Below are 52,350 nucleotides of genomic sequence, written 5' to 3' on the forward strand. Positions count from 1 at the left end.
CTGGATGCTGTCACTGGATTCGGTCGCATCGCTGCGGTGGAAGCGCACGCCTTCGGTGCTCGCCGCGCTCTCCGGCAGACGCACGCTGTCGGCAAAGATCTCCATGCCGTTGCCGCAGCGTGCCTGCGCATCGTCCTGCAGCCGCCAGCCCAGCCCTTCCTCGGCCAACAGGCGCTGCACGAAGTCCAGGTCGCTCTCGCGGTACTGCACGCAGTAGCTGCGCACCCGGCCACCGAGCAGCGCATCGCAGCCCTCGGCCCATTGCCAGCTGGCCAGGTCGCCGTGTGCCTGCAGCACCTCATCGACGATCTGGCGCACGCTCTTGTCCTGGAACACGCGGCTGTTGCGCGCATGCTGCAACCACCATGTCCACGAGGCCAGCGACAGCCGATAGCGCACCAGCCCGCCATCGCTGCCCAGCCGGCGCGCTTCGCAGACCAGCCCGCTGCGCTTCCACGCACCGCCCGCGGCGGTACGCGCAACCAGCCTCGCCGCCGAACCCAGCAGCGCCTCCAGGTCCACCGTCTCGTCGGTACAGAGCACATCCACGTCGGTGCGCGCATGCGCCCCCAACGCATCCCGCCCCCACCAACGCTCCACCACGCCCTCCCCAAGGAGGTCACTCTCCAGCCGGTACAGGCGCTGCGCGCTGTTCAACGCGGCGACCTGTGCCATCAGGTTCGTCAGCTGATCCATGCCAATCCCAGAAGTTGTGACAGCCCGCCCGACACGCAGCGGATAGCCGTGCATTCCCCCTTGCCGGCGAATCTATCAGAAAACAGGAACGTGACATTTCATGCCGAATTCAAATAAATGAATCGGCAAAGCTTCAAATCGGGCAACAACGCACAGTTCAGGCCATGACGACGCGAGGCCCACCGGGGCCTCGCGTCGTGTCGTCTGGCAGGACTACCGCAGTGATCAGAACCGCGGCATCCCGTTGGGGATCGCACGTTTGAGTCCGTCGATCACGGCGTCCTTGCCGGCATCAATCGCGTTGTCGACCGCGCGATCCACCGCGCGCGCCGCACCGTCCTTGATCTCCTCGGCCTTCTGGCGGACACCGTCAACACCTTCCTGCACCTTCTCCTTGGCCGCATCGATCGCGCGATCGCGCTGGTACTCCACTTCCTTCATCGGTTGCAGGAAGCGCTCGTGGTCGCGGTCCATGATGTGACGGTACTGGCCAACGCCGTTGGGTTCACGGCGCGTGCCCGATCCCACCACGTTCTTCACGACCCAGCCTTCCATGCCCATGTTGTCACGCAGGTCCTTGGCATCCGAATCGCGCATCAACGGCACATTCCCTGCACTGTTCTCGTCCTCGACGTCCACGTCCTTGCTGTTGGCGGCCAGCACCTGCTGCTCGAACCGGTTCAGCTCATAGGACAGCGCCCGCATGTACTCGCGGCCGGCCTCGTCGTGCTTGCGCAGGTCGCTGTACTGTTTTGCCAGTGCCAGGTGGTGCTCCCGCAGCGCGTTGCGCTTGCGGATCTCGTTGATGAAGATCGCCTTGTCGATGCGCGTGATCGGCCCAAGCATCCAGAAGCCCGCGTGCGAGTCATGCACGTAGTCGTCGAAGAAGCGGTCGACGTCGGCAGGAATCGGTGCCGTCGCATCCACTGCGCTGACCACGTCCTTCTGCACCTGCGAGGGCGAGGCCGACAGATTGATCTGGACCCCCGCCAGGCCGATGGGCACCGTCACCGTCCTGGGCTTGTGGGCATCGCGGGCACGCTGCAGGTCAACCTGCCAGTCCTTGTTTCCCTCTTCCAGGTCCGCCTTGTCCTGCGCGCTGGCCGCGGACCAGCTCTTGAGCGTCTTCAGCGCGGCGTCGCTGGTGTACTTCCCGCGCCAACGCCAGTAGTGCTGCATCTGCGTCTGCATGCGCCCTTCCATATGGCCGCGCTTGCTGCCGCTGACGTTCTCGCCCTTCTCGTTGGTCGGCGTCCATTGAAGGTAGGCCGAGAACGCACTTTGCAGCGCCGGCTCGATCTTGAAGTCGCTGTTGATATTGGCAGGCAGCTCATTGAGCGGAAGCAGCTTCACGCCGCCGTTGACGCCTTCGAAATACATGTCGCTCAGCGGGATCTGCGAGAGCATGTCACTGCGCCCCGCACGTCCCTTGCCCTGGTCGCCGGGGGCATAGCCACCACCGATATCCGAGTGCACGCCGGGGTAGACGAACTCCTTGGCCGGTGACGGCCAATCCCCGCCCATGCGCAACGTCGACAACGGGAACGAACGCCGGATCTCATGCCCGGCGCAGTAATGCACGGTCTGCTCGACGCCGGCCGGAATGCCCATGCTGCCGTTGGCCCAATCGAGGAAACCGCCGCCCACCGGCGAGGAATCGGCCAGCAGCACCGACGCCACGGTGTCGTACAGCCCCAGGAAGCGGATGTTCAACTCTGCCGGCCCCACCTTCCCCTTCGTGGCCAGCTTCACCCAGTTCGAGAACGTGCGTGCCTCCGCGGCGCCGCGCGAAAAACCGAACACCGTCAGGTGGACGCGGGTGATGTTCGGCCGCTTCTCCTTCACCTTCGCCAGCAGGCGTTTGTCGATGTCCTCGAATATCTGGATCATCTTGGCGTTGCCGCCGCGATACAGGGTCTTCAAGCCCCTCCAGATCTCGGTGACCAGGACCTTGGCTTCGTCCGCCGGCACCAGGTCGGTGCCGGTGACCGAACGCGAAACCGCGTTGTACAGCATGATCATCGCGTAGTGGATGCGTGCCTCACCACCGCGGGCCATGCTCTTTCCCTTGCTGTCCTCCCCCGTTTCGTCGATCTCGGGGAACGGCGTGCCCACTCCGGGCAGGTAGAACTTGAAGTACTCCACGTCATCGGACTTGTGCGCGTCGTACAGCGTGACCACGTTTGAATGGCCCGCACTGCCGCGGTCGCGCAGCATGTTGTTGTTGGTGCCATCGAAGAACACCCCGACATGCAGCTCGCGCATGCAGTCCAGGCCGTCGGCCTTGCCCAGGTCGGCCTTTCCGGCCCGCCCGGACAGCTCCTGCGCGCTGGGCTTGCGACTTGCGCGCGGGAAGTCCTTCGGCATCTGCATGGTGGCATTTGCCTTCGCCCCGTACTTGTCGTTGTCCCAGCTGTCGCCCGGCGGTGCGCTGCCCAGGCGTTCATAGCTGGGCTTCCAGTCACGCAACAGGAAGGGCTTCTCCTTGGTGGGGCGGAAGTACAGCAACTGGTCGCCGTTGGGCAGCAACAAGGCCGTTCCAGTGACATGCTTCGCATCGGCGAAGAACCACGCCTCCGTCGAACCGTCGCCACGACGATCAACCGCCCACCAGCCTGCCTCGAACTTGCTCATTTGGTTTCTCCCTGCGGGGCAGCCGGTACGGGCGGCACACCTGCGTCCTCAACGTCCGATCGCGTCGACCAGCCTGGCGGTGCTTCCGGATAGGGCGGCCCCTTGTAACCTTCCGCGCGCGGCGAACCGTTGAAGATCACGATCCGCACCTCGTCATTCGGCAGGAAATGCACATTCATCGAACCGGGCACGTCATAAGGCTCGATCGGAACCTCCGCCTCATGCCAGGTCTGGGTCGGGTCACCATCGGACTTGCCGCTGCTGGTCGCCCACTTGACCTTGGCGGTCAGCCCGGGATGCCATTTCCTCGGGTAGAGGATGCAGCACACCGAGCCACCACCGGAGTAAGCGTTGATGCTGACGCCGCCGTGGTTGTTCACGTAGAACGGCGTGATGGCCTGATCGGTGGAGTTGTATCCGTCGATGCTGCCCATGGCCGTGTCGTCCTGACCGGACTTTGCCCCGCAGGCGCTCACCAGCGAGAGCAGGCAAACGCCGAGAAGTACCTGCCAGTGCCGCCTCATCGTACGTGCCAATGGTTTGCGGCGTTCATGGAAATACGGAAGGGCAGGCTTCATTCGGTCCATCCTTGCGGGCGTCCTGCGCCCGCCGTGGTCATGCCTGCGGTCATCAACGGACCGCTGCGATGTGGTGGCGTCCTGCTGCAATGCCGTGCCCCTCATGGCAGCACCCCGCGTTCTTCCTCCGGGCGGCGGTACTCCAGCCGTTCCCAGACCGCATTGCCCCACAGCGGCATCTTGTCGACCAGCAGGAACTCCCCCGCTCGCACGCCTTCCCAGGTGGAGTGCAGTTCCGGCAGGGTGTGGAAGTCTTCCCCGCAGCTGAGGCTGAGCACCACGAACTGCAGGCGGCTCTTGAGATCCTGCACGTTGAAGCGGGACGCCGTCTGCAGGATCTGGGTGATCCGGGCATGGAAGTCGCCGCGCACGCGTGCCTCCGGCACCAGGCTGGGGGTCTGTTCGCACAACATCATGAAGATCGCATCGGGCTCGGCGGCGGCGCGCAGCGCACGGAACTGGGCCACGGACAGGTGCAGGTGCTCGTGTGTATCGGCGACCGCCCCGCCCGGCGCTCCACGCCACTGCACGTACTGTCCGTTGCGGTCCACCCAACCCCATTGCGCGACACATCCGCTCACGCGCGCAACCTGCGTGGCGGACAACTCGGCCAGCAACACTGGCAGCACGCGCGTATCAGCGAACCGGCAGTGGATGGGCTGCCCGCGTTCGGCGACGCGCGCCATGCCCAGATAGGCGCACAACCGCTGCAACTGCCCAACATCGGCATTGCTGTACAACCAGCTCAGCGCCGGCGCGGGCATTGCGAGCTCAAGCAATTGCAGGACCTGCGCGGTGCGGTGCACCTCACTGCCGGCAAGGGAGAGCAGCAGCACGCCCACGTCGCCGTAGGCATCCAGCTCCGAGCCCGCATAGGCCGCCGTGACCTGCATGCCATGCCGGGCGCAGACCGCCTGCACCCGCCCGGCATCGACCAGGGCAGCATCCAGCAACGCCCAACAGGCAAGATCGCCGTCACCGGCGATGGCGGCCGCCAACGCGGGCAACGCGGCCGAAGGCAGTGCATTGTTTGCATGACAGGAGGACAACGTCGCTTCCTCCTTACTGCAATGCCGCGAATGGCGCACCGGACGCGGCGGCCTTCAGCATGCACTCCACGCAGATGGACTTCGGGAACAGCGGCAACGGATAGTCGCCCTGCACCGGGCCCACGAAGGACTTCTTCTTGGCATGCACGGTGATCTTTCCCGGGCAGTTGAAGCTGATGTTGCCGCCCTCGATCGTCACGCTCGCACCACCGGCGGTGGCGATGTGGATCGTCTTGCCGGCCGCCAGCTCCACCACGCCCTGCGCACTGGCCGCGCGCAGCGCCTGCCGTGACTGGATCTGCACCTTGTCGTTCTGCGCCTGCACGTCCAGCTCGCCGGCACCGGTGACCACGCTCAGCGCGTTGCCTTCCTTCACGCCGCCGTCGACCGCGGCCGCCAGCATCCCGACCGCCTGCCCGGCATGCAGCCGCGCATCCCCCATCACCGTGGTGTCGCTGTGCTCGCCGCTGGCCAGCAGCAGCCCTTCACCGGCCGTCCAGTGCAGCGCCTGCCCGGCCACCTGGGCGATGCCCGCCGGCGCGGCCAGGCCCAGCAGCGGATCACCGCTGTGCGGCACCCGCCCTTGGCCGGGTTGCGCCTGCCGCTCGCCAGCCTCGCTTCGGGCCTCGCTGTAGCTGTCGCCACGTACCGTGGTGTTGACGCTGTCCTGCAGCGCCGCCAGCGGCGCCTTGTCGGCGATCAGCTGCGAGCGCGCCTTGCCACGCGCACCTTCCTGCAGCGCCAACGGGCTGGTCAGGTGGGTCCGTGCCGCCTCGCTGAAGCGCTGGCCCAGCTGGTTCACCTGCTTGAGCAGGGCTGACGGCTGCACCGCCTCGCCCACCGGCTGTGCTCCGTCATGCGCATACGCACTGAACCAGCTGCCCGCCGTCGCACGCACCGCGCCCCAGCCGTCGGTGCGCAGCTCGAAGCCGGTGCCGCGCAGGCTGCCCAGGAAGTTGTCCGACTGGTGGCGCAGGTGGCCCAGCGTCAGCTGCGAGGTCTGCTGGCTGCTGGCCAGCTGCACCCGCAGCTGCTGGTCCGAGTCATCGAACAGCAGATGATTGCTGCCTTGCCCGCCGTCCCATTCGCGTGAGCGGATACCCCACACCGCACCGGCGTGCCGGTGCGCATCGTCACCCCCGCCGGCGGCATGCCAGGCCGGGGCGTGGCCACCGCTCAGGTTGCCCTGCGCACTGCTGCGCTGGTCGCCGGCCTGCCCGTAGATCGCGCGATCCGTCTCGCCCTCGGCCCCGGCCGGGGTCGGCGCCACGCCCGCTTCGCCGCGGCCGTTGTACAGCGCGCCCAGCACGATGGGCCGGTCGATGTCGCCTTCCAAGAACCCCACCACCACTTCCTGGCCGATGCGCGGCAGGAACTGGCTGCCCACGCCCGGCCCGGCGTAGCGCTGGGCCACCCGCAGCCAGGTGGTATCGCCCTGCGCATCCTGGAAATGGAAACGCACGCGTATCCGCCCCAAGCTGTCGGCATGGACGTCCTGCCCACCACCGTCGTGGCCGGCCACCACGATGGCGGTCTGGTAGCCCGGTGCGGTCGGCCGGGGGTTCAGGCGCGCACCGGTGGCATCGTGCAACCGTGGCCGCCAGGGCTGCGTCCGCTCCACGGCGGTGAAGGTATTGCCGTAGCCCACTTTCTCGGCCTGCTGCCATGCGGTCGTGGCACCACCCTCCATGGGCAATCCACCCAGCGTCGTCTCCACGCTCCTGCGCAGGTCGGTCGGCAGGTTGTTGATGCCGGTGTGCTCCACCTCGACCAGCAACAGCTCCGGCGGTTCAGCAAACGGCGCCTGCTGCACCCGCACCCAGGTGCCGGACTGCAGCCCACGCACGCTGCCCTGCCCGTGCCAGCACCGGCTGTGGGCTTCCAGCACCTGCGCCTGCAACTGCGCGTAATGATCGGCCGTGGCGCCATCGGCGAAGGCATAGGCACCGGCCGGGTCGTAGTGCTCGCGCTGGGACTGCGTGCCACCGCCGTCCACCGGCAACTGCCGCGCGATGCTGCTCACCCGGCGGTAGTCATCGCTGAGCACGCTCACGCGCGTGCTGGTCAGCTGCCGCTGCCGGCCCAACAACTGGATGCTGTCACTGGATTCGGTCGCATCGCTGCGGTGGAAGCGCACGCCTTCGCGATCGAGGGCGGCAACATCAGCTTCAACTGCCCGGGAAAGATCACCGTGCATGCGAGCAGGAAGCGGTTCGTGGGGCCGACGCACCTGTCCACCGAAATGAACAGCTGGCCCAACGCGCAGTTTGACGATCTCTATGTCGTGCGCCATCGCGCGACCGGGGAGCCCATGGCCAATACGCGCGTGGAGATCACCCGCAGTGACGGTGGGCGCAGCGAGCTGGTCACCGATGCGCAGGGACGCCTGCCGCGGCAACGCGGGCAGGGCATCGATGAAGTGGTCATCAAGATCCTGGGGAAGGCGTGACGCATGGATGAGAAAGACGAAGTACTGCTGCCGACCGGCGACTGGGATGCCGACGGACGCCCGGTCGCGCGCGCGCGCCTGACCGCGTTGAAGGACCAGCGCGAAAAAGTGGTCGAGGCCGACACCGATGCGGTGATCCCGGTGATCTTCGTGCCCGGCATCATGGGGACCAACCTGAAGTCCACGATCACCGGTGACCCGGTGTGGCGGCCGCCCAATACCGACGGCGTGGGCGCGATCCTGGGGGCGCTGGGGCAGATGGTCGTATTCCTGTTCCGGGGCGCGGCTACGCGGCAGCGCTTGTTGAACCCGTTGACGTCCGAGGTGGACGAGCGCGGTTCCCTGGATGCGGAGGGCACCATCCCCGAGGCGCTGGCGCGTGAACGCGGATGGGGCTCGCTGATGCGCTCGGCCTACAACCCGGTGATGGCCGAGATGCATCGCAAGCTCAACGACCTGATGTCCGCCGGCAAGCTGCAGCCGTGGTGGAGCGGCGATGGGGTACGCGCGCCGGCTGAGTATGGCGAGCAGAACGGGATGAGCGCGGCATTGACGCCGGAGCAGTGCAAGAAAGCCGCGCACTATCGCTTCGAGGTCTGGTCCGGCGGCTACAACTGGCTGCAGAGCAATCGCCTGTCTGCCCGCGACATGATCGCCCGCATCGACCAGGTGATCCTGCCGTACTACGCCAAGCGCGGTGTCCGTGCCAAGAAGGTGGTGCTGGTGACGCACTCGATGGGCGGGTTGGTATCGCGTGCGATTTCGCGGCTGGAGAACTACGCCAACCTGCTGGGGATCTCGCATGGCGTGATGCCGGCGACCGGCGCCGCCGCGACCTATCACCATTGCCGCGCGGGCTATACCGGCGTCTCCAGCATCATCCTGGGCCGCAATGCGGGGGAAGTGATCGCGATCCTGGCGCAGGCGCCGGGTGGCCTGGAACTGCTGCCGGCCGCCGACTACAACCAGGGCAAGCCATGGTTGCAGCTGGGCGACAACGGGACGCGGATCCCGTTCAACGGTGACCCGTACAAGGAGATCTACCTCAACACGAAATGGTACGGGCTGGTCCCGGAGGGCAATACCGAGCTGCTCGACCCTTCCGCGCCGACCGCGGAAGCGGCGTCGGCACGCGAGGAGGAGGATGGCCCGACGTTGTCGGCGCGCACCTCGTTCCAGATCAACATCGAAGGCGTGCAGTTCTTCCACAAGGACATCAGCCGCAAGTACCACGCGCCCAGTTACGTGCACTACGGCGACGATGCAAAGCAGCTGAGCTGGGGGGAGTTGCATTGGAGCGGGGGCAGCATGATGAGTGCCGACGGCATGGAGACGGTGTCGGACAACCGCAACGGGAAGGTCAAGCTCAAGGGTCCAGGCGGTCAGATCAAACTGGAGATCGCCGACCCGGCGGACCCCGGTGACGGCACGGTGCCGGCCTGTTCAGGTGCCGCCCCGAAAATCGATGTGCTGGCGTGTTTCCGGCAAGGCAGTCTCGGTACCGGCGAGTACGCGAAAAGGGGAAAGAAGGGCTATGACCACCAAGGCAGCTACAACGACGAACGCACGCGATGGGCAACCCTGTACGCCGCAGTGCGATTGGCGCAGGGCGCGGACTGGGCCTGAGCGGGTGACGATGGCCTCGGGATGGCCGGCATTGCGCGTCCTGCTGGCGTTGACGGTATTGGCCCTTGGCGCCGCGGGTGTTGCCTGTGCGGCGCCGCTACAACGGGAAAGCGATATGAAGACATTGTGCGTTGGACGATTCCTGCTGGATGTCCCGGCCGGTACCACGGTCAACCCTGGCTACGTGTATGCGAAGAAGAAGGTGGAGACCGCCACCGGCGTTTCGACCGAACGGTTCCGGCAGCAGGTTGCCGCGCGCGAGGCTGCGTTGGCGGCCGCGTCGCATCGGCTGGGTGGCAGCATGTCGGTGAGCCAGACCCGCATCGACGAGGATGCGGTGCTGCTGACCTCCTGGGTGAGCGACACCAGCAAGGCCGGCCATCGGCAGGAACTGTATGTGCTGGACCGTGCGCATGGCGTGCGCTACCTGGTCAGCGGCGAGACCGATGCGGCCAAACTGCCGGCCGCCATCGAGAACTATCGCGCCCTGCGCCCGCGCATCAGTTACCGCGATCCCGCCACCATCCCGACCGCCGCCGGGTTCTGCATCGACTCGGGCTTCATCGCGGGCAACCGCATCAACAGCGAGGAGATGACCATCGGCCTGCGTCCACGCGCTTATCCGGGCGCCCGGATGACGCTGATGTCGTACGTGACCGGGCGGCCGGACCGCCCGCTGTTGCAGCGTAGTAGCGACCTGCCACCCGAGTACGCCGCCGCCCAGGCGAAGATGCGCAACCTGCGCCGTGGTGAGCGCGACGTGGGGCCGATCCAGGGGCAGGAGATCCTTGCCCATGCCGAGGAAGGTGGCAAACGCATGTACGCGTTCCTGTGGGAATCACAGGGGCGCGCGGAGTCGTTGCAGTTCCCGTTCCTCTCGCTGCAGTTGTTGACCGAGGAACAGGCTGCACCGGCCGCCGCCTTTGGCAACGATGCCGAGGCACTGGCGGCCTGGGACCAGGTGCTGGGCAGCCTGCGGTTGCGCCCGGGCGCGATCTGACGCGGCTGCCGCGACCGGGCTGCATCGCCGCCATCTGTCCTATCGATTGATGGCGTCGATCATGCCGGTACTGCGGGCATCACCCTTGCAATGGCGGCGACGATGGCGGGTGTTCGTGGGGAGCACGCCCCCTGATTTGTGATCTGCGTGGACAGTTCTCTTCACATTCCGTTTGCTAGATTTGCCTCGGGGAAACCAGCCAGATCACGGGATGTTCAAGTACGCGGTACGAGTGGATGCCAGCCAGGGAAAAGTGAAGGTGGCGCTGGTTGACTGGCCGGAAGTTTCCGTTGCCGCCCGCCGTGATCCGCTCATCGAGCTCAAGGGTGCGCTGTTGGCCGAGATCGCCCGCTGCGTGCGCTCCAAGCTGCCCATCCGCGTTCCCAAGGCCCGGCCTTCGCCTTCCTTCTTCGTGCGGCTCTCGCCCGGCGAGGCCCTCAAGGTGATGGTCATCAACGAGATGTTTGCCAGCGGGCGCGATTTCAGGGCGGCGGCCGCCAGCCTGGACCTGCCCGAACGCGTCATCAAGCAGGCATTGGACCTGGGCCAGCCCACGGATGTCGAACTGCTCAACCGCATCCTGGCCGTGGTGGGCAAGCGCCTGCTGGCCTATACCGTCGCCTGTTGAGGCATTGCCATCGCCGTTGTGTGTGATCGAAAGAGAACATGCGCGACGATTTGCGATCACCTGTGAGTGAAGCCCGTTCCCCTGCGCTCCTAGACTCCGCCCCAATCGCTTGCGCGGCCGGCCTGCCGGCGTGCGAGCGGGTCACCATGGAGTCGAAAAGGATCAAGCGATGGCTGGAAACGTGAAGCTGGACAAGTTGAGCGAGTTGGAGGGTTTTGTGGGTGCTGCGCTGGTGGACAGCGGCAGTGGCATGGCCCTGGGCCTGCTCGGGGGCGGTTCGTTGAACATGGAGATCGCCGCTGCCGGCAACGCCGAAGTGGTGCGCGCCAAGCGTCGTGCCGCTGCTTCGCTGGGGCTGACCGACACCATTGACGATGTCCTGATCACCCTGGCCAAGCAGTACCACCTGCTGCGCCCGCTGGAGAGCAACCAGGACCTGTTCCTGTACGTGGTACTGGACCGCTCCCGCGCCAACCTGGCGCTGGCACGCCACGCGCTGAAGTCGTTCGAACAGACGCTCGACTTCAAGTAAGCAAGGCGTGTCACCGACCGCTTTGGGCGGTCACCTGCAGCGCTCGTCCTGGGGACTGCTGCAGACCACGCCAGGCAGCGGCTTGCTGCCTGGCGACCGCCACGGCCCGGTTCCCCGGGCCGTTTTCGTCAGGGCAGGCGCCGGGACGGAGTGAGCCACCCGGGGGCTGTTCGCAGGATCCGCTCACACTGCTCAATGGCCCCGACATGGCTTTGGACCCGGTGGAGCAGGGCATCAACCGATGCGGCCACGGCCTCCGCATCGGGCAACCCGTCGGCGGCCGACAGCACCCGGCCGGCCAGCAGGCCGACCCGCTGAAGGTGGAAAGACCGTTCGGCGTGTGACATGCCATAGGCATGGGCGATCAGCTCGGAGGCCGAGTCCTCAAGCGCTGCGCGCAGCTCTGCAAATCCCATCACAGCCCCCTGAATCTGCAACGGATGTCACGGTTTTGGCCAGTATGCGCCTGACGGCAGGCCAGGCGTCAAGGGGCTTTTACGGCCAGTTGCCGGAGGCCTGGCGGACGTAGCGTCGATGGGTCGCCGGCCAGGCCCGGGGCTGAAACGGCCCTTCCCCCATGGCGGTGAATGGCGGGTGTATCGTAATGACGGTTTGCCCAAGGGAAAGGGCATGCCGACATTGCGAGGGTGCATGAGAAAACGATCGGTAATGTTCAGCGCAGTGCTTCTGGCAATCACCGCAGGCATGCTCCCCCTGCTTGGCGTGTCGAAGCTGCTGCAGGCGCAGTCACTGAGGGCGCAGGAACAATACGTTGGCAATGCAGCTGCCTGGACCGCATCACGCGTGGAACGCACGCTGGATGATGCCAGGCAGGCGTTGTCGCGTGCGCAGCGCATCGACCGGACCGACTGTTCGCTCGCGCACCGCAAGATGATGGGGCAGGTGGCCGCGGACTCGCGCAGTATCGAGGACGTGGGCTTCTTCAGGAACTCGGAACTGGTCTGCTCGCGGCTGGGCAGCATCGATCCGCCAGTGCCGGCGCATCCGTCCGACCTTGATATCGGCGGCGGCAACTGGCTGTCCTATGCCGAGCGTCCGGTCCTGTTCAAGGGCAGCCCGCGCGTCGAGATCCGGCGCGGGGACTATGGCGTGCTCATCACGCCGGGGCGGCTCACCGACGTGGTCGCGGACAAGGGCACGGTGTACGGGGTGGCCAGCCGCCAGGGGCGCGTGCTGGAATCCTCCACGCAGGTTGACCCGCAGCTCGTGCAGGCGCTGCTGGTCGGAGGCCATTCGCCGCGCGCCGACCAGTTCGTCTTTGCCGCGCGCCCGGTTTCGGGCCTGGTCGCGTTCGCGCTTGTCGAGAAGGGTGCGCATGAAGCGTCGCTGCTGCTGGACTGGCGCTACACCGTGCTCATCGGTGGCGTCATCTCGGCCATGCTGTTGGGCCTGATCTTGTGCGTGTGGCGGCAGCAGCCGTCGCCAGAGAAAGCCCTGAAGCGGGCGATCAGGAACCGCGAACTGGTGGTGCATTACCAGCCGATCATGGATCTTACGACCGGCCGTTGCCGGGGGGCCGAGGCGCTCGTGCGCTGGCCGCAGCCGGATGGCCGGATCGCCTTGCCCGGCGAGTTCCTGCCCCTGGCCGAAGCCAAGGGCCTGACTTCGGCGCTGACGGAACTGGTGATCGAAACCGCGCTGGAGGAAATGGGCGCCTTCTTCCGTGCACATGGCGAGCTGCATGTCAGCCTCAACATCCCCGCCGATGACATGGAGACGGCGTGCTTCCTGCCCCGGCTTTCCCAGGCGGTGAGCCGGGCAGGCGTGGACCCATCGCAGGTCTGGCTGGAGATCACCGAGCACGGTTTCATGAATGCCTCCGCTGCCGCGGTGGCGATCCGGAAGGTGCGCGCCGCGGGCCACCGCGTGGTGATCGACGATTTCGGTACTGGCTATTCAAGCCTGTCGCTGCTTGAGGGGCTGTCGCTGGATGCGCTGAAGATCGACAAGTCCTTCGTCAAGGCCATCGACCAGGAGGCCGCCCAGAGCATCGTGGTCAACCACATCATCAGCATGGCACACCAGTTGAATCTGGCGATGGTGGCCGAAGGCGTGGAGACCGAGGCGCAGGCGCGTTACCTCATGGAAGCCGGCGTCCAGTACGCGCAGGGCTGGTTGTATGCCAAGGCGTTGCCTGCCGATGCCTTCAAGGCCTTCGTCCAGGGCCGGCAGGGTGGAACGGTGGATGGGTAACGCAGCGGCGGCGCAACGATGCGGTGATCAATCGCGGCAGGTGTGCCGGTTGCCGAGGTAATGGCGCGCGGTGCGCTCGCGGATGTTCTCGCACTGCTCCACGGCGTTGACCATGCTGTTGGCGCGGTGGATGGTGCCGTCCAGCGCGCACAGGATCTTGACCTCATCGGCCCGTCCCTGCACCACCTGGGCAATCTGGCCGGCGATCAGGCAGAGCTCGCGCATCATGTGCTTGCGTTCGCCATCGCGCAGGGCGAAGGCGTAGACGACGATTTCCTGGGCCAGGCTGTCAAAACTGGCCTGTAGGTTTTCGTAACTCATAAAGCATCCAACGCCGTGGCTGCCTGTCAGAAGTTAGGAATGTTCCCGTCGGGATGGCCCTTACACAATGCGGGTTAGGCCCGACGCCCTGTAAGTTTATTCCTACAGATGCTGCAGTCTGGTTTCCGGCAGATAGCGTTGATGGGGCCATGGACAGTGGCGCGCGTGAGGTGAATGGGCGCGGGGAGACCGCTTGCCGGCGACGTGCCTGTCAGGTTTTGCAATCCGTTATTGGCAGTTGAATGTCTTTGGTGTACATATGTACACCATGTCAGAATTGTCCTCCCAACGTGCAGCGGTACTGGCCTTCCTGCGCGAGCGGGTGGGCCAGGGCGCGCCGCCCAGCCTGGCCGAGATCGCGGCCCATTGCGGGTTTGCCTCGCGCAACGCCGCGCAGAAGCATGTGCAGGCGCTGGCCGAGGCCGGGCTGATCGAGCTGCGCAGCGGGCAGAAGCGGGGCATCCGCATCCCCGGGGCCGAGCCGCAGGCCGTGCTGGACCTGCCGGTGCTGGGCCGGGTGGCGGCCGGTCGGCCGATCGGGCCGGACATCGGCCTGGAGCGGCAACTGCGGCTGGACCGCGGCCTGTTCGCGCGGCGCCCGGACTACCTGCTGCAGGTGCAGGGCGATTCGATGATCGACGACGGCATCCTGGACGGTGACCTGGTGGGCGTGCAGCGCAGCGGCGAGGCACGCAACGGCCAGATCGTGGTGGCGCGCCTGGACGATGAAATCACCATCAAGCGGCTGGAGCGGGGGCGCGACGGGATCCGCCTGTTGCCGCGCAACCCGGCACATGCGCCGATCGTGGTGGCGGCCGACGCCGACTTCGCCATCGAAGGCATCTACTGCGGCCTGATCAGGCAGGGTTGAACAATGGGCGAAGTACTGGCCCTGGACGAGCTGATGGCGGCACGCACGGTATGGCGGGCCAGCCGTGGCAGTGCGCTCAACCATGAGGGCGAGGCCACCGGCCACGCCCCGCTGGACGCGGTGTTGCCCACCGGTGGCTGGCCGCGCAAGGCACTGACGGAACTGCTGCTGCCAGCCGATGGCGTGGGCGAGATCGCGTTGCTGCTGCCGACGCTGGCGCGGATGACGCAGGCCGGCAACCGGGTGGTGCTGGTGGCGCCTCCGTACATTCCTTATGCGCCGGCATGGCAGTCCGGCGGCGTGGCGCTGGCCGGGCTGGAGGTGGTGGAAGCCGAGCCGCGTGATGCGCTGTGGGCGTTCGAGCAATGCCTGCGCAGCGGTGCCTGTGCGGCGGTGCTGGGCTGGCCCAAAACTGCCGATGCGCGGGCGATGCGACGCCTGCAGGTGGCGGCCGACAGCGGCGATTGCTGTGGTTTTGCATTGCGTGATCGACGCCATGCGGTGAATGCCTCGCCGGCCGCGCTGCGGCTGGAATACCTGCCGGCGCAGGATGCCTGGCAGGTGCGCAAATGCCGCGGCGGACAGGTGCCGTCGCAGCCCCTGCGACTGGTGCAGTGAGCGCACGCCATGCTCTGGGCCTGCATTCTGTTGCCACAGCTGGCGCTGGACGCGGTCCTGCGCCGCCTGCCGGACCCCGAACTGCCGCTGGCGTTGGTGGATGGCCCGGCGCAGCTGCGTCGCCTGTACGCGGTCAACGACAGCGCCGCCCAGCATGGGCTGGCGCCGGGCATGCGGCTGTCGGCGGCGCATGCATTGCTGGCCCAGGTGCGCACGTTGGACTTCGATCCCAAGGCCGAGGCGCATTGGCATCGCTTTCTGGCCGCGTGGGCATACCGGCACAGTTCGCTGGTGAGCCAGCAGTGGTCGCATGCGATCGTGTTGGAGGTGAAGGCCAGCTTCCAGTTGTTCGGGCCGTGGCCGCGCTTCGAGCGGCGCCTGCGCAAGGAGCTGGACACCCTGGGCTTCCGTCACCGCATCGCGTTGGCACCCACCCCGCGTGCGGCGCGGGTATTGGTGGGCCTGCGCGATGGCATGGCGGTTACCCAGTTGCCCGCGTTGCAGGGCCTGCTGGACAAAGTGCCGGTGCGGCGTGCGGCCTTGCCCGGTGATGCTGGTGAGCGCCTGCATCGCATGGGCGTGCGTACCCTGGCCGCGTTGCGAGGGCTGCCCAGCGAAGGCGTGCGTCGCCGCTTCGGTGGCGAGGTGCTGGAGCACCTGCGCCGCTTGTATGGCGAAGCCGATGACCCGTTGAGCTGTTATGCCCCGCCGGACCATTTCGATTCACGCCTGGAGCTGGGCTATGAGGTGGAAACGCATACTGCCTTGCTGTTCCCGCTGCGGCGCCTGATCGGCGACCTGTGCACCTATCTGTCCATCCGCGACGGCGGCGTGCAGCGCTTCCTGTTGCGGCTGGAGCACGAGGAAGGCCATACCGACGTGGAAGTCGGCCTGCTGGCGGCGGAGCGTTCGCCATCGATGCTGTTCGAGCTGTCGCGCAACCGCCTGGAGCGGGTGGAGATCCCGCGCCCGGTGGTCGGCATGCGCTTGTTGGCGCGGCAGCTGCCGCCGTTCATCCCGGCCGCGCGTGACCTGTTTGATACCCGCCCGCAGCAGGCGATGGATTGGCCGCACCTGCGCGAACGGTTGCGGGCGCGCCTGGGGGACGAGGCGGTGTATCGGCTGGCGGCCGGCGACGACCCGCGCCCGGAACGGGCGTGGAAAAAGGTCAGCGGTGATGCAGCGGTGGAGACGACCGCACCGCAGCGCCCACCGCGCCCGACCTGGTTGTTGCCCGAACCGGTGCCGCTGCGGGACGGGCGGGTGCGCATCCTGTCCGGGCCGGAGCGCCTGGAAAGTGGCTGGTGGGACGGTGACGATGCACGCCGCGATTACTACGTGGTCGAGACCGCGCACGGGCAACGCGCGTGGGTATTCGCCGCGCCGGGCGAGCAGCAGGGCTGGATGCTGCAGGGCTGGTTCGCATGAGCCGGGATGACCTGCCGCCGGGTGTGCAACCCGATACACCAGGTGCACGTGCACCGCGCAACTGGCGCGTGGGGCAACGTCTGGCCGCCGCGGCCAACGACGATGTGGCACATCACGCGGCCGACGGCAGCCCTGCCTATGCCGAGCTGCATTGCCTGTCCGACTTCTCGTTCCTGCGCGGCGCCTCCAGCGCCGAAAAGCTGTTCGAGCGGGCGCGGGAATGTGGTTACAGCGCGTTGGCCATCACCGACGAGTGTTCGTTGGCCGGCATCGTGCGGGGCTGGGAAGCGGCAAAAGCGACCGGCGTTCGCCTGATCGTCGGCAGTGAGTTCACGCTGGCCGATGGCCTGAAGCTGGTGCTGCTGGTGGAGAACGGCGCCGGTTACCGGCAGTTGTGCAGCTTGATCACGGATGGACGGCGTGCGGCAGGCAAGGGGGAGTACCGGCTCGGGCGTGCCGACGTGGAGCGCGTGCTGCAGGACCAGCCGCCGGGCTTGTTCGCGCTGTGGTTGCCGGCCGTCGAGCCCGAAGCGGACGAGGGCAGGTGGTTGAAAGCGGTGTTCGGTGCGCGTGCCTTCCTGGCGGTGGAGCTGCACCGCGAATGGAATGACGCCGAGCGATTGGCCGCGTTGCTGGCGTTGGCCCGCTCGACCGGGTTGGTGCCGCTGGCCAGTGGTGATGTGCATATGGCGCGCCGTCGCGACCGCATCGTGCAGGACACGCTCACCGCCATCCGTCACAACGTTGTATTGGCCGAGGCCGGCGCGCACCTGTTCCGCAATGGCGAGCGCCACCTGCGCGCCCGGCGCACCTTGGGCAATATCTACCCGGCGGCGCTGCTGCAGGCCACGGTGGCGCTGGTCGAGCGTTGCCAGTTTGAACTCAAGCGCGACACGCACTACCAGTACCCGGCCGAGCTGGTGCCGGCCGGGCATACCCCGACCAGCTACCTGCGTGCGCTGACCGAACAAGGCATCGCCGAGCGCTGGAACGAGACCCGGCCGCTGCCGCCGAAGGTGCGCGATGACATCGAGAACGAGCTGGAACTGATCGCCGAGCTCAAGTACGAGCCGTTCTTCCTGACCGTGCACGACATCGTCCGCTTCGCGCGCGACCGCAACATCCTGTGCCAGGGACGCGGTTCGTCGGCCAATTCGGCGGTCTGCTATGCGCTGGGCATCACCGCCGTGGACCCCAGCGAGAACCGCCTGTTGATCTCGCGCTTCCTGTCCAAGGCGCGCGACGAGCCGCCGGACATCGACGTGGACTTCGAGCACGAGCGGCGCGAGGAGGTGCTGCAGTACGTCTACCGCAAATATGGACGTGCCCGCGCCGCGTTGGCGGCCACGGTCATCAGCTACCGCGGCAAGAGCGCGGTGCGCGACGTGGCGCGCGTGTTCGGCCTGCCGCCGGACCAGATCAGCCTGCTCTCCAACTGCTATGGCTGGGGCAACGGCGAGACCCCGATGGAGCAGCGCATCACCGAGGCCGGCTTTGACCTGGAGAATCCGCTGATCGCCAAGGTGTTGCACGTGACCGAAATGTTGCGCGACCACCCGCGGCATCTGTCGCAGCACGTGGGCGGCTTCGTGATCTCCGACAGTGCACTGTCCAGCGTGGTACCGGTGGAGAACGCGGCCATGGCCGACCGTACCATCATCCAGTGGGACAAGGACGACCTGGAAAGCATGGCCCTGCTCAAGGTCGACTGCCTGGCGCTGGGCATGCTGACCTGCCTGCGCAAGACGCTGGACCTGGTGCGCGAACACCGGGGACGCGACTTCGACCTGGCCAGCATTCCCTCCGAAGACCCGGCTACCTACGCGATGATCCAGCGCGCCGACACCATCGGTGTGTTCCAGATCGAATCGCGCGCGCAGATGGCGATGCTGCCGCGGCTGAAGCCCAAGACCTTCTACGACCTGGTGATCGAAGTGGCGATCGTGCGCCCGGGGCCGATCCAGGGCGACATGGTGCACCCCTACCTGCGCCGGCGGCAGGGCCTGGAGCCGGTGACGTATCCATCCGAAGGGGTGAAGGACATCCTCGGCAAGACGCTGGGCATCCCGTTGTTCCAGGAGCAGGTGATGGAACTGGTGATGCATGCCGGCTACTCCGCCGACGAAGCCGATGGGCTGCGGCGGTCGATGGCGGCCTGGCGGCGCGGTGGCGACATGGAACCGCACCGCAAACGCATCCGTGAGCTGATGGAGGACAAGGGTTACTCATCAGCGTTCATCGACCAGATCTTCGAGCAGATCAAGGGCTTTGGTTCCTACGGCTTCCCGCAGAGCCACGCTGCGTCGTTCGCCAAGCTGGTGTACGCCAGTTGCTGGCTCAAGCGGCACGAGCCGGCCGCGTTCGCCTGCGGCTTGTTGAATTCGCAGCCGATGGGGTTCTATTCGGCCAGCCAGATCGTGCAGGACGCCCGTCGTGGCAACGCCGCGCGCGAGGGCATCGAGGTGTTGCCGGTGGACGTGATGTGCAGTGACTGGGACAACCTGCTGCAGGGCGGACGAGCGTGGCGCAGCGATGCCGATCCCGGCATGCAGCCGGCGTTGCGGCTGGGCCTGCGCCAGGTGGCCGGGTTCTCCGAGGCCGCCGCGCGGGCGCTGATGGAGGCACGGCGGCAACGGTCGTTCAGCAGCGTGGCTGATCTGTGCCAGCGTGCCGGGCTGGATGGAAAGGCGCGCGAGGCGCTGGCCGAGGCCGGCGCGCTGCAGTCGCTGGCGGGCAACCGCAATGCGGCGCGCTGGGCGGTGGCCGGCATCGAGCGCAGCCGGCCGCTACTGCCGGGCAGTCCGGAGGAGCGTCCGGTGGAACTGCATGCACCGGAAACCGGCGAGGAGATCCTGTCCGACTACAACAGCACTGGCCTGACCCTGCGCCAACACCCGATGGCGTTGTTGCGTGCGGAGATGACGCGGCGGCGCATCGCCGGGCTGGATGCGCTGCGCCAGCGCTCGCACGGCAGCGGCGTGCATGTGGCGGGGCTGGTGACGCAGCGGCAGCGCCCGGGCACGGCCAAGGGCACCATCTTCGTCACGCTGGAAGACGAGTGCGGAATGATCAATGTGATCGTCTGGCCGCACGTAGCGTTGCGCCGGCGCCGCGCGTTGCTGGAGTCACGCCTGATGGCGGTGCGCGGGCGCTGGGAAAAGGTGGATGGCGTGGAGCATCTGATTGCCGGTGACCTGTACGACCTGAGCGAACTGCTCGGGGAGCTGCAGGTGGAATCGCGGGACTTCCATTGAACAGGCGCGGCCTTGGTCGCTCCTGGTGGGCTGGTTATTTGTGATGCGTGACTTTAAGGTGCGCGGGTCGCTGGAGAATTGAAGCAATGCAGGACGAGAACACCCCACAAGCCGATGCCCCGCGCAAGCGTGGCCGTCCCAAGATCTACAGCGAACCGCTGACCCAGGCCGAACGCGCCCGTCGTTATCGGGCCAAGCGCGCCAACGACTTCAGCCCGCCGGCGGAGATGCGTGATGCCACGTTGATCGATGCGGTGCGCTGGGGCATCAACCAGAAGCATGCGTCGCTGGACCTGTACCTGGAGGAGTTGGTGCGCCGCTTCCACAGCAAGGGTGCCGACGCCCTGAAGTAGGTGCCGCCGCACCATGGGCGCGCCGGGTCAGTCCGGCGGGGATCCCTGCGATGCCTGCTGGATGCGCGCCAGGTTCACCTCGAACCAGTCGGCCAGGGCCGCCACATGCGTGGCCACTTCCTCGCCCAATCCGGTAAGGCTGTACTCCACCCGCGGCGGGACCACGGCATGGGCGGTCCTGCGCACGAAACCATCTGCTTCCAGGCGCTTGAGCGTCTGTACCAGCATCTTCTCGCTGATGCCATTGGTCATGCGGCGCAGCTTTGCATAGCGCTGCGTGCCTTCGCGCAGGGCAATAAGGCACAGCACGCCCCACAGGCTGGTGACATGCGCGAAAGCTTCGCGTGATTGGCAATTGTCCTGGCCCGTGAACAGGTCACCGCGACGCACGCGGTCGGACAGTGTCGGTGCCGGATCGGGTTGAGGTTGCTGACTGCTCATTGCACTTACCGAACGGTGCGTACTTCCAACCGGGACAGGCACTCAATATTCTCCCGGGCCTTCCGATCGTCAAGTCATCCAACCGGATGCACGACGGCGCACCTCCTGGAGAACATGCAATGACCATCCTTGTCACCGGCAGCACCGGTCATACCGGGCGTGAAGTGGTACGGCTGCTGGCCGGGCGCGGCGCCGAGGTGCGGGCGCTGACCCGCTCTCCCACCGCAGCGGGGTTCCCGCCGGGCGTTGCCGCGGTGCAGGGGGAGCTGGCCGATGTGGCGGGCATGCGCGCCGCGCTGGCCGGCATCTCCACGCTGTTCCTGCTGGCGCCCAATGTCGGCGATGAGCTGCAGCAGACGCTGACGGTGCTGAACCTCGCGCGGGAGGCCGGCGTGCGCGGCGTGGTCTACCTGTCGGTCTACCAGTGCGAGCTGCATCCGCAGGTGCCTCACTTCGCCTGCAAGGTGGCGGCGGAACGGATGATCGAGGCCACCGGCATGGCGGCGAGCATCCTGCGCCCGGCCTTCTTCATGCAGAACGACCTGTCGTTGAAGGATGCACTGGAGGCGGGGTGCTATCCGCATCCGGTCGGGCACCGCGGCATGGCATACGTGGACACCCGTGACATCGCCCAGGTCGCCGCCGATGAACTGCTGCGCCGCGAGCATGCAGCGAGTGCACTGCCGTTGGTCCGTCATGACCTGGTCGGGCCGGACAACCTCACCGCCAGCGACCTCTGCGCCGGATGGGGCAGGGCACTGGGCCGCGACATCGCCTATGCGGGTGATGACCTGGTGGGCTTCGAGCGGGAGCTGGCAGGCCACGTGCCGGCCGGCTTTGCGCATGACCTGCGGATGATGTTCCAGGGGTTCCAGCAGCAGGGTTCGCCGGCCACCCCGCAGACCGTCGCCCGGATGACGGCGCTGTTGGGCAGGCCGCCGCGCAGCCATGCCGCTTTCGCCGCCGAGGCGGCGGCGCGCTGGAGGGACAGCGCGTAAGCGAGGTAGCGCTCCTATTCCAATCCGGCGAGCGCCTGGGCAAAGCGCATCGCACTGCCTTCGGCCAACGGAAAGGACAACGACGGTTCGAGGATCTCCAGTTCCAGCAGCTGTGGCTGGCCGTCGTCGGCATGGATCAGGTCGACCCGGGCATACAGCAACGGCGCATCGAGGCCGAGGGTGCGGCTTGCCGCCTGCAGCGCGGCGCTGGCCAGCGCGCGTTCGGTCGCGGTCGCCTCGCATGCGGAAAGGAAGCCCAGGTTCGGGGCGTTGGTGGTGCCGTCGCGGGCCAGCAGCGCGGCCTTGCGGATCGCGTGGCTATAGATGCCGTTGATGTAGACCAGGTCGGTCTCGCCCTGCCGTTCGATCGATGCCAGATACGGCTGCAGGATGACGCTATGGCCCGCGTCCAGCAGGGTCTCTGCGTGCTGCAGTGCCTGCATCGCATCGGCGCGCAGGAACCGCCGCACATTGCGCGAGGACGCACCGACCGTTGGCTTGACGACGAGTTCATCCAGTCCGGGGTGCACCTGCAGGAACGCGTCCAGCATCGTCTGCGCCAATGCCTTTGATTCGATGAAGGTGCTGGGAATCACTGCCAAGCCGGCCTTGGCCAGGTCGGCCAGGTAATGCTTGTCAAGCGACCAGCGCACGGCCGGCAGCGGGTTCACCAGGCGGCTGACCTTGCTGACGTGCGCGCACCAATCCAGGAAGGCGTCGGGGCGGCGGGTGTAGTCCCAGGGAGAGCGCAGCACCACGTGGCTGAAGCGGGACCAGTCCTGGTCTGGGTCATCCCAGTTGCAGATGCGGACATCCAGCGCCAAGGCCTGGCAGGCATCGCGCAGTGGCGGCATGTCGTAGTCGTCGTCGAGGCTGGTGGCATCGGTAATCAGGGCAAGGGTGGTCACGGAGGGCATCAAACAGGCATGTAAAGGAAGGGCCGTCCGCACCGACGTTGAGTGGGGGCCGGCACGGATGCAAAGGGTCAATGCAGGATATATGGCGGGCAGCCTTACGGGCAGGGCGGTAGCAAGCCGTGGTTGCGTGCCCGTGTTTGCATGAAAAGAACGATTGTGCTTTTATTCGCCGCATGGTCAGACAGACGACAGCAGGCAAAGGTGCGGCGACCCGGGAGGTGATCCTCGGCACGGCGTGCGCCCTGGCGCGGGTCAACGGGTTGGATGGGCTCACCATCGGCGTGTTGGCCGATGCGGTTGGCATGTCCAAGAGCGGCGTGTTCGCCCATTTCGGCTCCCGCGAGGACCTGCAACTGGCGGTGCTGGACACCACCGCGCAGCGTTTCGTGCAGCAGGTGATCGAGCCGGCGGCGCTGCAGCCGGCGGGGTTGCCGCAGCTGCGTGCCATCGTTGATCGCTGGTTCGACTGGATCCGCCATGAGCGCACTGGCGGAGGCTGCCTGTTCACCGCGGCAGCCAGCGAATTCGATGACCAGCCGGGGCCGGTCCGGGCGCACCTGGCACGCCAGCAGGCGAGATGGCGCGGCTACCTGTCGCGGGTGATCGACCAGGCCGTGTCTGCGGGCGAACTCGCCGCCGATACCGACCCGGCGCAACTGGCGTTCGAGATCACCGGCTTTGCGATGGTGCTGCACCACGACTCCGGCCTGTTCGACTACACCGAGGCGCGCATGCGCGGGCTACGCGCCTTCGAGCGCCTGATCACCCCCTTCATTCCCCCCCGCAACGCCCGCTGAGGCTCGAGGAGTAGCGCCATGGATTCCGTGCACGACAAAAATAGTACGACCGTTCGTAAATCGCCACGCCGGCGTGCCGACGCGGACTGGCGGTTGGCGGCGATGCGCGCGTGCATGCGCATGGCGGGATGGGTGAGCCCGGCGCTGGCGGCGCGGCTGATGGCGCGGTTGTGGTTCACCGCCCCCCAGACCCGGCCCAAGCCCGCCGCGCTGGCCCGCCTGGAGACGGGCCAGCGGCATGATGTGGACGTGGACGGAAACCGCGTGGCGGTATGGTCGTGGAGCACCGGCCCAGCGGTCTTGTTGATGCATGGCTGGGGCGGCAATGCCGGACAGATGCATGCCTTCGTCGCACCGCTGTGCGCGGCCGGTCTGCGAGTGCTCGCGTTTGACGCGCCGGCGCATGGCAGCTCCGGGCCGAGCCACTGGGGTGGGCGACGGGTCAGCTTCGTGGAAATCGCCGCCGCCATTGGAAAGGTCACCGCTGGGGTGGACCCGCTGGTTGGCCTCGTCGCGCACTCCGGTGGATGCACTGCCGCAACCCTGGCGCTGCGCGAAGGGCTCGGCATGCCGGCGCGGCTGGCGTTCATTGCTCCCTTTGCCCGGCCGCAGGAAGCCATCGCGCCGTTCGCGCGTGCCTTGGGTGCGGATGCACGGGCCCTGGCGCGGTTCGAAGCCGATGTACAGCAACGGCTGGGACGCCGATGGCCCGCGTTCGACGTGACCGGGTTGCCGCAGGTGAAGCCGGTGGGCCGCCTGTTGGTGGTGCATGACCGCGACGACCGTGAGGTGGCGCATGCCGAGGGCGCTGCCATCGCCGCGAGCTGGCCGGGGGCGCGGCTGCATACCACGCAGGGACTGGGCCACCGGCGCCTGCTCGAGGATCCGGAGGTTGTAAACCAGATCGTGGCGTTCATCGCGGCGGATGAACGCGGGACGGCTTGACGTCCCACCCTATATGTAACAACATAAGTTACATGAAACGAGACAGCCGCCTTTCCTCCGTCCTGCATGCCCTGCTGCACATGGCCGAGCAGGCAACCCCCATGACGTCCGAAGCGCTGGGGCTGTGCCTGCGCACCAACCCGGTGGTGGTCCGCCGCACCATGGGGCTGCTGCGTGACGCCGGGTTGGTTGCCGCCGAACGCGGCCATGCCGGCGGCTGGCGAATCACCGCGGACCTGCGCAAGGTCAGCCTGCGCGAGTTGCACGATGCGCTGGGCGAGCCCGCGCTGTTCGCGATCGGCAACCGCAACGAGCACCCCGAGTGCCTGGTGGAACAGGCGGTCAATGCAGCCTTGGACACCGCGTTCGCGGATGCCGAAGCACTGCTGCTGGAGCGATTCGCCGCGGTTTCGCTGGCCGACCTGGCCGAGGACTTCGCGCGCCGGCATGCCGCACACAAGGGAGCAAGGCAATGAAGCAGTACGACGTCATCATCGTGGGTGGCAGTTATGCCGGCATGGCCGCGGCACTGCAGCTGGTACGCGCCCGGCGCAGCGTGTTGGTCATCGATGCCGGCCAGCGTCGCAACCGCATGGCGTCGCATTCGCATGGTTTCCTGGCGCAGGATGGCGCCGATCCGGCCGAGATCGCCCGTATCGCCCGCGCACAGTTGCAGGCCTACCCGAGCCTGTCCTGGTGCGAGGACGAGGCTGTCGATGCCGCCGGCACGCATGACGCGTTCGTGGTCAGCACCGCGCGCTCGGGGCAGTTCGGCGCGCGGCGCCTCGTGCTGGCCACGGGCGTTTCCGATGCCTTGCCCGAGATCGAGGGCCTGCAGGCGCGCTGGGGACGCAGCGTTTTCCATTGCCCGTACTGCCACGGCTACGAGCTGGCGATGGGCCGCATCGGGGTGATCGCGGTCAACCCGATGTCGTTGCACCAGGCGCAGTTGCTGCCGGAGTGGGGCGAGGTGACGCTGTTGTTGAACAACGCCGTGGAACCCGATGCCGCGGCGCGGGAAGCGCTGCAGCGACGCGGTGTACGGATCGAGTCGACGCCGGTCGCCCGTATCGAGGGTGAGGCCGACGTGGTGCTGGTGGATGGCCGCCGGCTGACGTTCGCGGGCCTGTTCACGGCACCGTTGAACGCGCCATCCACCCCGCTGGCCGAGCGGCTGGGCTGCCCGCTGGCCAGTACGCCGATGGGCACGCAGATCCAGGTTGATGAGAGCAAGCAGACCGGACTTCCCGGTGTGTTTGCCTGCGGTGATACCGCCCGTGTGCCGCATTCGGTGTCGTTGGCGGTCGGCGATGGTGCATGGGCCGGCGCGCAGGTGCATCGCTCACTGGTGTTTCCCACGGTCTGAGCGGCAACCCAGCCGCGGGTGCCGGGTGGAGGGTTTGCCTCCACGCAAAGCCTCCGATACAAAGGGGCCCCCCGTTGCAGGGAAGGCCGGAAACGGTAGGATGTGCGGCCTCCCTGGAGCCTGCTGTTCGTGCGCATTCGACCCCTGCAACACACTGACCTCCCGGCCTTGCTCGTGATCTGGGAGCAGTCCGTGCGCGCCACGCATGCGTTCCTGTCCGAGCAGGATATCCAGGCACTGCTGCCGATCGTGCGCGATCAGGCGCTGCCCCACCTGGAAGTCTGGGTCGCCAGCGATGACGCTGACGCACCGATCGGCTTCATGGGCCTGGATGGCAACAAGGTCGAGGCCCTGTTCGTGTCGCCCACCCGCTTCCGCCAGGGCGGCGGCAGGCAGTTGCTCGCGCACGCACGCGCGTTGAAGGGGGCACTGGAACTGGACGTCAACGAGCAGAACCCGCGCGCCGTCGCCTTCTATCTCGCCAACGGCTTCGTCGTGTCGGGGCGTTCGCCCGTGGACGGGCAGGGCAATCCGTTCCCGCTGTTGCACCTGAAGGAAGCCTGATCCCCGCGGATATCTGTGCGCGCAGGGCCGGAAGCACCACGTCGTCATGCATCACGGGGTGATTGCCCGCGTGCCGAACGTAGCGGTCAATCCGGTGCCTTTGCAGGCACAAATGGCGACACCGGATCACTGGCCGGGAACGTTTCCTCCAGAGCCTCGTCCTGGTTGCGGCTCTCGTGTTCCTTGCGTTGCTTCCGCTCGTGTCCGGATTCGGGCTGATCGCGGTCTTCGGACGGATCGGGCGGGTCCTTGCGGTCTCTGATCATGGCGGCAGGTCCTGTGAAGGAAGAGGGCGGTTTGGCGGTGCCGACCGCGCTGGCGGGCACAGGCGAAATCTGCGTCATGGGGTGGTAACGGCGTGTGCAGCACACACGTAGGCGAGGTGAAGGTCGTGCACGCGGGTTTCATGCAAGGTTAGCGGCGCCGCGCATACGGTGCCGGTTTCGACGTCCAGGAGACGCCCATGGCCAGGACCGCACCGCGCGTGCATATCAACCAGGCGGAAATCGATCACCTGAAGGCATTGCAGTTGGCACTGGATGCAGAGTTGATCGTCGAACTGCGGATGAGGGATGGGCGGGTACTTGCCGGCACGGTGACCGAGCGCCCCTCGGTCCAGCAGTTCCGCGGGCCGCAGGAAGAAGAAGGTACAAACGGCCAAGTGCCGATCGATGTGCCGGGTGAGGGCGTGCAGTTGCTCTGGCTGGACGAGATCGAAAGCTTTACCCGGCTCGGCAGCAATTGAGGCACGCGCCGGCTCGGGCAAGGCCGTACATTCACGGTGCATGACCGACGACTAACATCGCCGGGCACAGGGTCAATGCCGCGACACCCCCGTCGCGCCGATATGGCAGGTGGCCCATGAGCACCCCCACGCCGACTGACCCAAGCGCCCCCCGTGAGCCGGGCAGCCCTGACCCGATGCGTGATCCCCGCAATCCCGGGCGGCCCAACCCGGACATGCCCGACCCCGACAATCCCGAGATGCCCCCGCATGATCCCGAGCGCGGACCTCCACCGCCCGATCAGCCTGACAAGGGCAAGGGAAGGTGACGCCACCGATGGGCGGCCCCGCGTCGCCAGCGGCATGGGTTCTTTCACAGCCGTCGCGGTGAACGGGGGAGGGACGATTCTTCACGCGGTGTTTCGATGGTGATGTCCAGCGTGGTACGCCTCCTCCTGCCTCCGAGGTACGCCATGGCGCGCCCCATCTGGACCGGCACGCTTTCCTTCGGGCTGTTGAATATCCCGGTTTCGCTGATGCCAGGCGAGCGGCGGACGGACATCAGCTTCCGCATGCTCGATGCCCGCGACAGGAAGCCGATCCGCTTCGAGCGGGTCAATGCCGATACCGGCGAAGAAGTGCCGTGGAAGGACATCGTCAAGGCCTTCGAGTACGACAAGGGCAGCTACGTCGTCGTCGAGAAGGAAGACATCGCCTCGGCCGCGCCGCAGACGCATGACGCGGTCGAGGTGGAGAGCTTCGTCCCCCGCGAGGAAATCGGCCTGCGCTTCTATGAGAAGCCCTACATCCTGCTGCCGGGAAAGAAGGCCGAAAAGGGCTACGTGCTGCTACGCGAGACATTGAAGAGTACCGGCATGGCCGGCATCGCGCGGGTGGTCATACGTACCCGTGAGTACCTGTGCGCGGTGCTGGACGAGGGCGATGCGCTGGTGCTGATGATGCTGCGCTACCCGCAGGAGCTGGTGGAACCGGACGAGTACAAGCTGCCCACCGGAAAGGCCGCCGACTATCGCATCAGCCCGCGGGAGATTGCCATGGCCAAGGACCTCATCGCGTCGATGGCCGGAAAATGGGCGCCTGACACCTATCACGACGAGTTCCGGCAGCGCCTGGAGGCCATCATCCGCAAGCGCATCAAGGCCAAGGGCAGCACCACGCGCATCGTGGAGGAAGGGGGCGAGGAGCGCGAAGGTACCGCGACCAATGTGGTGGACTTCATGGCGCTGTTGCAGCAGAGCCTGGAAAGCAAGCGGCGCACACCGGCGAAGAAGAAGGCGCCGGCGCGGAAGGCCGCCGGCAAGGCGGCGACCAATGCCCGGAAGAGCTCGACCCGGGCCACGCGGAAAACGTCGCAGCGGTGAGGCCGGCGTGTGAGCCGTCGCATCGTCCACGTTGATGGAGTGGGGACCGGGCCACGCGGCAGGAGCTTCCTGTACGCGTTCCCGTGCGCCTACGAGGATCTGGCCAAGCTCGGCATGAGCGGTGATCCCATGGCGCGGCTGCAGGCCTTCTCGCGCCGCTACTACGAGTTCTTCGACCTTGAACAGGGCTGGCTGGTGGAAGCGGAGACGGTGAGGCAGGCGCGCGCATGGGAGACGCATTGGAAACGCGTGCTGCAGGAACACCTCGCGCCGGCGCCGTTGCTGGTGCCGGTGGGCGCAGCTGGCCATACCGAGTGGTTCAGGGGTGCATTGCCACGCCTGCAGGAAGCGCGCCAGGCATTTGCCACGGCGGGCTTTGCCGTCCATTGGCCGCTGAGCGCCTGGGTGCGCGAGCAGGTGCGCCCATGGCGCGATGAACTCGATGGCCTGGAACGGGAGGTGGTCATGCAATGGGGAGGCATCGAGGATTGGCCCCCTGCCGCGCGCATGCCGCCATTGGCCGCGCTGCGGGATGCGCTGGATGCGTGCGTGGCACTGTCGCTGCCGTTCGATGCGTGGGTCTCGCCGGCCTTGGCCGCGTGGTTCGAGCGGAACCGGCTGACCGCGGCCCGGTGGCCGGCATGAGCCTGCAACGCTACCGGCGCAAGCGCCAGTTCGACGCAACGCGCGAGCCTCGTGGTGACAAGGGGGTGGGCGGGAGCAGACGCGCGATCTTCGTGGTGCAGTTGCATCATGCCAGTCGCCGCCATTACGACTTCCGCCTGCAGGTCGGTGGCGTGCTGCGCAGTTGGGCCGTGCCCAAGGGGCCCAGCCTGGACCCATCGGTCAAGCGCATGGCCGTGGAGGTGGAGGACCACCCGCTGGACTACGCCGACTTCGAGGGCGACATCCCGAAAGGGCACTACGGGGGCGGACATGTCGCCCGGTTCGATTCGGGCGTCTGGTCCAGCGACGGTGACGTCGAACAGCAATTGGCCGATGGCCATCTTCGCTTCGAATTGTTCGGCGACAAGCTCAAGGGCGCATGGCATCTGATCCGGTCCCAGCGCAATGCCCGGCAACCGCAGTGGTTGCTGATCAAGGACCAGGATGCACACGCGGCGGCGCAACGGGAAGCCGATGACCTGCTGGCCGAAGTGAAGCCGCCGCCGGGTGGCCGCAACCCCGCCAGAACCGCGCGCAAGCCGGCGATGCCGCCCGTCCGCAAGGCGCGGAACGGCGATGCGGGCGGGCATTGGGCATCCCGGGCATTGGCGCTGCCGCAGGCGCGAAGGCAGGCCGCCCCCCGAGGTCCGTTCGCGCCACAGTTGGCACGGCTGGGGACATCGGTCCCCGCCGGTGAGGCATGGCTGCACGAAATCAAATGAGATGGCTACCGGTTGCTGGCTACCGTCGAGGCGGGCGAAGTGCGGCTGTGGTCGCGCAATGCCCTGGAGTGGACACAACGCCTGCCGGAGATCGGCGAGGCGGTGCGGGCATTGGGACTGACATCGGCCGCACTGGACGGCGAGCTGATCGCCGGCAAGGGGCGCAAGGATGACTTCAATCTGCTGCAGGCCACATTGGCCGGTGAACGCCACGCGCCGCTGCGCTACGTGCTGTTCGACCTGCTCCACCTGGACGGTGTCGATGTGGCCCGCGCACCGCTGCAGGCCCGCAAGGCGCTGCTGCAGGAGGTGCTGGGCGAGGCAGGCGCGCGGCTGTCGTTCAGCAGCCACGCCCAGGGCGACGGTGAGGCCGCATACCGCCTGGCTGGCCAGCATGGCTTTGAAGGCATCCTCTCCAAACGCGCCGATCGTCCGTATCACCCTGGCCGCAGCGACGAATGGCGCAAGACCAAGCAGATGGCAAGCGACGAGTTCGCGGTAGTGGGTTTCACCAAACCCAAGGGCACCCGTAGCGGTTTCGGCTCGCTGCTGCTGGCGCGACCGGATGCGATGCATGGATGGACGTATGCCGGCCGGGTAGGGACCGGTTTCGATGAGGCGCTGCTGCGGAAACTGGGCACGATGGTGGCCGGACGAGGCGCCCACGTGCCGTCGGTACACGTGGCCGTGAAGGACCCGGCGTTGCGGGCGGCGACATGGTTCGCCCCGCGGTTCGTGGTCGAAGTGTTCTATCGGGGTGTTGGCCGGCAGCAGCTGCTGCGACAGCCGTCGTTCAAGGCGCTGCGCCAGGACAAGACCGTGGCCGACCTGCGGAACGGCACGGACGCCGTTGACCAACGCAATGCGAAAGGTGGCACGACCATGAAGACCTCCAGGAAAGCTTCCCGGCGCACGGCTGGCGTGTCATTGCCGGAACTGTCCAGCCCGGAGAAGCAGCTGTTTCCCGACGACCACCTCACCAAGCGTCAGGTCTGGGAGTACTACCTGTCCGTGGCCGACCAGTTGCTGCCCGCGATCGTGGGCCGGCCGTTGTCGGTGGTGCGCTGCCCGGGAGGCATCGCGCAGGCCTGCTTCTTCCAGAAGCACCTGACCGCTGGGCTGGAACGCGTGGCGTCGGTCCGCCTGGAGGAGGAATCAGGTGCCCGGGCCAACTATCTGGTGGTGGAAGACCTGGCCGGGCTGATGGAGCTGGTGCAGTTCAACGCGCTGGAGTTCCATCCGTGGGGGGCACGTGCCGCCACGCCTGACATCGCCGACCGCGTGGTGTTTGACCTGGATCCCGGCGCCAACGTCCCATTCCAGGAGGTGAAGCAGGCAGCACGTGACATCCGCCGGTTGCTGCGACGCCTGGAGTTGGAGTCGTTCCTGCGTGTGTCCGGCGGCAAGGGCCTGCACGTCGTGGTCCCCTTGAATCCGGGTTGCGATTGGGAACTCACCCGGCGCTTCGCGCGCGGCTTTGCCGACACCCTGGCCCGATCCGAGCCGGATCGCTTCTTGGCCACGGCGAGCAAGCGCCTGCGCAACCGGCGCATCTTCATCGACTACCTACGCAATGGTCGCGGGGCCACGGCAGTGGCGTCGTACTCGCTGCGGGCGCGTCCCGGTGCGCCGGTGGCCATGCCAGTGGACTGGCGTGAACTGGGCCGCCTGCAGGCAGCCGACGCGTTCACCCTGGAGAGCGTGCCACGTCGGCTCGCGCGCCGGCGCAAGGATCCCTGGGAGGGCATCGACGAGATCAGTCAGGATCTTTCGCGATGGTCCTGATTCGCCGATGACGAGGGGGCTTGCCGGGTGGATGGCCGGCGTGGTTCTGTTGCCGTGACCATTCCACGGAGTTCCCCGATGTCCGATGAGCACACTCCCTTCCACGTACTGGCGTTTGCCGGAAGCCTGCGCCGGCACAGTTACAACCGCCGCCTGTTGGACGCAGCGGCAGCCGCTGCGCCGGCCGGCATTCGCCTGACCGTCTACGACACCATCGCGCAGGTGCCGTTGTTCGACGAGGACCTGGAAGCCGAGACCCACGGCGGGCCGGACGGGGTGAAGCAGTTGCGCGCGGCGATCGTCGCGGCCGATGGCGTGCTGATCTCGACCCCGGAATACAACCAGTCGCTGCCGGGGGTGCTCAAGAACACGCTGGACTGGCTTTCGCGCAAGGACGCCGAGTACGGCGAAGTGTTGTCCGGCAAGCCGGCGGCGATCATGGGCGCGACGCCCGGCCGGTGGGGGACGCGGGTCGCCCAGTCGCAGCTCCGCCATGCCCTGGCGGCGATGGGGGCGCTCACGATGACGGCGCCGCAGCTGTACGTCGCCGAAGTGGCCAAGGCCAGCGACGCGGAAACCGGTGCATTCGACGCCGCGACCCAGAAGCGCCTGGGCACATTCCTGGAGGGCTTCCAGGCCTGGATGCAGGTGTTGAACGCCGGGCCACGCAACCGCTGAAGCGCGTTGCCAAGCAGCGCCGGCCGGTAGCACCGTGCGGTTGCCTGGCAACCGCACGGACGATCACTCCGCTCGCGGGTGATGCACGAACTCGGGATGCGCACGCCGGTGGAGTTGCTTGCCTTCCTTGAACGGAGCGGGCTGCGCGGGGACTAGTGCGACGTCGCCGGCAGCAGGAAACGAGGCCACTCCATTGGCACCCGCGCGAATCCGCTTCTCCGGCCTAGACGAACAGGGCCTTCTCGGTGACCCCCATGCCGGCGGCAAGGCGCGCCATCTCGTTGGCGACCTTGATGCGTGGGTCACCGGTGCGGTCCGAGACAGTGAACATCAGCGCCTGGTAGGTTTGCCAGAATTCCGGCCCGCTGCCATGGGCCTTGTAGGCGGCGTGCAGCCGCATCCATTCTTCATCCGTCAGGTATTGTGCGCTGTATCCCATTTCGTTCTCCAGTGCGTAATATCCCTTGCGACCAACCTAGTCCGCATAACCTGTCTGAAGTGTTAAACGATATCGACCGATGTGGACGAGCCCATGCATGCAGGTTGCCTGAGCGTGCCTGCACGCCCTGAGGGTGGCATGACAGGCGCTCACGGAGGGAACAATCCGGTGATGGCACGCGTGGTCCGCACCTCTGCGTGCAGTGATGTGCGGATGAGCGTCAAGCCACCGGACTTCCGTGCAGGACTGATCGCCGCGACTGCATCGGTCGGCACCCAGAGCGCGTGTTCCCGCATGTTGGCATCCATCGCGGTGGCAATGATGCAGGAGTCCACGCTCAGTCCGGTCAGCACCAGGCGGCGCGCGCCCAGTTGGGCAAGCAGTACCGCCAGGGGCGTGCACAGGAACGCGGAGTGCTTCGGCTTGAGCACGTGGTAGTGATGCGCGGCGGGCGAGAGCAACCGGGCGATCCTTGCGGGGCCGGCTCCGGCCATCAGACAACGTGACAGCAGGGTGTGGAAGTCGCCCTGCCAGTGCGCGAAGTTGTCGTTCACGTAGATCACCGGCGCACCGGCCCGGTCAAAGCGTCGCCGCAGGCGGATGATTGCAGGCAGTGCGTCCAATGCCGCGGCCTGCAACTGCGGCCCGCCGTCAAAGTCGAACAGATTCATCATGTCGATGATGAGCAGGGCGTAGTCCCGCGGATTGTCCCTTGCCGAGGAATGCATGCGTTTGCCTGGGGGCTTCATGCTCAAGGCACCATGACCACTTTCCTGCAGTCTTCCAGGCGTTCGTCGAAGAGTTCGTATCCCTTGGCCGCGTCGTCAAGCGTCATGCGATGGGTGATGATGGCCTCCGGTGCGAGCCTACCCTCGCCAATGGCACGCAGGAGCGACGGCATGTGTGCCTGCACGTGAGTCTGTCCCATCCTGAAGGTCAGGCCCTTGTCGAACGCATCACCGAACAGGAAGCCATGGATGAAGCCGGCGTACACGCCCGGCACGCTGACGGTGCCGCATCGACGCGTGGCGGCGATGCACTGGCGCAGGGCCTTGCCGCTGGAGCCCTCGAGCTTGAGCGCGGTCAATACGGTCTCGGTGGTGCTGCCCTTGGCTTCGAAGCCCACCGCATCGATACTGGCATCGACGCCGCGCCCGGCGGTGGCTTCCAGGATGACCCCCGCAGGGTCCTCCGTGGCAGCGAAATCGATGGGCAGCACCCCGTAGGTAGCCTGTGCGAAGGCCAACCGGTAAGGGTGGTGGTCGACCATGAAGATCGTCTCCACGCCCAGCATGCGCGCGCATGCCGCGGCCATGCAGCCGACCGGTCCCGCGCCGAAGATCGCAAGCGTCGCGCCGGGCCCGACGCCGGCGTTGACCACGGCCTGGTAGCCCGTGGGCAGGATGTCGGAAAGGAACAGCACCTGCTCATCATGCAGCACGTCCGGCACCACGAGCGGGCCGACATTCGCCTTTGGCACGCGGATCAGCTCAGCTTGCCCCCCCGCGACTCCACCGTAGAGATGGCTGTAACCGAACAGTGCCGCCGGTGGCTTGATTCCCTTGTGGTTGATGGACGCGCCCGGGCCGCTGTTGCTGGTCTCGCACGCGGCGTACTCATTCAGGCGGCAATGAAAGCATGTACCGCAGGCAATCACGAAAGGGACCACCACGCGGTCTCCTGCCTTGACTTGCCGGACCCCGGTGCCGACCTCCTCGACGATGCCCATGAATTCATGACCAAGGATGTCGCCGTGCTGCATGCCGGGGATCCTGCCATGGAAGATATGCAGGTCCGAGCCGCAGATGGCGGTCGCGGTGACCCGCAGGATCATGTCGTCCGGCGCGACGATGCCGGGATCGGGAACCCGTTCGACGCTGACGCTGTGCGCTCCCTGGTAAGTGAGGGATTTCATCGTGGTTCCTTCGATGGCGTTGCATTGAAGCTGCGCCCTGCGCGATCAACGCTCCGTGAGCCAACGCGGGCGCAGGCTCACGGCTGCTTCACCGTCGCCGCGCTTCGCCCGTGGCACGCTGCCCGTGGCCTGACCCGCAGGTGGCATGAATGCGTGCGGTGAACATGCGCATCCGGTGCTGTATGCAGCAGGTTCACCACATCTCACGCGGGGTTATCGGAAAGCCGGTTACACCGGGTGCACCTCATCAGGAGAGCAGCCATGGCTCGTAGGACCGATAGTGCGCAGGTGACCGAACTGCTGCTGCAGGCATTGGAAACCGAGCGGGGCGGACAGAAGATCTATGCCGCTGCCCTGAAGGCGGTGCAGAACGATGACCTGCGCGATGAATGGCAGAAGTACCTGGAGGAGACGCGCGGGCATGAGGAGATCCTGACACGGGTCTTCGAGCAGTTGGGCTTGGACCTGAAGACGGAAAGCCCGGGACGCAGCGTGGTGGCGCATCAGGGCGCCGCGCTCGTGGACGCGATCGAGATGGCGATCAACGACGCTTCGCCCGCGGCGGCGGAGCTGGTCGCCGCGGAATGCGTGGTCCTTGCCGAAACCAAGGATCACCAGAACTGGGAGCTGATCGGCAGGGTCGCCGGGCGCGGGGGTGCCTCGGCCAAGGTGCTACAACAGGCCTATGAAGCCGTGGAGCAGCAGGAGGATCATCACCTCTACCACACGAAGGGATGGGCGCGGGAACTATGGCTGCAGAGTCTGGATATCCCGGCCGTGTTGCCGCCGCCGGAGGAACAGAAGGATGTGGAAACCGCGATCGGGGCGGCCCGCGCGGAGAAGGCGCGCAAGGACTATCTTTGAGCCGGCCCGGAGGACGCGTTCGTGGATACTGGAACCGTTCCGGCCTTCTGCGCACGCCTGTACCGTTCCAGTGGTCCGCCGCGCCCGCTCGAGCGCGGCGACCTGGGCCGATGCACGCCCGGTGACGATGAGCTGCTGTGGGTGGATGTCCATGCGCCCGACGGGGAGACCCTTCGCTGGCTCTGGCATTGCCTGGACCTGCCCGAGCGGGCGCTGCGCTTCGTCAACGATGGGAGCACGCCGGCCGTCGAGCGCCAGGGAGACTATTTCTGGACGCGCGCGGTGGCTATCGCCCCGGCGGACGGGAGGGAACAACTCAGCGGCGCGGTGCTGGTCTGCGTGGCCGGCCGCAACCGGGTCGTCACCCATCACACAGTGGGTATCGGCTTCCTGCACACGTTACGGGATGAGGACGATGCCGCGGCGATCGGCACGCTGACCGCCGAGAGTTTCGTTGCCACGCTATTGGACCGGCAGCTCGCCGGCTACTTCGCCGCAGTCAACGACTTCGAATGCGCGGTGGAGCACCTGGAAGCGGATATGCCGGGCAATCGCATCGAAGCGAACATCGGCGAACTCCAGCGCCTGCGGCGTTGGGCATCGAGGATGCGACGCATGCTGGCACCCCACCGCGAGCTGTTCGATGCCTTGTCGCGGCCGGACTTCCGTCCGTCGGAGAACCGTGACGCCGAGCGCCACTTCGTCGCGCTGGACACCCGGTTCGAGCGCGCGATGGACATGATCGAGAATGCGCGTGACCTGGTCATAGGCAGCTTCGAGTTGTTCAGCGGACAGGTCGCGCTGCGTACGGACGGGACCATGCGTGTGTTGACCTTCGTCACCGTCATCGCTGGCGTGCTGGCAACCTTCGTCGGTGCGCTGGGCATGAACTTCCAGGCAAGCCTGTTCGAGTCCGAGGACCTTGGGTTCTGGTCGGTGGTGGGCGGACTGGTGTTGTTCTCGCTGGGCGTGACCCTGTTCGCCCGCCACCGCCGCTGGTTCTGAAGTGAAGGGAGAAGCGCGATGCGCGTCATGTTGCCTTGCCGCTTCTGCAGGCAGAACGGCTTGTCATTGGTCCTGCTGGGGTTGTTCCTGGCGTTCCTTGCCGGGCAGATCGCAACCGGCTTCCATGCCAGCAATGCTGAACGGAGGGCGCAGGGCCGCCCTCCGGAACCCATGGCGGACTACCTGGAAAGCGGGCACTTCATCTCCGCGACGTTCGAGAACTGGGAGAGCGAGTTCCTGCAGATGGGCATGTACGTGCTGCTGACGGTGGGCCTTCGCCAACGCGGCTCGGCCGAGTCGCGTCCATTGGACCCGGCCAGGGAGGAAACGCGGATCGAAGCCGGGCCAACCCCCTGGCCGCTGCGTGCAGGTGGACGCTGGCGCTGGCTCTATGCCAACTCGCTGGCGTTGGCCTATGCCGGGCTGTTCCTGCTGGCTTTTGTCGGGCATGCCTACGGGAGCTGGATCCACGAGAATGAACAACGCGCGACGCAGGGCCAACCGCCGCAGTTGGTTACCGACCACATGCTGGGCGCGCAGTTCTGGTTCGAATCCATGCAGAACTGGCAGAGCGAGTTCCTGGCGGTGCTGTCCATCGTGGTCCTGAGCATATTCCTGCGCCAGGACAAGTCGCCGGAGTCCAAGCCGTTGGCATCGCCCCATTCCCAGACCGGGACCTGAGGTGACGCCGGCCCGACAAGACAACATCAACGTTGTCGCCGAGGGTCCACCGGCAGGCGTTCATAATCCTCCGGATGCGCGGTATGGTCGGCATCGGGCATGTCATGGTCCTTCCATCGCGCCTTGTCGTTGCGATGCTTGTCCGGGGTGTTGGCCTTGTCGTGGTCGCTGGCGCCGCTGGACGTCGTGGTTCCGGGGGTTCGATCACGGGATGTCATCGTTGAGCTTCCTTCGCTGTCATGCAGGGCGTGCCGCCACGCTGAACCCTCCGCCGGCACGATCCTTCGCGCCGGGTGGAGGGGCGGCGTGCTGTTTCATTCTTCTTCTTCGTGGTCCTGGCCTGGCGTCCTGCGTGGCTGTTCCTGTTCGCGCTCGTCGGGCGGGTTCTTGTTGGGAGTGGTCTGGTTGGTTTGCCCGAACCGCTGTTGTCCGGTATCCCGATCCCGTTGCGTGTTCATCTGCATGTCTCCGTCACGGCGCGTCGCCGCAGGTGCAATGTGGCCGCTGGCACGTTGGAGCAGCGTGCCTTTGCGTCAAGGGCGGCGCGACAAGTGTGACCACGCGCAACGGGTGATGCCCCTGGTACGCCGGTATCACCTTCAGGTAACGCCGCGCCGGCCTAGCATGCGTTGGCTGCCAGCCCAGAAGGAGCACGAATGCAGAAGCTTTCGCTCATATTCGACAGCAGCGCGGACTGCGCTTCCCATGAAGTTGCTGCATTGCGCTTCGCTGCGGCGCGATTGGCGGCACTGCTGCGGTTGGACTACGACGCGGCGGAGACGTCGCCAGGCGTCAATGGGCAGGGCTATCGCATTCCCATGTCGGCACTGTCCTTCGTCCAGGCCGATGCATTGCGCATCTCCGACGAATCGCATCTGTGGGGAGGCATCGTCCCGCACGCCTTCGTCGCGACCAAACTTGTCAGTCACCCGCTGTGGTCTGCCGGGGCTGCACGTCCGGAGGGCTGGCGGGCCGTCGACGGGATAGAAGCACTGACCTTGCCTGGCTACTCGGTGTTCTCGCGCGAGGATGCGTGGGCCGCTGGCTGCGCATTGCTCCAGGCAGGCCAGGTGCGGGTCAAATCCCCCTTTGCCCGTGGCGGCAACGGCCAGGTGGTCGTGGGCGACGAGGAAGCGTTGCGCCGCTGGTTGGCGGCATTGACGGACGAGCCGGTACGGGCCGGCCTTGTGCTGGAGCGGAATCTGCTGGAATCGAGTACCTGCAGTGTTGGCAGCTCTTGCCTGCCGGGGTACGAGATCGCGTACCGCGGCTCGCAGTGCACGGTTGCCGGCCCGGACGGGCATGACGTCTACGGCGGATCCACGTTGGAGGTACACCGCGGAACTCTGCAGACGCTGCGTACGGCATTCCCGGACGAGTCGGTGTGCATGGCCGAGGCCTATGACGCGCAGGTACGCGGTGCCTACGACGTACTGGCATCACGGCGGAACTACGACGTCATCGCCGGGGTGGACTCGCAGGGCATTCGCCATGCCGGCGTGCTCGAGCAGTCCTGGCGGTTTGGTGGAGCCAGCATGGCGGAACTGCTGGCACTGGAGTGGTTCCAGCAGCATCCACAGGACGAGGTGGTCAGTGCCGAGACCGTCGAGTCCTACGGGGATGGGATATTGCCTGCCGGAGCGGTGGTCTACGCCGAAGGCGGTGCGGGTATGCCGCGGAAGTACGCACGGGTCCTGCCACATGGATATTGAGCTGGACCATTGCCGCATCGGCGTCACGGCCTCCGAGACGGTCGAGGCGACGGTACTGTCTCCCCAGCGTGAGTTGCCGGGCGTGCTATTCGTGCATGGCTGGGGAGGCAGCCAGGAGCACGATCTCGGTCGCGCCAGGGAGGCAGCCGCGCTCGGCTGCGTATGCCTGACCTTCGACCTGCGCGGGCATCGGGCGATGGCAGCAAGCCGGGATACGGTTACCCGCCCACAGAACCTGCAGGACCTGTGCGCCGCCTACGACTGGCTGGTGCGGCAACCGCACGTGGACCAGGAGGCCATCGCGGTGATCGGCATCAGCTACGGCGGTTACCTTGCCGCATTGCTCTCACGGATCCGGTCGATCCGCTGGTTGGCGCTGCGGACCCCGGCGATCTACCTGGACAGGGATTGGGAGGCGCCGAAGCGCCAGTTGAACGCGGATCCGGAGTTGCCTTCCTACCGCCGGCGACCGTTGGCCGTGCAGCACAATCGCGCGTTGCAGGCCTGCGCACGATTCACCGGCGACGTGCTGCTGGTCGAGGCCGAACATGACGAAATCATTCCGCGACAGGTCATCGAGAACTATGCCAGCGCCTTCACCAAGGCGCGCTCGATGACGCGCCGGTTGATACGCGGTGCCGGCCATGCGTTCGACGACAAGAGCGCGCAGAAGGACTACACCGATGTGCTGGTGGACTGGATGACCGAGATGATCGTCGGTTCGCGAGGTGCCATCGCCGAGCGCAAGGTGAGGGAGTACAAGGACGAGGGGCGCATCGATGCATTGCGCTGAAGGGCAATCGATGGCGCGGGCGCAGGAGCACCGGGGCAGCTGCCTGCATCACGCGTGACCGGCAGTGGCCAGGGGTGCTGGAGGATGTTGACCAGCTTTCCCGGTGGATCCCTCACGTAGACCCGGCGCACGCCCCAAGGCTCGTCGGTGGGCCCGTACTCCAGCGTGATGTGGGCCCGTCGTACCCGGTGCAGGGCTTCATCAAGGTCATCGACCTCGATGGACAGATCGGGGACAGGAGTCCCGGTGCCGCCTTCACGGGCGAAGCTCACGTGCGACGAACACGGCCGTGTACGGGGTGGGGCAGAGGTACCTGGAGAATGAGGCTGCTGTCCGGCACCCACTATCCGGCGACATCGTTCATTGGCATGTCGACGCGACGCGGAACCGCCCGCGCAATCGCCACACGAGCATGACGCACTGGTAGATTGTGCGGCCTTGCCCGTCCCGCGGGCGCTGCATACGACCTCCAGCAGGAACGCCCATGTTGACCGGTGTGGGAATCACGATCATTGCGTGCCTTGCGGCGTGCGCGGCCCTGGTGGTGTGCGAGTACCGGGGATGGCGGCCGGGCCGGGCGATCTCCAAGATCACCGCCAGCACCGCGTTCGTCGCGCTGGCCCTGCAACTCGGTGCGGTGCATTCGGCCTATGGGCGCGTGATCCTCGCCGCGCTGGTGCTCAGCTGGGTGGGCGACGTGTTCCTGCTGTCACACCGGAACCGGCTTTTCCTGCTCGGCATCACCAGCTTCCTGCTGGCCCACGTGGCGTTCTCGTTGGCGTTCTCGTTGGTCGGGGTCCCGTTGCCGGCGCTGCTGGTCGGGCTGGCGGCCATGGCGGTGATCGGTGCCAGCGTGCTTGCCTGGCTATGGAAGCATCTGGATGGGTTCTACCGCGTTGCGGTCGGTGCCTATGTGCTGGCCATCGTCGCGATGTGCGCCTTTGCGATCGCCGCGAGCGCGGCGTCCGGCAACTGGCTGCTCGCGGGCGGGGCCATCGCGTTCGCCGTGTCGGACATTTCCGTGGCACGCGACCGCTTCGTGGCGCATCGTTTCATCAATCGCCTCTGGGGCTTGCCGCTCTACTACGTGGCCCAGGTCATCCTGGCGCTGTCGATCCAGCACGTGGCTGCCGCGGCGGCCTGAACGGCGGCCGGTCGTGGTGCCCCATTCCCCTGAGATGTACGGGAGAACACCGATGGACGTGGAACAGGTCAAGCAGCACTGCCGTGCCTACCCGGGCGCGACCGTCAAACTGCATGGGCCGCCGGGCAACGTGCTGGCGTTCCAGGTGGGGGGCCGCCAGTTCGCCTACTTCAAGACCAGCGCGCCGGAGCGATGGCGCTTCAGCCTCCGTACCACCTCCGAACGGTTCCTGGAGCTGACCGATGTGCCCGGCATCAAGCCGGCCCGCTACATGGCCAGGTTCCACTGGGTGACCATCGTCGACGTCGCTACGGTGCCCGCCGGTTATCTGCAGGAACTGATCGGCTGGTCGTATGCCAAAGCATTGTCGGGGTTGTCCCGGCGGCAGCAGTCGATCATCACCGGGCAGCTGCCCGCGAAAGTCCAATGACGGGAGGCGTGCGCGTGCCGGGAACACGCTACCGCTTCGGGGCTGTCCGGACGTACTCCTGCTGCCGGTCCATGAGCTCGGCAATCTCCGCAGCGTAAAGTTCAGCGATCGGGGCATCCAGGCGTTGTATTTCGCCGTCCATGACCAGTACCGAGCCGCCATCGCGGTCCACGCCCCAGATCCGATCGTGGTCCCCCAGCACCTTGAAGACCGGGGCAACGCCTTCCACCTCGAGGTCGCGCAGCGCCGCCGCCGCCGTGGTGAGGCTTGCCCACTCGGGCAGGTCCCCGGTATCAAAGCCGAACAGCATGACGCCGCGCCAGGACTTCCAGGCAGGGCCGACCGAGTAGAGCTCCGGCTCGGGCCAGAGTTCGGTCCGGGCAACGACGAGCAAACCGTTGCTCTTCCGCGAGAAGGCGACGAATTCGGGCGGGAGCGGGGCGTCAAGCACAGCCTCAACTGCTTGTACTTCCGCATCACTCGGCGGCTGCGCGGCAATCGCCTCGAAGGCAGCCTCGTCCACCGGGCCGAGGGCGGCCCATATCTGTTTGTGGAACTGTTCGATTGGAGTCATCGTGATTCTGGTGCTTCTCGCCGGGTACGGCCGGGCCGCGGGAAGCCCTTGTTCTATCACGCCAATGCTTCGAGAAGGAACGTAGTGGCCACGACATTCTGCCAGCATCGACGGGGTTGGATCGAAGACGCGAACTTGAACCCAGCTGACAATGGCGCGGACCTGGAGGCCGGGCCCGCGGGTCTTTCGTAGGCCATCAGTCATGGCAATCGCGGCCGTTCGCAATGATTCGGCACGGCTACACTGCGCTCTTTATGAATGGGATATGTGGATGCCGCGCGCCATCTTGCCCCTCTCGCCGAAAGAAAGCCGATCCTTTCGGCGCGCCATTCTTGTGGCAGCAGGCTTCCTTGCAGCGCTGCTCGTTGTTTCCGGACCGGCCAGGGCAGAGGCAGGTCCCGCCGAGCTGAAACAGTTGGTGGACAGCTACGCAGCGAACCGTGACTTCAATGGCGTGGTTCTTGTCGCCCAGCATGGGCGCATCCTGTATCGCGGCGCCCATGGGCTGGCCAACCGGGAATGGCAGGTGCCCAATGTGGGCGAAGGCGTGTTCCGCATTGGCTCGTTGACCAAACCAATCACCGCCATCCTGGTGATGCAGTTGGTGGAGGAGAACAGATTGCGGCTGGAGGGAACGCTGGGCGACTACCTGCCGGCGCTCTACGCCAACACCCCCGCAGCTTCGGTCACGGTGGCACAACTGTTGAACCATACTTCCGGCGTCGCGGATCTGCCGCGTAGCTACGAGGACCCCTGGTGGAATACACAGGCACGGCTGTCGTTCGATCCAGAAGACTTCGCGAAGGCGTGGATACCCGGAACCCTGGTCAGCGCGCCGGGGGCGGAGTGGCGATACAACAATAACGGCTACTTCCTGCTTGGCCTGGTCATCGAGAAGGTGACTGGCGCCAGCTATGAGGCGAATCTGCGCGGCCGGATCCTGGACAGGGCAGGCATGAAGGACAGCGGGCTGTATCACGCCAATGACCTCATTCCACGGTTGGCGACGGGGTATCAAACCCGGCCTGACCTCAGCCTGGCACGGCCCATGCCGATCGATCCGAGCGTCTCGTTCGCTGCAGCCGGCCTTTACTCCACGGTTGACGACCTGCTTCGCCTGGACCGAGCCCTCCAGGGTGATGTGCTTCTGGCAAAACACTCCCGGCAGGCCATGTGGACAGACCACCGCTCGAACTATGGGTACGGCTGGGAGGTGGAGAACTTGACCCTGCCGGCGGGTGGCACCTACAAGGTGGAATCACATACGGGCAGCGTTCCCGGCTATCAGAGCTACTGGCTCCGCGCCGAGCATGACCGGTCGGTGGTGATCATCCTGGACAATTACTGGCAGGGTGAGACGGTAGCGACCTTGGGCAAGGAATTGATGGCAGTGCTCCACGGCGAGCCGATTGCGCTGGCCAGGAAGAGCCTGGGCAACCTGCTGATACCACTGGCCACGTCGCAGGGCGTAGCGGGCATGACCCGGGCCTATGAAGGGCTGGGTGCGGCCGCCAGCGAATACGATACTTCCGAGAAAGCACTGAATTCGCTGGGCTATCGCCTGTTGAGAATGAAGCGCGTGCCGGAGGCCGTGACGGTTTTCCAGTGGAACGCCAGCGCGCACCCGGAATCGGCGAATGTCTACGACAGCCTTGGCGAGGCTCATCGTGCCAACGGAGATCGCGACCAAGCGATACGCAGTTACAAGAAGGCCGCCGAGCTTGCGCCGAGTGATACGCGCATCCCCGGGATTCTGAAAGCGCTTGAAAATCGCTGAGTGCATGCGTGTTGGAGCTATCAGCTTTCCGGGGCTGGCCCCGAACCATAGCGGCCATTGGTGCCGCGCCGGCGCCTAGCGCTGGGTCCCGGTTATACGCCGGCTTGTTAGCCAGACCCTGCCGCCCTAAGATCGAGCCGTACCAAGGAAAAGCCCGCCATACGGTGCTTTGTGGATAGGTTGTATAACCGGACCCACGGGTCTGTCTTTTAGGTAGTTAGGCACAAGATTGTCATGACAGACTCTTCAGAGCAGAAGTACAAAGAAACGGCGACTTGCGAGCCGCGCCAAGATGAGGGACTCATTTTCATCAAGGTTGTGGCAATGCCTCATGAGGATGCGGTGGAGTTCGACGTGGCTCGGGCCCGTTCGTTTGCACAGCAAATCCTATCGGCAGTCGAGGTTATTGAGGCTGGCTGGGTAGGAAAATCAAAGGGCCCACATGATGCTTGCAGCGCCTAGCAGTTCATTCAAGCCGACGCCGCTACGCGGCGCGGCTTAATTCCGGATTTAGCCGGCAGATGAAGATATTCTCCAATCTGACACTCGCCCTACTTCTGGCCAGTCCCAGCATGGTGGCCTACGCTCACGAAGAAGCGGACGAATTCTGCTCGGAGCTTGAGAGCTTCTTGATATCTGTGAAGCCGGAAGAGACTCGCGGCCTCACCTTGCGCACGTTCTGGGGTGCACGGGTAGAAGGTGACAACATCGTGATGGGCTCGAAGACCTGTGAGCACGACGATTATGAGCCCGGCAAGAACTTGTGCAGTTACCTGATGGAGCACAGTTCCACGGAGTTCGCTGGTTACAACGCCAAACGTATCCTTAACTGCCTGGCTTCTGCGCCAGGAATAGGCCAGGACGTAGACATCCATAGTGGATCTTTCTCAACTACATTTGGCTCGCCAGATCGTGGGGCATTGGTAGATCTCGATTTCCTACCGGACAAAGAGGCTGGAGAGATGGTTCTTCGTTTGCAGGCAGATGGCTACTGAGCCGCTGCCCAACAACTCATACGAGCCGAACCCGCTTCGCGGGTCCGCCTAATTCCCGAGCTGGGTCGCCTGAAATCGGCGTATCGAATCGGTCGCATTCGAAACCAACGGGCTGCAAGTACGTAGTTCCCACGAAGGCGTTCGTTCGCAGCACTGATGGCTGCGGTACAAGCGGGGCTGCAGGGTGATTGCCGGGGGCGCCACGCCCATGACTTCCAGCATGGAGTCATGGTGTTATACCTCACTACATTACCAGCACAATTCGACGCAGAGTCGTTAGGCAACCGCGCCGAGGCAGGCGCGCGCCTTTCATCCAAGGGTGGTTGCGTGCCCAGGCACGGAGGAGTCGAGTGATGAGCAAGGTCGTGAAGACGTGGGTGATGGCCGCCCTGATCGCCGTAGCGGGGGCTGCACAGGCGGACGGTACTTCCGTCGAGCGGGGCGCGTATACGCTCAAGGCGGAGCAGGCTGGGACAGGCCCGGTCGTCGTCTTCGAGTCAGGCTTCGGGCAAGGCCCTGACGTGTGGAAGGACGTGATTGCTGCGCTGGGGAGCGGTTATCGCAGCATCACCTATGCGCGCGCAAGGCAGGGCGGATCGGGCAGCGATGGGCAGGCCAAGACCATCGACGCGCATCTCAGCGATCTTGGTGCCGTGATCAACAACCTCGCTCCCGCAGACAAGGTGATTCTGGTGGGGCACTCCTACGGCGGCCTGCTCGCCACCGAGTTCGCACGCCGTCACCCGGAGCGCCTGCAGGGCTTGGTGCTGGTCGATCCGACCACGATGGGGCAGCGGCATGCCCTCAAACAGGCCGACAGCGCACGGGTCTAGGCGGACGATGCCAAGCTACTGGGGATATTGCCGCCCACATTGGCCGCCGACTATCAAACGCTGGTTGCACAGTTGGACGCGCCCGATGCGGCCACGCCGCGCACGATGCCGGATGTACCGGTCGCGCTGCTCACCTCCACCCAAGTTGCGGCCAAACCTTTCGTCCTTGAAGAAACGGTGCAAGGCAAAGCCGTCTGGAAAGCCCAGCATGTCATGCAGTTCGCGGGTTTCGCACGCGGCTCCCACCGCTACTTCGCGACCGGCCACAACATCCATCGCGAAGATCCTGCTGCAATCGTGGACGCCATTCACGCCGTTACAGACAGCGCCGCGTCTGCCGTGCACTGATTGGACGTATGCCGAGTGACGCGCTGGCTTGAGACCTGGTGAACAAATCTGGGCCTCCGGCTGCATCCGGAGCGCCCATTGTTGGGGTAGGGCAGAACTCCACCCAAAAGCGGACATCCGCCCCCCTTACCGGCGCGAGCTTGCGGTGGTCTTGATGCCGCATCCTTCCGACAGGGGATGCTCCGGACGGTGATGTTGGCTGCTTACTCGGACAGATTGTGCTTAGCCTGAAGCTCTAGTTGTCTGGCCGCACTGGCGCTGAGCGTTGCGCGCTCCTTGTTCAAATACTCATGAATGCTCTTGAGGCGGGACATTTTGCTTTCAATATCCGCCATCTTCCTGGAGATGATTGCGACGCCTGCAGCGCAATCGATCGCCTTGCTGCGTCGAGCACTCAGGATTTCGCCGATTTCTCCAAGGGAAAAGCCCATGCCCTGCGCATGCTGGATGAACTCCAAATCCTGCAGCGTCTGCGCCGTGTAGACACGGTAGTTGTTGGTTCGCCGTGACGGCGAGATCAGGCCGATCTTCTCGTAGTAGCGCAGGGTATGGCGGCTGGCGCCACTACGGGTCTCGAGCTCGCCGATTCTCATGAGGAAGTGCTTGACTGTAGAGTTAGGTCGACAGTTTACACTCGATTTTTCACCCTACCTAAGGAATGAGGAAGTGAGCGTCGAGTGTTTTGTCACGGGGGGAACCGGCTTCATCGGGCAGCATTTGATTGCATGCCTGAGTTCAAAAGGTCATACAGTCCGGGTGCTGATGCGTCGCCCGGAGCGCCTGGCCGCGTTGCGCGAGCAAGTCGACCGATTGGGAGGGGTTGTAACCAAGGTCTTTGCCGTAGCCGGCGACCTTGCTCAGGAGAACATTGGGCTGAGCCATGCGGACCGGGAAGTGCTAAGGCAATCCAGGGTCGTGTTTCACCTGGGCGCCCATTTCGCCTGGGGGCTTTCAATGGAACAAGCCCGTGCGGTCAACGTGGAAGGCTCAAGGCGCGTGGCACTACTGGCCGCAGAGCAGGATAGCCGCTTGGTCATGTTCGGTGGCTTCATGCTGAAAAATGCTGGACATCTTCAACGCATCGGAATCGACATCGCCCATCCAGAGCTGACCAACTGGTCCGCCGTCTATCGTCGTGTGGGTGCTTACGAAGGAAGCAAGCTAGAGGCGCATTTCTCGACCTTGGGAGTGATGTCGGCCGCGGGAGGGGAGATGGCCGTTATCCATCCGGCTACCGTTTGCGGCCACAGTCGCACCGGGCATATTCTCGACGGCCAGCCGCTGGCCGAATTGATTCGCAATCTTGTGCTGGGCAAGCTGACGGCTGTACCCGGCACTGCCGACCATTGGCTGCCGCTGGTCACGGTGGATGATCTGGTTGAGCTGGCGGCGGCATGCGCGTTTGATCCTGCCATGGCTGGAAAGGAGTTGCTGGCGCTCGACGGCCAAAGCCCCGGCTTGCGAGAACTCCTGACGGAGGTGGCAACACAGCTTGGCGCAAAACCGCCAAAACACCACGTTCCTCTTCGGCTGTTGAAACTCCTGCTGGGCATTCGTCCCATTGCGCGCTATTTGAATGCGAGTGCCGAATCCTTGGACTTCATACAAACTGCGCATTTCAACACCGCAGAGGTTGAGCGATTCCGCCATAAGCATGGGATAGCCAAGCCGGATATGCGTCAGTCCCTCCGTAACACCGCAGTATTCGTCGAATCAAACTACATCACTGGAGGCCGGGGCATTGCATGAGTACTCCGTCAAACCTCCTCCTGCAACGGCAAGCGGTCGGCATGGCACCACGGCAGGAATGCCGCCACGGATGAAGTCCCATTCTCCGGATGGCTGCGGGCCAGGGGCGAATCTCGGGAGCGTCGTGGCGCGGGAAATCCCATCGGCAGGGCTGGCTACAGCAAGCGCTGGCTTGGGAAATCGGAAGATGTCGCATTGATAGCAGCTGCTCCCGTCGGGAGCGGCATTCAAGCAGGTCGGGGGCTATGGTTGTTTATCGGGGGTAGGGCAGGTATCCATTTCCAGCCGATACAGGACACATAAGGGCAATTGAGACCGCACCCCGCATCGCCCTCACATCATGTATCCCGCCTCAACCACGCAACCAGTGCCGCAAATGCGGGCGACGGTTGCCGACGGTTCGGGTAGTAAAGGTGATAGCCGGGGAAGGGCATGCACCACCTGTCCAGCACAGCCACCAGCCTGCCATGCGCGATGTGCTCGGCCACCAGTGGTTCCGGCGCGTACGCCAAGCCCAGGCCATCCAATGCGGCATTGATGACGTGGATCATGCTGTTGAAGACCAAGGGTCCGTCGCCGCGCACGGTGAACTCCTTGCCCTTCTCTTCGAACTCCCAGGCATAGATGGCGCCATTCGGGCGATGCCGGATGTGCACGCAGCGGTGTCGGGTGATGTCGGCAGGCTTCCTGGGCTTGGGATGCTTCTGGAAGTAGTCGGGAGATCCAACCACAACCAGGCGCCAATCCGGGCCGACCCTGACAGCAATCATGTCCTTGCTCAGGGCCTCTCCGAGTCGGATGCCTGCATCGAAACGTTGCTCCACCACATTGGTGAAGCCGTAATCCACGTAGAACTCAAGCGTGACGTCCGGGTACTCGGCCAGGAATCCGGCAAGCCGCGGACGGATGATGGTCTCCATGGAATCATCCGTGCAGGAGATTCGTAGCGTTCCAGCCGGCCGGTTGCGCAGGTCGCCCAGCGCTTCCACGCTGGCTCCGATGGCCTCGAAGTGCGGCGCAATGGAGCGCATCAGGCGCTCACCTGCTTCAGTGGGGGAGACGTTGCGGGTGGTCCGGGCCAGCAGGCGAATGCCCAGGCGCTCTTCCAGCAGCCGCATCGAATGACTCAGCGCAGAAGGCGTTACCCCAAGGCGAACGGCCGCCTTGGTGAAGCTCTGCTCCTGGGCAACCACCAGGAACGCCTGCAGATCATGGGTCTTCACGGTGCTCATGGACCAATTGTGAGGAAAACTCAACAATGCATCAACTTTCAGCCGGCTTATCGGAGTAAAGGGCGGAGCCTATCGTGGCGATCTGAATCCCCAATCGAGGCCCTGCGTCCATGAAACGCACCACGCTGCTGCTGGCGCTGCTCGCCAGCCTCTACCTTCCGACCTCCGCCATGGCCGCTGACATCGCGGCGCCAGTCCAGCCCCCAGGGGCCGACAACTTCTACCGCAGCCCCACGGTCAAGGGGGAGCGCGTCACCTTCCAGAACCAGTACCAGATGGAGGTGGTGGGTACCCTTTACCGCCCTCAGGGCGTGCCTGGCGGCAGCCGTGCCCCTGCCGTGGTGGTTGGACACCCGATGGGCGCAGTAAAAGAGCAGAGCTCCCAACTCTACGCGCAGAAGCTGGCCGAGCAGGGTTTCGTAACGCTTGCGATCGATCTTTTCTTCTGGGGCGAGAGCGCCGGTGCGCCGCGGCACCTGGTGGCTCCGGAAATCTATTCGGACGATATCAGTGCGGCCGTGGATTTCCTGAGCACGCAGCCTTTTGTGGACCCCAACCGCATCGGCGGCCTGGGCATCTGTGGCAGCGGCAGCTTTGTGGTCAGCGCCGCCAAGATCGACCCGCGCATCAAGGCCATCGCTACGGTGAGCATGTATGACATGGGTGCGGCGGCAAGGCAGGGGCTGAACAATGGCCAGTCGCTGGATCAGCGCAAGACGGTGATCCAGTTCGCGACAGACCAGCGTCTGGCCGAATTCAAGGGCGGGGCGCCGGTGTTCGTGCCTGGCACCGTGAACAATCTCGATGCTGACACGCCCCCCAATCAGCGCGAGTTCTTCGACTTCTACCGCACCCCGCGCGGCGCCTACACGCCCGAGGGTGACAAGGCCGAACTGACAACCCAGCCGCTCTTCAGCAGCTTGGTCAAATTCATGAACTTCTATCCCTTCAACGACATCGAGACAATCTCGCCCCGGCCGATGCTCTTCATCTCCGGCGAAGCCGCGCATTCCCGCGAGTTCAGCGAAGACGCCTATCGAAGGGCAGGGCAGCCGAAGGAGCTCTACTGGGTGAAGGACGCCGGTCACGTGGATCTGTACGACCGTACCCACCTGATTCCCTTTGACAAGCTGACGTCGTTCTTCCAGCGCGGTCTTGCAGCGAAATGAGCCACGCCTACGCCACTGCAGATCGCGCCTACTGGGGCGGTGTACTCGCGATGACGCTGTGCGTCTTCGCGTTGATCGCCTCTGAGTTCATGCCGGTGAGCCTGCTTACACCCCTGGCGGCAGACTTGGGGGTAAGCGAAGGCCTGGCAGGGTACGGGATTGCCATCTCGGGTGCATTTGCGGTGCTCACCAGCCTGTCGATCTCCCGGTTGGCGGGCAACATCAATCGACGAACGCTGCTGCTGATGCTCACCGCATTGATGGCGGTGTCGGGGCTGGTGGTGGCGTTGGCCCCGAACTATCTGGTCTACATGACCGGCCGTGTGCTGATTGGCGTGGTGATTGGTGGTTTCTGGTCGCTGTCTGCTGCAACGGCCATGCGGCTGGTGCCCGCTGCAAAAGTCCCGCGCGCTTTGGCGATATTCAACAGTGGCAACGCGCTTGCAACAGTCGTTGCGGCGCCATTGGGCAGCTACCTGGGCGGCATGATTGGGTGGCGCGGTGCATTCCTTTGCCTTGTGCCGGTCGCTGCCGTGGCCTTTGCATGGCAATGGGCATGCCTGCCTTCCATGGCCGCAGAAAGCCGGCGAACACATGGCGGGGTACTTGCACTGTTGCGGGAGCGTGCAGCGGCACTGGGCATGATGGCCTGCGGTGCCTTCTTCATGGGCCAGTTTGCCCTGTTTACCTATGTGCGACCTTTCCTGGAACGCGTGACGCGTGCAGGAGACACTGCTGTTCCGCTGGTGCTGTTGGCGATCGGTGTAAGCGGCTTGCTGGGCACGCTTGCCGTTGGGGCATGCATCAGGCGCGGCCTGTATCGCACGCTGGTGAGCATTCCCGTTTTGATGGCGCTGATTGCATTGGCCTTGGTTCCACTGGGCCCCCATCTTTGGCCTACCGCCGCATTGCTCTCGGCATGGGGCCTGCTGGCCACGGCGGCGCCGGTGGGCTGGTGGAGCTGGCTGGCCCGCACGTTCACTGATAACGCGGAGGCCGGCGGCGGCCTGATGGTAGCGGTCGTGCAGTGCTCCATGGCGCTGGGCGCCGCCGTCGGCGGACTGCTGTTCGACAGCTTCGGCTTTGCCAGCACGTTCCTGGCCAGTGCCGGCCTGTTGCTGGTTGCCGCAATGCTCGCGTATGTCAGCGCGTCCACGCCGGGGCCGGGTCAACCCGGCTCGCCATATCGGCGCGAATCTGGGCGTGACAAGCCGGGAAGCGACGGCGACAAGCCGTACTTCATGTAGTCGCTACAGGAAACGAGCGGCTTCAGGAGTATCTTGCATGTCGATGCTGGCGGTCGCTCAGCGCGAGGGAGCGACCTGCTCAGCCGCCAACATAGGGCATGACTCATTGCCCACACCTGGGTGGTTGACCGTTGCGGTGAGCAAGCCGGAAACGGTGCACGCTTTCGCCGGCGAGACAGGGAAGCTCCGTCAGCCCCCTGGTGACAATGTACGCTGCCTACAACCCCTGACCAGCGGTACGCTCGCATCCGCATTTCACAGTATCCGCCGCTGGCCAAAAGCGGATACCCGGCGCACAAGGAGATTAGGAAAATCTATAGGGGGCAGGGGAGGGCTGCTTTCAGGACCCGACGTCGACAGTGATTGGGAGAATTTTCCCCAACAACTTCCAAGATTATCCAGCGTTCGTAGCTAGCAAGGCACCTGCGATCGGGCGGCTGCTCCATCCCGGTTTCTGCGGTCAAGCAGTCGAAAAACCCAGCTATGATTCGCTAAAAATCCAGCCAGTGAAGGCGAGGGAGAGAGATGCAGGAGCTTGTACTCAAGTTGGCAGGAAGCTTCGGCCATAGAGTGGCCGGTGAGATCATCGTCGTCTTGGCCGTACTGCTGTTTCTGCTCTTCAAGGGCCTTTACTCGCTTAGCAATGACCGCGCTAAGGCCAGACAGGAATTCCTGCAGCTCTGGGACTTTGAGCGCGCAAAGCGTGATCCTCTCTGGTGTGAAGTGTTGATTCGTCACTACTGCCGTGAGTTCCTGCCGGCCCGGATTATCATCAACGTAGCTTCCAACTCCCAAGCTGCGGACACCCTATGGGCCTTGAGCCATTCGGTGCGGTTCTTTCAGATGGATGATGGTTTGGTCCGATGGAAGAACAGGCATTATGCAAAGGCGATGTACGTGCAAATCGGTATCGCCACTGGTTTTGGACTCTACTTCCTGCTGGCAATGGCCGCGATGCTATTGCTGCTATTGAGCTACCGTGGTCTTGTTACAGCTTCGAGCGCTGAGCTGGTTGTGAAGGCGTTCGTTGGATTACTTCTTGGCGGTCTCGCCATCAAGGCCCTGGATTACGGTCTTGAGCTTGCAAGCGCGCGCAGAAACTTTGCCAAGATCCAGAGAATGCAACCTACATTGGTTCCGGAACCGGTGGGAGGGTAATCCCCCCGCAGATTAGCTGACGCCAAAAGTGGAATTTTCTCGTACCCTT

The 52,350-nt window shown here is 65.4% G+C and carries 54 protein-coding genes and 2 pseudogenes; 37 read left to right on the forward strand and 19 right to left on the reverse strand.

The features are described 5' to 3' along the window. From ATCM_RS18680 to ATCM_RS18700, 5 genes are all read right to left on the reverse strand, one after another. Positions 1–696 (reverse strand): type VI secretion system Vgr family protein (locus tag ATCM_RS18680; RefSeq protein WP_243694063.1); only part of this gene is annotated, 696 nt, incomplete at its 3' end. A 225-nt stretch (positions 697–921) separates the two neighbouring features. Beyond that, complete coding sequence (locus ATCM_RS18685; RefSeq protein WP_132865965.1) at positions 922–3,330, reverse strand: DUF2235 domain-containing protein; 2,409 nt, start codon at positions 3,328–3,330, stop codon at positions 922–924. Next, positions 3,327–3,908, reverse strand: coding sequence for a DUF3304 domain-containing protein (locus tag ATCM_RS18690; protein WP_225591987.1), 582 nt, complete (start codon positions 3,906–3,908; stop codon positions 3,327–3,329). The genes ATCM_RS18685 and ATCM_RS18690 overlap by 4 nt, the downstream gene beginning before the upstream one ends. Before the next feature lie 101 nt (positions 3,909–4,009). Further along, the gene (locus ATCM_RS18695; RefSeq protein WP_165931222.1) at positions 4,010–4,957 is read right to left on the reverse strand and encodes a DUF4123 domain-containing protein; all 948 of its coding nucleotides are present in this window, start codon (positions 4,955–4,957) and stop codon (positions 4,010–4,012) included. 13 nt (positions 4,958–4,970) lie between these two features. Beyond that, a complete protein-coding gene (locus tag ATCM_RS18700; protein ID WP_132865968.1) occupies positions 4,971–7,154 on the reverse strand; it encodes a type VI secretion system Vgr family protein in 2,184 nt (727 codons plus the stop codon). On the opposite strand from ATCM_RS18700, the gene ATCM_RS18705 reads away from it, so the two are divergent. From ATCM_RS18705 to ATCM_RS18725, 5 genes are all read left to right on the forward strand, one after another. Next, positions 7,083–7,406, forward strand: a complete 324-nt coding sequence (locus tag ATCM_RS18705) for a hypothetical protein (RefSeq protein ID WP_165931084.1) — start codon at positions 7,083–7,085, stop codon at positions 7,404–7,406. The genes ATCM_RS18700 and ATCM_RS18705 overlap by 72 nt on opposite strands. Positions 7,407–7,409: 3 nt before the next feature. Then, a complete protein-coding gene (locus ATCM_RS18710) occupies positions 7,410–9,032 on the forward strand; it encodes a hypothetical protein (RefSeq protein ID WP_132865970.1) in 1,623 nt (540 codons plus the stop codon). A gap of 115 nt (positions 9,033–9,147) precedes the next feature. Beyond that, entirely contained in the window at positions 9,148–10,032 is an 885-nt protein-coding gene (locus tag ATCM_RS18715; RefSeq protein WP_132865971.1) for a T6SS immunity protein Tli4 family protein, read from the forward strand. Between the two features lie 211 nt (positions 10,033–10,243). Beyond that, positions 10,244–10,660, forward strand: a complete 417-nt coding sequence (locus tag ATCM_RS18720; RefSeq protein ID WP_132865972.1) for a hypothetical protein — start codon at positions 10,244–10,246, stop codon at positions 10,658–10,660. Positions 10,661–10,829: 169 nt separating this feature from the next. Next, on the forward strand, positions 10,830–11,192 hold the full coding sequence (locus ATCM_RS18725; RefSeq protein WP_132865973.1) for a roadblock/LC7 domain-containing protein: 363 nt from the start codon (positions 10,830–10,832) through the stop codon (positions 11,190–11,192). A 128-nt stretch (positions 11,193–11,320) separates the two neighbouring features. Here ATCM_RS18725 and ATCM_RS18730 read toward each other — a convergent pair whose 3' ends face one another. Beyond that, positions 11,321–11,608: a hypothetical protein gene (locus ATCM_RS18730; protein WP_132865974.1), complete on the reverse strand. Its 288-nt coding sequence runs from the start codon at positions 11,606–11,608 to the stop codon at positions 11,321–11,323. Between the two features lie 289 nt (positions 11,609–11,897). Between ATCM_RS18730 and ATCM_RS18735 the strand changes: the two genes are divergently transcribed. After that, positions 11,898–13,406 (forward strand): EAL domain-containing protein, encoded by a 1,509-nt coding sequence (locus ATCM_RS18735; RefSeq protein ID WP_165931223.1) that lies wholly within the window; start codon positions 11,898–11,900, stop codon positions 13,404–13,406. 27 nt (positions 13,407–13,433) lie between these two features. Here the strand turns inward: ATCM_RS18735 and ATCM_RS18740 are convergent, their stop codons facing one another. Next, positions 13,434–13,727: a hypothetical protein gene (locus tag ATCM_RS18740; protein WP_132865976.1), complete on the reverse strand. Its 294-nt coding sequence runs from the start codon at positions 13,725–13,727 to the stop codon at positions 13,434–13,436. Between the two features lie 268 nt (positions 13,728–13,995). On the opposite strand from ATCM_RS18740, the gene lexA reads away from it, so the two are divergent. The 5 genes from lexA to ATCM_RS18765 all read left to right on the forward strand — a co-directional run bounded on the left by lexA (position 13,996) and on the right by ATCM_RS18765 (position 20,251). Next, positions 13,996–14,598 (forward strand): transcriptional repressor LexA, encoded by a 603-nt coding sequence (gene lexA / locus ATCM_RS18745; protein ID WP_132866243.1) that lies wholly within the window; start codon positions 13,996–13,998, stop codon positions 14,596–14,598. Between the two features lie 3 nt (positions 14,599–14,601). Then, complete coding sequence (imuA, locus tag ATCM_RS18750) at positions 14,602–15,216, forward strand: translesion DNA synthesis-associated protein ImuA (RefSeq protein WP_165931224.1); 615 nt, start codon at positions 14,602–14,604, stop codon at positions 15,214–15,216. 9 nt (positions 15,217–15,225) lie between these two features. Further along, entirely contained in the window at positions 15,226–16,644 is a 1,419-nt protein-coding gene (locus ATCM_RS18755; protein ID WP_132865977.1) for a DNA polymerase Y family protein, read from the forward strand. Continuing rightward, positions 16,641–19,898 (forward strand): error-prone DNA polymerase, encoded by a 3,258-nt coding sequence (locus tag ATCM_RS18760; RefSeq protein WP_132865978.1) that lies wholly within the window; start codon positions 16,641–16,643, stop codon positions 19,896–19,898. Before ATCM_RS18755 ends, ATCM_RS18760 begins: the two co-directional genes overlap by 4 nt. Before the next feature lie 86 nt (positions 19,899–19,984). Beyond that, complete coding sequence (locus ATCM_RS18765) at positions 19,985–20,251, forward strand: hypothetical protein (RefSeq protein ID WP_132865979.1); 267 nt, start codon at positions 19,985–19,987, stop codon at positions 20,249–20,251. Between the two features lie 27 nt (positions 20,252–20,278). Here the strand turns inward: ATCM_RS18765 and ATCM_RS18770 are convergent, their stop codons facing one another. Then, complete coding sequence (locus ATCM_RS18770; protein ID WP_132865980.1) at positions 20,279–20,692, reverse strand: helix-turn-helix domain-containing protein; 414 nt, start codon at positions 20,690–20,692, stop codon at positions 20,279–20,281. 119 nt (positions 20,693–20,811) lie between these two features. Here ATCM_RS18770 and ATCM_RS18775 point away from each other — a divergent pair, with 119 nt between their 5' ends. Further along, positions 20,812–21,690, forward strand: coding sequence for an NmrA family NAD(P)-binding protein (locus ATCM_RS18775; RefSeq protein WP_132865981.1), 879 nt, complete (start codon positions 20,812–20,814; stop codon positions 21,688–21,690). Between the two features lie 14 nt (positions 21,691–21,704). Here the strand turns inward: ATCM_RS18775 and ATCM_RS18780 are convergent, their stop codons facing one another. Next, a complete protein-coding gene (locus tag ATCM_RS18780) occupies positions 21,705–22,598 on the reverse strand; it encodes a hypothetical protein (RefSeq protein ID WP_132865982.1) in 894 nt (297 codons plus the stop codon). 227 nt (positions 22,599–22,825) lie between these two features. Between ATCM_RS18780 and ATCM_RS18785 the strand changes: the two genes are divergently transcribed. From ATCM_RS18785 to ATCM_RS18805, 5 genes are all read left to right on the forward strand, one after another. Next, a complete protein-coding gene (locus ATCM_RS18785; protein ID WP_343145376.1) occupies positions 22,826–23,404 on the forward strand; it encodes a TetR/AcrR family transcriptional regulator in 579 nt (192 codons plus the stop codon). Positions 23,405–23,422: 18 nt separating this feature from the next. After that, positions 23,423–24,349, forward strand: coding sequence for an alpha/beta fold hydrolase (locus ATCM_RS18790; protein ID WP_132865984.1), 927 nt, complete (start codon positions 23,423–23,425; stop codon positions 24,347–24,349). 32 nt (positions 24,350–24,381) lie between these two features. Next, positions 24,382–24,825: an Rrf2 family transcriptional regulator gene (locus tag ATCM_RS18795; RefSeq protein WP_132865985.1), complete on the forward strand. Its 444-nt coding sequence runs from the start codon at positions 24,382–24,384 to the stop codon at positions 24,823–24,825. Then, a complete protein-coding gene (locus tag ATCM_RS18800; protein WP_132865986.1) occupies positions 24,822–25,715 on the forward strand; it encodes an NAD(P)/FAD-dependent oxidoreductase in 894 nt (297 codons plus the stop codon). Before ATCM_RS18795 ends, ATCM_RS18800 begins: the two co-directional genes overlap by 4 nt. A 129-nt stretch (positions 25,716–25,844) precedes the next feature. Continuing rightward, positions 25,845–26,279: an acetyltransferase gene (locus ATCM_RS18805; RefSeq protein ID WP_132865987.1), complete on the forward strand. Its 435-nt coding sequence runs from the start codon at positions 25,845–25,847 to the stop codon at positions 26,277–26,279. A gap of 86 nt (positions 26,280–26,365) precedes the next feature. Here the strand turns inward: ATCM_RS18805 and ATCM_RS18810 are convergent, their stop codons facing one another. Beyond that, complete coding sequence (locus tag ATCM_RS18810) at positions 26,366–26,623, reverse strand: hypothetical protein (protein ID WP_243694064.1); 258 nt, start codon at positions 26,621–26,623, stop codon at positions 26,366–26,368. Between the two features lie 119 nt (positions 26,624–26,742). On the opposite strand from ATCM_RS18810, the gene ATCM_RS18815 reads away from it, so the two are divergent. From ATCM_RS18815 to ATCM_RS18835, 5 genes and pseudogenes are all read left to right on the forward strand, one after another. Next, positions 26,743–27,024 carry a DUF3247 family protein gene (locus ATCM_RS18815; protein WP_132865988.1) on the forward strand — a complete coding sequence of 94 codons (282 nt, stop codon included), beginning with the start codon at positions 26,743–26,745 and terminating at the stop codon, positions 27,022–27,024. 452 nt (positions 27,025–27,476) lie between these two features. Continuing rightward, positions 27,477–28,385, forward strand: a complete 909-nt coding sequence (locus ATCM_RS18820) for a Ku protein (RefSeq protein WP_132865989.1) — start codon at positions 27,477–27,479, stop codon at positions 28,383–28,385. Positions 28,386–28,394: 9 nt separating this feature from the next. Continuing rightward, positions 28,395–29,030 (forward strand): GIY-YIG nuclease family protein, encoded by a 636-nt coding sequence (locus tag ATCM_RS18825; RefSeq protein WP_132865990.1) that lies wholly within the window; start codon positions 28,395–28,397, stop codon positions 29,028–29,030. Next, positions 29,027–31,558 (forward strand): annotated as a pseudogene (ligD, locus tag ATCM_RS18830) (DNA ligase D). Before ATCM_RS18825 ends, ligD begins: the two are co-directional and overlap by 4 nt. A gap of 78 nt (positions 31,559–31,636) precedes the next feature. After that, entirely contained in the window at positions 31,637–32,236 is a 600-nt protein-coding gene (locus ATCM_RS18835; RefSeq protein ID WP_132865991.1) for an NADPH-dependent FMN reductase, read from the forward strand. A 223-nt stretch (positions 32,237–32,459) separates the two neighbouring features. On the opposite strand, the gene ATCM_RS18840 is transcribed toward ATCM_RS18835, so the two are convergent. The 3 genes from ATCM_RS18840 to ATCM_RS18850 form a co-directional block, all read right to left on the reverse strand. Beyond that, positions 32,460–32,636: a hypothetical protein gene (locus ATCM_RS18840; protein WP_165931225.1), complete on the reverse strand. Its 177-nt coding sequence runs from the start codon at positions 32,634–32,636 to the stop codon at positions 32,460–32,462. A gap of 188 nt (positions 32,637–32,824) precedes the next feature. Next, positions 32,825–33,403: an isochorismatase family cysteine hydrolase gene (locus ATCM_RS18845; protein ID WP_132865993.1), complete on the reverse strand. Its 579-nt coding sequence runs from the start codon at positions 33,401–33,403 to the stop codon at positions 32,825–32,827. 23 nt (positions 33,404–33,426) lie between these two features. After that, on the reverse strand, positions 33,427–34,590 hold the full coding sequence (locus tag ATCM_RS18850; RefSeq protein ID WP_132865994.1) for a zinc-dependent alcohol dehydrogenase: 1,164 nt from the start codon (positions 34,588–34,590) through the stop codon (positions 33,427–33,429). A 288-nt stretch (positions 34,591–34,878) separates the two neighbouring features. Between ATCM_RS18850 and ATCM_RS18855 the strand changes: the two genes are divergently transcribed. The 3 genes from ATCM_RS18855 to ATCM_RS18865 are packed head-to-tail and all read left to right on the forward strand — an operon-like array spanning position 34,879 to position 37,140. Further along, entirely contained in the window at positions 34,879–35,454 is a 576-nt protein-coding gene (locus tag ATCM_RS18855) for a DUF892 family protein (protein WP_207911833.1), read from the forward strand. A gap of 21 nt (positions 35,455–35,475) precedes the next feature. Beyond that, complete coding sequence (locus ATCM_RS18860; protein ID WP_132865996.1) at positions 35,476–36,459, forward strand: CorA family divalent cation transporter; 984 nt, start codon at positions 35,476–35,478, stop codon at positions 36,457–36,459. Positions 36,460–36,486: 27 nt separating this feature from the next. Further along, positions 36,487–37,140 (forward strand): DUF6766 family protein, encoded by a 654-nt coding sequence (locus ATCM_RS18865; RefSeq protein WP_132866246.1) that lies wholly within the window; start codon positions 36,487–36,489, stop codon positions 37,138–37,140. Positions 37,141–37,166: 26 nt separating this feature from the next. On the opposite strand, the gene ATCM_RS18870 is transcribed toward ATCM_RS18865, so the two are convergent. Together ATCM_RS18870 and ATCM_RS19190 are read right to left on the reverse strand one after the other, a co-directional pair. After that, entirely contained in the window at positions 37,167–37,358 is a 192-nt protein-coding gene (locus tag ATCM_RS18870; RefSeq protein WP_132865997.1) for a hypothetical protein, read from the reverse strand. Positions 37,359–37,454: 96 nt separating this feature from the next. Continuing rightward, entirely contained in the window at positions 37,455–37,598 is a 144-nt protein-coding gene (locus ATCM_RS19190; RefSeq protein ID WP_165931226.1) for a hypothetical protein, read from the reverse strand. Positions 37,599–37,796: 198 nt separating this feature from the next. Here ATCM_RS19190 and ATCM_RS18875 point away from each other — a divergent pair, with 198 nt between their 5' ends. After that, positions 37,797–38,852 carry a DUF3182 family protein gene (locus ATCM_RS18875; protein WP_132865998.1) on the forward strand — a complete coding sequence of 352 codons (1,056 nt, stop codon included), beginning with the start codon at positions 37,797–37,799 and terminating at the stop codon, positions 38,850–38,852. Then, complete coding sequence (locus ATCM_RS18880) at positions 38,842–39,645, forward strand: alpha/beta fold hydrolase (protein WP_132865999.1); 804 nt, start codon at positions 38,842–38,844, stop codon at positions 39,643–39,645. The genes ATCM_RS18875 and ATCM_RS18880 overlap by 11 nt, the downstream gene beginning before the upstream one ends. 74 nt (positions 39,646–39,719) lie before the next feature. On the opposite strand, the pseudogene ATCM_RS19400 reads toward ATCM_RS18880, so the two are convergent. Beyond that, positions 39,720–39,923 (reverse strand): annotated as a pseudogene (locus ATCM_RS19400) (VOC family protein); the annotation flags it as partial. Between the two features lie 206 nt (positions 39,924–40,129). Between ATCM_RS19400 and ATCM_RS18890 the strand changes: the two are divergent. Both ATCM_RS18890 and ATCM_RS18895 read left to right on the forward strand, forming a co-directional pair. Next, positions 40,130–40,789: a lysoplasmalogenase gene (locus ATCM_RS18890; protein ID WP_132866000.1), complete on the forward strand. Its 660-nt coding sequence runs from the start codon at positions 40,130–40,132 to the stop codon at positions 40,787–40,789. A gap of 52 nt (positions 40,790–40,841) precedes the next feature. Further along, positions 40,842–41,219: an MmcQ/YjbR family DNA-binding protein gene (locus tag ATCM_RS18895; protein ID WP_132866001.1), complete on the forward strand. Its 378-nt coding sequence runs from the start codon at positions 40,842–40,844 to the stop codon at positions 41,217–41,219. 28 nt (positions 41,220–41,247) lie between these two features. Here ATCM_RS18895 and ATCM_RS18900 read toward each other — a convergent pair whose 3' ends face one another. Beyond that, positions 41,248–41,793 (reverse strand): SMI1/KNR4 family protein, encoded by a 546-nt coding sequence (locus ATCM_RS18900; protein ID WP_132866002.1) that lies wholly within the window; start codon positions 41,791–41,793, stop codon positions 41,248–41,250. Between the two features lie 202 nt (positions 41,794–41,995). On the opposite strand from ATCM_RS18900, the gene ATCM_RS18905 reads away from it, so the two are divergent. The 4 genes from ATCM_RS18905 (at position 41,996) to ATCM_RS19490 (ending at position 45,746) form a co-directional block, all read left to right on the forward strand. Then, the gene (locus ATCM_RS18905; protein ID WP_165931227.1) at positions 41,996–43,570 is read left to right on the forward strand and encodes a serine hydrolase domain-containing protein; all 1,575 of its coding nucleotides are present in this window, start codon (positions 41,996–41,998) and stop codon (positions 43,568–43,570) included. 521 nt (positions 43,571–44,091) lie between these two features. Beyond that, positions 44,092–44,565 (forward strand): hypothetical protein, encoded by a 474-nt coding sequence (locus tag ATCM_RS18910; protein ID WP_132866004.1) that lies wholly within the window; start codon positions 44,092–44,094, stop codon positions 44,563–44,565. Between the two features lie 353 nt (positions 44,566–44,918). Then, positions 44,919–45,398 carry an alpha/beta hydrolase gene (locus ATCM_RS19485; RefSeq protein ID WP_343145377.1) on the forward strand — a complete coding sequence of 160 codons (480 nt, stop codon included), beginning with the start codon at positions 44,919–44,921 and terminating at the stop codon, positions 45,396–45,398. A 39-nt stretch (positions 45,399–45,437) separates the two neighbouring features. Beyond that, positions 45,438–45,746 carry a hypothetical protein gene (locus ATCM_RS19490; RefSeq protein WP_343145378.1) on the forward strand — a complete coding sequence of 103 codons (309 nt, stop codon included), beginning with the start codon at positions 45,438–45,440 and terminating at the stop codon, positions 45,744–45,746. 203 nt (positions 45,747–45,949) lie between these two features. Here ATCM_RS19490 and ATCM_RS18920 read toward each other — a convergent pair whose 3' ends face one another. Next, positions 45,950–46,339, reverse strand: a complete 390-nt coding sequence (locus ATCM_RS18920) for a MerR family transcriptional regulator (RefSeq protein ID WP_132866005.1) — start codon at positions 46,337–46,339, stop codon at positions 45,950–45,952. Between the two features lie 73 nt (positions 46,340–46,412). On the opposite strand from ATCM_RS18920, the gene ATCM_RS18925 reads away from it, so the two are divergent. Then, the gene (locus ATCM_RS18925) at positions 46,413–47,495 is read left to right on the forward strand and encodes an SDR family oxidoreductase (RefSeq protein WP_132866006.1); all 1,083 of its coding nucleotides are present in this window, start codon (positions 46,413–46,415) and stop codon (positions 47,493–47,495) included. Between the two features lie 338 nt (positions 47,496–47,833). Here the strand turns inward: ATCM_RS18925 and ATCM_RS18930 are convergent, their stop codons facing one another. Further along, positions 47,834–48,727: a LysR family transcriptional regulator gene (locus ATCM_RS18930; RefSeq protein ID WP_132866007.1), complete on the reverse strand. Its 894-nt coding sequence runs from the start codon at positions 48,725–48,727 to the stop codon at positions 47,834–47,836. Between the two features lie 110 nt (positions 48,728–48,837). Between ATCM_RS18930 and ATCM_RS18935 the strand changes: the two genes are divergently transcribed. The 3 genes from ATCM_RS18935 to ATCM_RS18945 all read left to right on the forward strand — a co-directional run bounded on the left by ATCM_RS18935 (position 48,838) and on the right by ATCM_RS18945 (position 52,301). Then, the gene (locus ATCM_RS18935; protein WP_132866008.1) at positions 48,838–49,896 is read left to right on the forward strand and encodes an alpha/beta hydrolase; all 1,059 of its coding nucleotides are present in this window, start codon (positions 48,838–48,840) and stop codon (positions 49,894–49,896) included. Beyond that, entirely contained in the window at positions 49,893–51,143 is a 1,251-nt protein-coding gene (locus tag ATCM_RS18940) for an MFS transporter (protein WP_132866009.1), read from the forward strand. Before ATCM_RS18935 ends, ATCM_RS18940 begins: the two co-directional genes overlap by 4 nt. 525 nt (positions 51,144–51,668) lie before the next feature. Beyond that, complete coding sequence (locus ATCM_RS18945) at positions 51,669–52,301, forward strand: hypothetical protein (RefSeq protein WP_132866010.1); 633 nt, start codon at positions 51,669–51,671, stop codon at positions 52,299–52,301. Positions 52,302–52,350 lie beyond the last annotated feature (49 nt).

The organism is Stenotrophomonas sp. ATCM1_4, from assembly GCF_004348115.1.
Taxonomy (GTDB): Bacteria; Pseudomonadota; Gammaproteobacteria; order Xanthomonadales; family Xanthomonadaceae; genus Stenotrophomonas; species Stenotrophomonas capsici.

What these genes read in the sequence shown, in the direction of transcription:
- ATCM_RS18685 (WP_132865965.1), bottom strand. Translation starts at nt 3,330, where the DNA reads ATGAGCAAGTTCGAGGCAGGCTGGTGGGCGGTTGATCGTCGTGGCGAC.
- ATCM_RS18690 (WP_225591987.1), bottom strand. Translation starts at nt 3,908, where the DNA reads ATGAAGCCTGCCCTTCCGTATTTCCATGAACGCCGCAAACCATTGGCA.
- ATCM_RS18700 (WP_132865968.1), bottom strand. Translation starts at nt 7,154, where the DNA reads ATGCACGGTGATCTTTCCCGGGCAGTTGAAGCTGATGTTGCCGCCCTC.
- ATCM_RS18710 (WP_132865970.1), top strand. Translation starts at nt 7,410, where the DNA reads ATGGATGAGAAAGACGAAGTACTGCTGCCGACCGGCGACTGGGATGCC.
- ATCM_RS18715 (WP_132865971.1), top strand. Translation starts at nt 9,148, where the DNA reads ATGAAGACATTGTGCGTTGGACGATTCCTGCTGGATGTCCCGGCCGGT.
- ATCM_RS18720 (WP_132865972.1), top strand. Translation starts at nt 10,244, where the DNA reads ATGTTCAAGTACGCGGTACGAGTGGATGCCAGCCAGGGAAAAGTGAAG.
- ATCM_RS18725 (WP_132865973.1), top strand. Translation starts at nt 10,830, where the DNA reads ATGGCTGGAAACGTGAAGCTGGACAAGTTGAGCGAGTTGGAGGGTTTT.
- ATCM_RS18730 (WP_132865974.1), bottom strand. Translation starts at nt 11,608, where the DNA reads ATGGGATTTGCAGAGCTGCGCGCAGCGCTTGAGGACTCGGCCTCCGAG.
- ATCM_RS18735 (WP_165931223.1), top strand. Translation starts at nt 11,898, where the DNA reads ATGCTCCCCCTGCTTGGCGTGTCGAAGCTGCTGCAGGCGCAGTCACTG.
- ATCM_RS18740 (WP_132865976.1), bottom strand. Translation starts at nt 13,727, where the DNA reads ATGAGTTACGAAAACCTACAGGCCAGTTTTGACAGCCTGGCCCAGGAA.
- lexA (WP_132866243.1), top strand. Translation starts at nt 13,996, where the DNA reads ATGTCAGAATTGTCCTCCCAACGTGCAGCGGTACTGGCCTTCCTGCGC.
- imuA (WP_165931224.1), top strand. Translation starts at nt 14,602, where the DNA reads ATGGGCGAAGTACTGGCCCTGGACGAGCTGATGGCGGCACGCACGGTA.
- ATCM_RS18755 (WP_132865977.1), top strand. Translation starts at nt 15,226, where the DNA reads ATGCTCTGGGCCTGCATTCTGTTGCCACAGCTGGCGCTGGACGCGGTC.
- ATCM_RS18760 (WP_132865978.1), top strand. Translation starts at nt 16,641, where the DNA reads ATGAGCCGGGATGACCTGCCGCCGGGTGTGCAACCCGATACACCAGGT.
- ATCM_RS18765 (WP_132865979.1), top strand. Translation starts at nt 19,985, where the DNA reads ATGCAGGACGAGAACACCCCACAAGCCGATGCCCCGCGCAAGCGTGGC.
- ATCM_RS18770 (WP_132865980.1), bottom strand. Translation starts at nt 20,692, where the DNA reads ATGAGCAGTCAGCAACCTCAACCCGATCCGGCACCGACACTGTCCGAC.
- ATCM_RS18775 (WP_132865981.1), top strand. Translation starts at nt 20,812, where the DNA reads ATGACCATCCTTGTCACCGGCAGCACCGGTCATACCGGGCGTGAAGTG.
- ATCM_RS18790 (WP_132865984.1), top strand. Translation starts at nt 23,423, where the DNA reads ATGGATTCCGTGCACGACAAAAATAGTACGACCGTTCGTAAATCGCCA.
- ATCM_RS18795 (WP_132865985.1), top strand. Translation starts at nt 24,382, where the DNA reads ATGAAACGAGACAGCCGCCTTTCCTCCGTCCTGCATGCCCTGCTGCAC.
- ATCM_RS18800 (WP_132865986.1), top strand. Translation starts at nt 24,822, where the DNA reads ATGAAGCAGTACGACGTCATCATCGTGGGTGGCAGTTATGCCGGCATG.
- ATCM_RS18810 (WP_243694064.1), bottom strand. Translation starts at nt 26,623, where the DNA reads ATGACGCAGATTTCGCCTGTGCCCGCCAGCGCGGTCGGCACCGCCAAA.
- ATCM_RS18815 (WP_132865988.1), top strand. Translation starts at nt 26,743, where the DNA reads ATGGCCAGGACCGCACCGCGCGTGCATATCAACCAGGCGGAAATCGAT.
- ATCM_RS18820 (WP_132865989.1), top strand. Translation starts at nt 27,477, where the DNA reads ATGGCGCGCCCCATCTGGACCGGCACGCTTTCCTTCGGGCTGTTGAAT.
- ATCM_RS18835 (WP_132865991.1), top strand. Translation starts at nt 31,637, where the DNA reads ATGTCCGATGAGCACACTCCCTTCCACGTACTGGCGTTTGCCGGAAGC.
- ATCM_RS18840 (WP_165931225.1), bottom strand. Translation starts at nt 32,636, where the DNA reads ATGCGGCTGCACGCCGCCTACAAGGCCCATGGCAGCGGGCCGGAATTC.
- ATCM_RS18845 (WP_132865993.1), bottom strand. Translation starts at nt 33,403, where the DNA reads ATGCATTCCTCGGCAAGGGACAATCCGCGGGACTACGCCCTGCTCATC.
- ATCM_RS18850 (WP_132865994.1), bottom strand. Translation starts at nt 34,590, where the DNA reads ATGAAATCCCTCACTTACCAGGGAGCGCACAGCGTCAGCGTCGAACGG.
- ATCM_RS18865 (WP_132866246.1), top strand. Translation starts at nt 36,487, where the DNA reads ATGTTGCCTTGCCGCTTCTGCAGGCAGAACGGCTTGTCATTGGTCCTG.
- ATCM_RS18870 (WP_132865997.1), bottom strand. Translation starts at nt 37,358, where the DNA reads ATGACATCCCGTGATCGAACCCCCGGAACCACGACGTCCAGCGGCGCC.
- ATCM_RS19190 (WP_165931226.1), bottom strand. Translation starts at nt 37,598, where the DNA reads ATGAACACGCAACGGGATCGGGATACCGGACAACAGCGGTTCGGGCAA.
- ATCM_RS18875 (WP_132865998.1), top strand. Translation starts at nt 37,797, where the DNA reads ATGCAGAAGCTTTCGCTCATATTCGACAGCAGCGCGGACTGCGCTTCC.
- ATCM_RS18880 (WP_132865999.1), top strand. Translation starts at nt 38,842, where the DNA reads ATGGATATTGAGCTGGACCATTGCCGCATCGGCGTCACGGCCTCCGAG.
- ATCM_RS18890 (WP_132866000.1), top strand. Translation starts at nt 40,130, where the DNA reads ATGTTGACCGGTGTGGGAATCACGATCATTGCGTGCCTTGCGGCGTGC.
- ATCM_RS18895 (WP_132866001.1), top strand. Translation starts at nt 40,842, where the DNA reads ATGGACGTGGAACAGGTCAAGCAGCACTGCCGTGCCTACCCGGGCGCG.
- ATCM_RS18900 (WP_132866002.1), bottom strand. Translation starts at nt 41,793, where the DNA reads ATGACTCCAATCGAACAGTTCCACAAACAGATATGGGCCGCCCTCGGC.
- ATCM_RS18905 (WP_165931227.1), top strand. Translation starts at nt 41,996, where the DNA reads ATGGCAATCGCGGCCGTTCGCAATGATTCGGCACGGCTACACTGCGCT.
- ATCM_RS18910 (WP_132866004.1), top strand. Translation starts at nt 44,092, where the DNA reads ATGAAGATATTCTCCAATCTGACACTCGCCCTACTTCTGGCCAGTCCC.
- ATCM_RS19485 (WP_343145377.1), top strand. Translation starts at nt 44,919, where the DNA reads ATGAGCAAGGTCGTGAAGACGTGGGTGATGGCCGCCCTGATCGCCGTA.
- ATCM_RS18920 (WP_132866005.1), bottom strand. Translation starts at nt 46,339, where the DNA reads ATGAGAATCGGCGAGCTCGAGACCCGTAGTGGCGCCAGCCGCCATACC.
- ATCM_RS18930 (WP_132866007.1), bottom strand. Translation starts at nt 48,727, where the DNA reads ATGAGCACCGTGAAGACCCATGATCTGCAGGCGTTCCTGGTGGTTGCC.
- ATCM_RS18935 (WP_132866008.1), top strand. Translation starts at nt 48,838, where the DNA reads ATGAAACGCACCACGCTGCTGCTGGCGCTGCTCGCCAGCCTCTACCTT.
- ATCM_RS18940 (WP_132866009.1), top strand. Translation starts at nt 49,893, where the DNA reads ATGAGCCACGCCTACGCCACTGCAGATCGCGCCTACTGGGGCGGTGTA.
- ATCM_RS18945 (WP_132866010.1), top strand. Translation starts at nt 51,669, where the DNA reads ATGCAGGAGCTTGTACTCAAGTTGGCAGGAAGCTTCGGCCATAGAGTG.